Source organism: Pantoea sp. EKM10T (assembly GCF_011800685.1).
In the GTDB taxonomy this organism is placed as follows: Bacteria; Pseudomonadota; Gammaproteobacteria; order Enterobacterales; family Enterobacteriaceae; genus Pantoea; species Pantoea agglomerans.
The window spans coordinates 1-57,507 of sequence record NZ_JAALEU010000008.1 but is presented as its reverse complement, the minus strand read 5'-3'; the positions used below and the strand labels follow the sequence as shown (position 1 = coordinate 57,507).

The window sequence follows — 57,507 nt, the reverse complement described above, 5'->3', positions numbered from 1 at the left end:
CGACCTGCATCACTATCAGCAGCGCCATCGGCGCGTACCCGGTTCACTGCTCTATTTTCCCACCAGAATGCCCGCCGCAGCCGTTGAATCTGTCCCGTCGGAGCCTTTTACGCTGTTGCTGGGCAACTCGGGCGATCCGAGTAACCGACACATCGAAGGCTTAAAAGCGATTCACGCGCAGTTTGGCGAGCAGGTGCGTATCGAGGTCCCTTTGGGCTATCCGCCAGGTAATGAGGCTTATATCAGCCAGATTAAGGCCGCTGCCGATGCGCTGTTCCCGAACGGGCAGGTGAATCTGATGCGTGAAAACCTGGCGTTTGATGATTACTTAGCCCTGCTGGCGCGCTGCCATGTCGGCTATTTTATGTTTGAACGTCAGCAAGGGGTGGGAACACTCTGCCTGCTGATTCAGGCCAACGTGCCGTTTGTCCTGACCCGCAAAAATCCATTCTGGCGTGATGTGGCAGAGCAGCAGCTTCCGGTATTGTTCAGCGAAGATACGCTGTCGCCTGCGGTGATCGCCGAGGCACGTCGTCAGCTGATAAGCTGTGATAAACAGGCTATCGCCTTTTTTGCGCCGGGTTATCTGGCGGGCTGGCGAGCCGCGTTACAGCTCAGCGAAGGGGAGTTGTCATGAGTCTTATGCAGTTTGGCGGCCTGCTGGTGGTCTATCTGCTGTCGCTGGTTTTTATTCTGACCCTGACCTGGCGGGAGTTTAAGCGCGTCCGTTTTAACTTTCATCTGTTCTTCACGCTGCTGTTCTTACTGACCTTTTACTTCGGCTTCCCGCTGACCTCCGTGCTGGTGTTTCGCTTTAATGTTGAAGTGGTGCCGGTTGAGAACCTGCTGGAGGCGCTGCTGTCGGCCACGGCGTTTTACGCCATTTATTACGTCAGCTATAAAGTGCGGCTGAAACCCGCCAGCGCGTCTCCGGCGAAGCCCTGGCTGCAGATGAATCGCGTCGAAACCCATCTGACCTGCGTGATCCTGGCGCTGGTGGCGCTGGGTACCGTGACGGTGTTCTTCATTCATAACGGTTTTCTGCTGTTCCGCCTGACCGCCTATAACCAGATTTTCTCCAGTGAAGTGTCGGGTGTAGCGCTTAAGCGCTTCTTCTATTTCTTTATTCCGGCGATGCTGATCCCCTACTTTTTGAGCCCGACGCGCCGCAACTGGCTGCTGTTCCTGGTGGTGACCGTTGCCTTTGGTTTACTGACCTACGCGCTGGTGGGTGGTACCCGCGCCAATATCATTATTGCGTTTGCCCTGTTCCTGTTTATCGGGATTACCCGTGGCTGGATCACTTTGTGGATGCTGGCAACGGCGGGCGTGCTGGCGATTGCAGGAATGTTCTGGCTGGCACTGCGCCGCTATAACCTCGACGTTATGGGCGATGAAGCGTTTTATACTTTCCTCTATCTGACGCGTGATACCTTCTCGCCGTGGGAGAATCTCGCCTTGCTGCTGGATAACTACGCCAGAATTGAGTTTCAGGGGCTGGCACCGCTGTGGCGTGATTTCTACGTTTTCATTCCGACCTGGCTCTGGCCGGATCGGCCGCTGGCAGTGTTAAACAGTGCTAACTACTTTACCTGGGAAGTGCTGAACAACCATTCTGGTCTGGCGATTTCACCCACGCTGATAGGGTCGCTGGTGGTGATGGGCGGCGTCTGGGCGATTCCGATCGGTGCGGTCGCGGTAGGGATGATTATAAAAGCCTTTGATGCAATCTATCAGCGTGGCTGTCTTGAGACCAACCGTTACACCGGCGCCATCCTGCAAAGCTTCTGTTTTGGCGCGGTCTTTAACATGATCGTGCTGGCACGCGAAGGCCTTGATGCGTTCGGTTCACGCGTGGTGTTTTTCTGCATCATTTTTGCTGCCTGTCTGGGCATGGCTAAATTACTTTTCTGGTTACTGGATCGCGCAGGTTTGATTCGCGACCGCAGCAGGCGGGTGTTGCACAGCCTGCTCTGAGTAGCCTCTGGGATTGACGGAAGATATGACAAAGTTAACTGAGACGCCGCAGTACCGGATTCGCGGCGTTGAGTTGTATGGCTTCGAAAACATGCCGTCGGCGGTGAATTTTCTGATGCCGCCGCACAGCGTACGCAGCGGTATTTTAGTGGCGATTAATGCGGAGAAGATCCTGACCGCTGAGCGGGATGAGGGATTACGTACGCTGTTAGCGCAGGCGGAATATGCATACGCCGATGGCATCAGCATTGTGCGCTCGATTCGTAAAAAGTATCCACACGCGTCGGTGCAGCGCATTGCGGGTGCTGATTTATGGGAAGCGCTGATGGAACGCGCCGGGCGGGAAGGGACGCCTGTATTTCTTATCGGTGGTCGTCAGCAGGTGCTGGATGAAACCTGCGATAAGCTACGTCGTCAGTGGAATGTGAATATTGTCGGGGCGCAGGACGGCTATTTTGCGCCAGCCGATCAGGATGCGCTGTTTGCCCGGATTGCGGCCAGCGGCGCGAAGCTGGTGACTGTAGCGCTGGGGTCGCCCCGTCAGGAGCTATTGATGCTGGCGTGCCGTGCGCACTGGCCTGATGCGCTCTATATGGGCGTGGGTGGAACGTACGATGTTTTCACCGGCCATGTGAAGCGAGCGCCTGAGATCTGGCAGCGGCTGGGTCTGGAGTGGCTCTATCGTCTGATTCGGCAGCCTGGCCGCCTGCGCCGGCAATTAAAACTGCTTAAATATTTGCGCTATCACTGGCGTGGCGATCTCTGATATTGCTGATAAATGCCGCATTTTTACGCGTTGTGAGAGTGGAAATGCACTATTTGTCGACAAAATGCACAAAGCGTAATCAAACGCGTCTTTTTATTTAAAAAGCACTAGACACGATGGGCGCTTATCTCTAGTATGCACATCCGCAACGGCGCTACGCGCCCGTAGCTCAGCTGGATAGAGCGCTGCCCTCCGGAGGCAGAGGTCTCAGGTTCGAATCCTGTCGGGCGCGCCATATCGTTTGTGCGCATGAGCTTCGGTGGTTGATTTACCGCGGTTGGCAGTAGAGATTTAAATGCTGCAGGTTTTTAACTTGTGACATTAAGTATTGTGGTGGCTATAGCTCAGTTGGTAGAGCCCTGGATTGTGATTCCAGTTGTCGTGGGTTCGAGTCCCATTAGCCACCCCAGATTTTGCTGGGAAACGCGAAGGTGGCGGAATTGGTAGACGCGCTAGCTTCAGGTGTTAGTGTCTTAACGGACGTGAGGGTTCAAGTCCCTCTCTTCGCACCAGGCAAAACAGTTAAAAAAATCGGCGAGTAGCGCAGCTTGGTAGCGCAACTGGTTTGGGACCAGTGGGTCGGAGGTTCGAATCCTCTCTCGCCGACCATTTTAGAAACCTGTCTGAAAAGACAGGTTTTTTTTCGTCTGCAGAAAAGAGGATGAGGACCTCCGAAGGAGGTTTGAGCCGAGCGTAGCGAGACAACGTTGCTTCAGCAACGGCCCGAAGGGCGCTGCTCGCAGAGCAGAGTAATCCTCTCTCGCCGACCATTTTAGAAACCTGTCTTAAAAGACAGGTTTTTTTTCGTCTGTAGAAAGAGGATGAGGACCTCCGAAGGAGGTTTAGGTGGGTACAGCTAAATAAGTTTGCTGTAAATCCGAGCCTGCGAAGGGAACATGGTCAGATCGGAAAGTCGCTTAAGCCATCCATGGCCGCTCGGCCCACACGATTACGCACCTCATCCCTGAGGTGCGCCCGTAAACGGGCCAACGCTTTGCGTTGTTCAAAAACGCTCCCGGCGTTTTTGTCCCTGGCGTGGGACGCTTTCCTCCTCTGACCGCATTCCCTGCGCATTGAGCATCTTCATTGCTGTAAACCCTAGCCCGCACAGCGGTGAGAGCGGCCAGCGTGTGCGCTTATCCGTTGCAACCAGAGTTACTATGCTTTGATTCCGCTCGCAATATAAGCAGTAGCAACAGCGTCGTGAATTGCCGACAAATAAGTCATTGTTATTGTTGATTTCACAGAGAGATTTGCCTTGCTGTCTCCATTCAGAGACAGAGAAAATGCCAGCTGTCGCTGGATACCGACATTTCCCGACAGGCCTGTTGAATGAAGCTTTGAGCTAATTCTTTAACATGCTGATTTATTGTGATTTTAAAAATAATCATAAACCTGGCATGGCTTGTGCAATACTTCTGCTGTAGATGCTCATTCCACCTCTTATGTCTGCTGATGCTACATAAACCTGGGAATGATGCAGAGCCAATTTTAGGTACCTGTTGTCTGCCTGCCTGTATCGCGAAAGCCTTACAGGGTTAACAGACACCACGTTGAGTCAGGTACCTCCCGGTTGTCTTACCGACCTGATCTTACACCTGCCACTGGCAGGTGTTTTTTTTTGCCTGCGAAAGCGTGCTGGCAGATTGCGGGCACAAAAAAGCCGGGCAAGCCCGGCTTTATCAGGTATGAAAAGAGGATCAGGCGTTGGGATTGTTCTTCAAGGTGAGCAACAACCCTTCACGACGCATCTTCGCCGCTTCTTCCGGGCGACGCAGACGATCATAAACATCCGCCAGCCATGCATAATCAAATGCGTCAGGACGCTGTGCCAGCGCCTGCTGCAGTGCCTCAGCAGCCTGCTGCCATTCACCATGACGCATCAGCAACTGCCCCAGCGTACTGTGCAGCAGCGGTGTTGCGCCGTGTTGTTTGATTTGCTGGCGCAATACTTTCTCCAGCGCTTCCGGATTACCGCTTTTGATGCGAGGCATCAACAGTACCAGACGATCGTCATAATGACGCTTGAGGCCCTCCAGCACGATCGATTGCGCGGTGTCGTGATCGTTGCATTCAATCAAATGATCCGCCATGGCCACCTGCAGCGTCGTTTCCTGACGGGTTTTGCGGCTCAGATCGTTCCACCAGCGCTTCAGCCCATCGCTGCCCTGGTCGGCCATCGCCTGATTCATCAGACCCAGCCAGGCCTGCTGCTGTAATGCATCACGATGCAGCTCATCGCCGACCTGCGCCTTCTGCATGGCGGGCAGAATATCCAGCAATGCACTCCAGGCACCAGTACGGCCATACGCCTGTTCGGCCAGGCGCAGCACTTCAGGATGACGCGGTGCCACTTCCAGCAGACGGTCAATGCTATGACGCGCAGCATGATCTTCGTTACGTGCCAGCTGAATACGTGCGCGGGCAATTTCTACCGGAATGGTGTTGCTCTCCGACAGCTCTGCAGCACGTTCAAGATGCTGATTGGCACGGATTTCATCACCACGCTGTTGCGCAGCTTCTGCTGCCAGCAGGTAGTTCGCCACTGGCACATCAGCGTGATCGGCATCTTTAGAAAGCAGTTTTTCCACCTGACGGTGATCGCCTTCTGCCAGCTTCATCAGTGCCGACTGAGTATGACGCTGGGCGCGACGGCGTTTACGTCCGGTAAACCAGCCACGGGTACGCGCGCCGGTGTGCAGCACGCGGCGCAGCAGCCATTCCACGGCCAGAATCACCAGCAGGCTGAGGATGAGGATAATGACCAGGCCGGTGACGCTGGTTTCGATGTTCCAGTTATCGGTCTGAATCAGCACATAACCCTGATGACCGGCAATCATCGGCCCCAGCACCACGCCAGCAATCAGAAGGATAAAGAGGATAAATACCTTAAGCATGCTTAGCCTCCCTGCTGATTAGCAGCGGCAGAAGGTTGCGCTAACAGGTTCCGGACGCGGGTCTGCATCAGCTGTTCCAGCAACGGCTGACTTTCCAGGTTATCCGGCAGGTCCATATTGATGTTCTGCTGGCTCAGCTCATCCAGCTGGGCAAGGAAGGCTTTGGTAGCGGCATCATTGGTGTCGTACCAGGCGCGAACCCATGCGGACACGGTGTCGATAGATTGTTTATAAATCTCATCCTGATGACGCGGTACCGCCTGAGCAGCAATCAGCAGACGCGAGCGGATATTCTCACGCAGGTAAACATCCTGATTAGGTGCCAGCAGCGGCTGGGCGGTGTTATCGCGGCGGCGGATGGTAATAAAATCATCCATAAAGTTATGCCAGCTTTTCACCAGATTCTGACGCCATTCGCGCACGGAACCTGACAGTTCACCGCCATCGCTGTCCATCGGCGCATCATCGCTGTCATTATCGGCCAGACGCAGATTATCAACGTTGTTCGACAGCTGGTTCAGTTTGAGGATCACGCCGTCATAATCGACCTGCGTAACCGAAGAGAGGTTACTGATATCCTGGGTCAGCGCACGACGCACATTCATGACGCTGGGATCATTCATGTCGGCCAGGCTGGCATCGGCGCTTTTCAGCAGTGCAGCGGCGGTGGTGACATCCTGGTCGCTCCAGAGTTTGCGGCCAGCCAGTTTCACCAGATAGTCCGCCTGTGCCAGCAACCAGCTGCGCACGTCGTTGCCAGAAATCACGGCCACTTTTTCACGCAGGGTTTCCAGCTCTTTTGCTGACGCGTTTTGCTGTGTCTGGGCTGTCTGCAACGCGGTTTCGGCGCCGCTCAGTTGCTGAGTCAGCTGCTGTTTGTCGCTGCTGGCCTGCTGTTGCAACGCGCTTAATTGTTCGCTCAGCTTCTGATTGGTTTGTGCCTGTAAATCAGCCTGATGTTTCCCGTTAAGGTATAAACCCGCACCAATCGCCAGCGCAATGACAATCGCAACTGCACCCAGCACCATGCCACCATTTTTCGCATTACGCGGTGGTGTGCTGTTGCTGGAAGGAGAGCGGTCGACCGCTGGGGTGGTTTCTTCAACCATGGCGGAGGAGTCTTTTTGTTCCGTCATATGTGGCACATCCCATTGTTAAAGTTCAGCGTAACGCGCGCAGCAGCGCATCGTTATCGGCACCATCGGCTACCTGAATATCCTGCCAACCCAATCCTGCGGCCAGGGTAGCCAAACGTTCACTGACGACAACCAGTCGGCAGTTGAGCAGCCATTCCTCGCGATCAACTGCGGGGAACAGCGAAAAAAGCTGTTGTAACATTTCACCGCTGGTCACCACCAGCACGGAGACACCGCGATCGCGCCAGCGGCGTCCTTCAACGGGTCCATCATAATACTTCTGGCAGCGCTGATAACAGGCTGCAAACGACACCTCAGCACCTCGCCGGGTTAACGTCTGAGCCAGCAACTCGCGTCCGGGATCGCCACGCAGGATCAGCGCACGTTTACCCGCAACCTGCTGAAGGGTATTCAGCCGGATCAATTCTTCACTGGTTTCATGTGCATGAGGCCAGGTTACCTGCTGTCCGCTGGCGGTATGAAACGCCAGGGCGGTGCTGCGACCAATTGCATAATAGTCCAGCTCAGCGGGCCATGCTGTGACGGTGTGTTGTGCGTAATGTATAACCTGCTGAGAAAGGATAAAAACCAGGTCGCCAGGGCGAAGTGCGGCGAGCTTTTGTGGCAGAGAGGTGAGATCAGCGCCCGGCGCAAATTCGATCAGCGGCAGGCTCCACGCCTGTTTGCCAAGGGCATGCAGGCGTGACACCAGCTCTGCCGCTGCGGGTTCCGGGCGCGTCACCAGAATGGTCATGCCGGCGGCTGCCCCTGGTAAACTTCTTTCAGGATTTCACGCGCGCCGCCATTGAGCAGTTCATCGGCCAGTGAAATGCCCATCTGTTCAGCCTGAGCGCGGGGACCCCGGCGTTCGCCGCTGACCATGACCCGGCCATCCGGTGCGCCGACCATGCCGCGCAGCCAGAGGTCATCGCCTTCCAGCACCGCGAAACTGCCGATTGGCACCTGGCAGCCACCCTCTAAACGGGTATTCATGGCGCGCTCCGCTCGGACACAGACTTCGGTGTCATCGTGATTCAGCGCCTGCAACAGGCCAATTAAGGTGGTGTCGTCCAGACGGCATTCAATGCCGACCGCACCCTGACCCACGGCGGGCAGGGAAACTTCGGCAGGCATCGCCTGACGAATGCGATCTTCCAGTCCCAGGCGTTTCAGCCCGGCGACAGCAAGAATAATCGCGTCATACTCTCCGGCATCAAGCTTGCCGAGGCGGGTGCCGACATTGCCCCGCAGCGAGCGGATAACCAGGTCCGGACGGCGCGCACTAATCTGGCACTGACGGCGCAGGCTGGACGTGCCGACAATGGCACCCTGTGGCAGCGCGTCGATGGAGTCATAATGATGAGAAACGAACGCATCGCGCGGATCGTCGCGCTCGCAGATGGTTACCAGGCCCAGACCTTCCGGGAAATTGACCGGCACATCCTTCATCGAGTGCACCGCCATATCGGCACGGCCATCCTGCATCGCCAGCTCAAGCTCTTTGACAAACAGCCCTTTGCCACCCACTTTTGCCAGCGGCGTATCAAGGATGATGTCACCTTTCGTGACCATAGGCACCAGCTCAACGCGCAGTCCCGGATGGGCACTCATGAGTCGTTGCTGTACATAATGTGCCTGCCATAATGCGAGCGGGCTTTGTCTTGTAGCAATTCTGAAAATTTTGTCTAACATGCTGTTAACCATTTTTATCGTTCACTGAATATCCTATCATCTCTGGGTGAAGACTGTCAGTTTCAACGGATTGAAAACGGCCTGCGTGCGGTTTCAGGCCGGTTTATTAAGCCATAACGTGGGAACCAGAGCTGAAAAGGCGGGAAGCTGGTAAGAACGTGCTAAACTGTCAGGTAGCGCAACTTTCTTTACGGTCAATCTGCAGGGTGTTAGATTGATCACGTTTCCAGCAATTATCTGCCCACTTTTTTACTTTATAAGCGGCAGAGTGTGGAAACAGGGTGCTTAAACACTGGGACAATCAGGCGAAACGTCTTGTACCTCTACATTGAGACACTGAAACAGAGACTGGATGCAATCAACCAGCTGCGCGTTGATCGTGCGCTGGCTGCTATGGGACCCGCTTTTCAGCGCGTCTACAGTCTGCTGCCAACCTTATTACATTATCAACATCCGCAGATGCCGGGTTACCTTGAAGGTAGCGTTCCACATGGCATCAGCTTCTTCACGCCTGATGAAAATCAGCGTCAGCTGCTGGCCGATCTCACCGGCGACAGCGATCTGCGTCATGCCGATGCGCCGAAAGGCGAAATGCCGATCACGGCTATCTATTCTATGGGCAGCACCTCATCTGTCGGCCAGAACAGCGTCTCGGATCTCGATATCTGGGTCTGCCATCAATCCTGGCTTGATAATGAAGAGCGTCTGAATCTGCAGCGCAAATGTACGCTGCTGCAGAAGTGGTGCGTTTCAATGGGCGTAGAGGTGAGTTTCTTTCTGATTGATGAGAACCGCTTCCGCCACAACGAAAGCGGCAGTCTGGGCGGTGAAGATTGCGGTTCAACACAACACATTTTACTGCTGGATGAGTTTTACCGTACCGCGGTTCGTATGGCGGGTAAACGCATCCTGTGGAATATGGTGCCGGGCGAAGAAGAGCACAATTACGACGACTACGTAATGTCGCTCTACGCCAAAGGCGTGCTGACCCCTAATGAGTGGCTCGATCTTGGCGGCCTCGGCACGCTGTCGGCGGAAGAGTATTTCGGTGCCAGCCTGTGGCAGCTCTATAAAAGCATCGACTCCCCGTATAAAGCCGTACTGAAAACGCTGCTGCTGGAAGCGTACAGCTGGGAATACCCGAATACGCAACTGCTGGCGATGGATATTAAACAGCGCCTGCATGACGGTGAAATCATCTGCTTCGGGCTTGATCCTTACTGCATGATGCTGGAGCGCGTTACGCACTATCTGACCAGCGTTGACGATCAGCCGCGTCTTGACCTGGTGCGTCGCTGCTTCTACCTCAAAGTGTGTGAAAAGCTCAGCACCGAAGATCATCAGCATCGCACCGGCTGGCGTCGCGAAATTTTATCGCAGCTGGTCAAAGAGTGGGGCTGGAACGAAGAGAAGATTGCCATTCTGGATAACCGCGCTGAGTGGAAAATCGAGCGGGTGCGCGAAGCCCACAATGAATTGCTGGATGCGATGATGCAGAGTTATCGCAACCTGATCCGCTTTGCCCGTCGCAATAACTTAAGCGTCAGCGCCAGCCCGCAGGATATCGGTGTGTTGACCCGTAAACTGTATGCTGCGTTTGAAGCGCTGCCGGGCAAAGTGACGCTGGTGAATCCGCAGATTTCGCCCGATCTCTCCGAACCCAATCTGACCTTTATTCATGTGCCGCCTGGCCGTGCCAACCGTTCCGGCTGGTATCTCTATAACCAGGCGCCGGACATGGATTCGATTATCAGCCATCAGCCGCTGGAATATAACCGCTACCTGAACAAGCTGGTAGCGTGGGCGTGGTTCAATGGACTGCTGACCCGTAAAACCCGGCTGCATATTAAAGGCAATGAGGTTTGCGATCTGGCGCGTCTGCAGGAGCTGGTTAACGATGTTTCCAGCCACTTCCCGCTGCGTCTGCCTTCGCCGACGCCAAAAGCGCTCTACAGTCCATGTGAAATCCGGCACCTTGCGATTATTGTTAACCTTGAACACGATCCGACGGCGGCCTTCCGCAATCAGGTGGTGCACTTCGACTTCCGTAAGCTGGATGTCTTTAGTTTTGGTCAGCAGCAGCAGTGCCTGATTGGCAGCATCGATCTGCTCTATCGCAACTCCTGGAATGAGGTGCGTACGCTGCACTTCAGCGGCGAACAGGCGATGATCGAAGGGCTGAAAACCATTCTCGGCAAGATGCATCAGGATGCTGCACCGCCCGATACGGTGGAAGTGTTCTGCTACAGCCAGCATCTGCGCGGTCTGATTCGGACGCGGGTACAGCAACTGGTCTCAGAATGCATTGAGTTGCGCCTCTCCAGCACACGTCAGGAGCCGGGTCGCTTTAAAGCGCTGCGTATGGCGGGCGAGACCTGGGGCCTGTTCTTTGAACGCATGAGCGTTTCGGTGCAGAAGCTGGAAAACGCGGTTGAGTTTTATGGCGCGATCTCCAACAACAAGCTGCACGGACTGTCGATCAAAGTCGAAACGAATCAGACGCCGCTGCCACCCGTGGTCAACGGTTATGCCAGCGAAGGCATTATTCAGTTCTTCTTTGAAAACACCACCGATGAGCGCGGCTTCAATATCTACATCCTCGATGAGACCAATCGGGTTGAGGTTTATCATCACTGTGAAGGCAGTAAAGAGGAGCTGGTGCGCGATGTCAGCCGGTTCTACTCCTCATCGCACGATCGCTTTACCTATGGTTCAAGCTTTATCAACTTCAACCTGCCGCAGTTCTACCAGATTGTGAACACCGGTGAGCGATTCCAGGTGATTCCGTTCCGTAGCCAGACGCTGACGCAGCTGTGTACCTCGCAGCCTGACAACGACAACAGCGACTATCAGCCACGCTATCAGGTGCACTGATGCTGACGGGCTGCCTGCGCTCTGCAGGTGGCCGCTATCTTCCCGGCTTGTCACCCGCTTCACGCTATTTGCGGGCATTTCCTGTTGCTTTTCCACCTTCAACTGCGATGATAAGCATCCAGGTAAAGGACATGAAGAGCATAAAGAATGAAGAAAGTAATAAGCCTGTTGGCCATGACACTGGCAGTAATCAGCCTTGCAGGTTGTGGTCTGAAAGGACCGCTCTACTTCCCGCCGAAGGATCAGCCGAAGAAACAACAAGCCCCAACCGACCGCCAGAAAGCGGATGCCTCTAAAGCCGATGTCGGCGGGCTGGTTACCGGCAATTCAGGCGTAAAAGCGAACTAATCTGATGGCTTATCCGGCGGAGCAAAAAATGCAGTTCTCCAAAATGCACGGTCTCGGCAACGATTTTATGGTTGTGGATGCGGTGACACAAAACGTCTTCTTTTCGCCGGAATTGATCCGCCGGCTGGCCGATCGTCATCTGGGGATCGGTTTCGATCAACTGCTGATTGTTGAACCGCCTTACGATCCCGATCTCGATTTCCACTATCGCATTTTCAACGCTGACGGCAGTGAAGTCGCACAGTGCGGCAACGGTGCGCGCTGCTTTGCCCGCTTTGTTCAGCTGAAAGGGCTGACCAACAAAAGTGACATCCGGGTCAGTACGCAGAATGGCCGCATGGTGTTGACCGTCACGCCTGACGACCAGGTGCGCGTCAACATGGGCGAGCCAAACTTTGAGCCTCAGCAGGTGCCGTTCCGCGCCAACAAGGCCGAAAATCTCTATCTGCTGCGCGTGGCCGAACAGACGGTGATGCTGGGTGCGGTGTCGATGGGCAACCCGCACTGCGTTATCCAGGTCGAAAGTGTCAAAACCGCGCAGGTTGAACTGCTGGGTCCGATTCTGGAGAGTCATGAACGCTTCCCGGATCGCGTCAATGTCGGTTTTATGGAGATCATCAATCCCGAACATATCCGCCTGCGCGTCTACGAACGCGGTGCGGGTGAAACGCAGGCGTGCGGCAGCGGCGCCTGTGCTGCCGTTGCATGTGGCATTCAGCAGGGCATTCTGGCACCCAAAGTGCGTGTCGACCTGCCTGGCGGAACGCTGCACATCACCTGGAAAGGCGCCGGTCAGCCGCTCTATATGACCGGGCCTGCGACACACGTCTACGATGGGTTTATTCATCTATGAAAAATATCGAAGAGCAGGCTGACAGTTCGGTTCTGCTGGACGATCAGGCCGTCAGTGATTATCTGCGGCAGAATCCCGATTTCTTTATCCGCAATGCCCGTGCAGTTGAACAGATGGCCGTGCCGCATCCGGTGCGTGGCAGCGTCTCTCTGGTCGAATGGCATATGGCGCGGCAACGCAACCATATTCAGCGGCTGGAAGAAGAGATCACGCTGCTGATGGAGCAGGCCAGCGCTAACCACGAACTGTTTGACCGTCTGCTGTCGCTGGAGAGCCATCTGGCCGCGGCTGACTCGCTGCAGGATATGCTCAACCGTCTGCATCGCTGGGCGCGTGAGCTGGGCCTGGCGGGTGCCAATGTGCGGCTGTTCAGTGATAAATGGCTGCTGGGCGCGCCCTCCGATTTCTTTCAGCTGAGCCTCTCGCGTCAGGCGTTTGAACCGCTGCGTATTCAGCGCTTCGGTAACCAGCATCACTATCTTGGCAACATTAACGGGCCGGAACTGCTGCTGCTGTTGCCGCAGGCCAAAGCGATCGGGTCGGTTGCCATGTCGCTGATGGGTGAGGAGGGCGATCTCGGCGTGCTGGTGTTCAGCAGTCGTGACAGCCAGCACTATCAATCGGGCATGGGGACACTGCTGTTGCAGCATCTGTCGCAGATGATGCCTGATCTGCTCTCCCGCTGGGTTGAACGCGCATGAGTAGCGCGCTGCAGGAGGCCGTCGACGGATTTCTGCGCTACCTGAAAGTGGAGCGCCAGCTCAGTCCGTTAACCCAGAGCAGCTATGCGCGACAGCTTGCCGCGCTGGTGGCGATTGCTGATGAGATGAAGCTCAGCAGCTGGGCGCAGCTGGAACCGGCGCAGGTGCGCAGCATGGCGGCGCGTAGCCGTCGCGCCGGACTGGCCGCCAGCAGCCTCGCGTTGCGGCTCTCCGCCCTGCGCAGTTTTCTCGACTGGCAGGTGAGCCAGGGTTTGCTTTCTGCCAACCCGGCCAAAGGGGTGATGACGCCGCGTAAAGCGCGCCATCTGCCTAAAAACATTGATGTTGATGAAGTAAACCAGCTGCTGGAGATCGACCTTAGCGATCCGCTGGCGGTGCGCGACCGGTCGATGCTGGAAGTGATGTATGGCGGCGGTTTGCGTCTCTCTGAACTGGTGAATATGGATTGTCGCCACGTCGATCTCGATTCAGGCGAAGTGTGGGTAGTCGGTAAGGGCAGCAAAGAGCGCCGGATACCGATTGGTCGCACGGCGGTCGCCTGGATCCAGCACTGGCTGCCGCTGCGTGAAACCTTTGGCGGCCAGGATGATGCGCTGTTTCTTTCGACGCGCGGCAACCGCATCTCGCCACGCAACGTGCAGAAACGCTTTGCCGAATGGGGCATCAGACAGGGCGTGGCCAGCCATATCCATCCGCATAAGCTACGACACTCATTTGCCACGCATCTGCTGGAATCCAGCGGTGACCTGCGCGCCGTGCAGGAGTTGCTGGGTCACGCAAACCTGTCGACGACCCAGATCTATACCCATCTCGATTTCCAGCATCTGGCTTCGGTGTATGACGCTGCGCATCCCCGCGCCAAACGAGGAAAGAACGAATGAAGTTTTATCGTCCGCTGTCGGCCATAAAAGCCATGACCTTCGACCTTGATGACACTCTCTACGATAACTACCCGGTCATCCGTCGTACCACCCTGGAGTCCCATGCCGCGTTGCAGGCTTTTCATCCGGCGCTGCGTGACTTCACGCCGCAGGATTATCAGCAGTTGCGCGATGAGCTGCTGCAGCGCGAACCTGATATCTATCATGATGTTTCGGAGTGGCGACGCCGTTCGGTTGAGCTGGCGATGCTGAATATCGGCCTCTCTGCCGCTGAAGCCACTGCGGGTGCGGCAGAAGTGATGGCGGTCTTCCATCAGTGGCGGAGTCAGGTCGAGATGCCGGATGAGACGCACCAGACGCTGAAAACCCTGGCGGAGAAAATCCCGCTGGTGGCGGTCACCAACGGCAACGCCTGCCCGGAAAAAATGGGCATTGCCGAATACTTCCGCTTCACGCTGCGGGCCGGGCCAGACGGGCGCGCCAAGCCATGGCAGGATATGTATCAGCTTGCCGCGCAACGCCTTGATATCGCGCCACACCATATTCTGCACGTGGGTGATGACCTGACCACCGACGTGGCGGGCTCACTGCGCTGCGGGCTGCAGGCCTGCTGGATTAACCTGCGGCAGGGTAACCTGATGCATATCCCGGATGCGCGCCTGTTGCCACATGTCGAAATTTCGCGGTTGGCATCACTCACCTCACTGCTATAATGGCTGTAAATTTATCCAGTCGTCTCCACTTTTTGTTTTGCCGCCGTCCCTTATCCGGCACCTGTATCGCCGCCTGACTGGCAGCGATAATGCCTTGCGGCAGGCGGAATAATCAGTGTGACGACGGCGTTTTTTTCTTTGGTAATCGGTGCTTATGGACGTTTCTGAACTGCTCGATGGTTTGAATGACAATCAGCGCGCTGCCGTTGCGGCACCGCGCAGTAACCTGCTGGTGCTGGCAGGCGCGGGCAGTGGTAAAACGCGGGTGCTGGTGCATCGCATTGCCTGGCTGATGTCGGTGGAGAACTGCTCGCCCTATTCGATTATGGCGGTGACCTTTACCAACAAAGCGGCAGCGGAGATGCGTCACCGTATCGAGCATCTGATCGGCACCAGTCAGGGCGGGATGTGGATCGGAACCTTTCACGGTCTGGCGCACCGCTTACTGCGCGCCCACCATCTTGACGCCGGTCTGCCACAGGATTTTCAGATCCTCGACAGCGAAGATCAGCTACGTCTGCTCAAGCGCCTGATCAAATCAATGAACCTTGATGACAAACAGTGGCCTGCGCGTCAGGGCATGTGGTACATCAATGGCAAAAAAGATGAAGGCCTGCGACCAAAGCATATCGAAAGCTACGGCAATCCGATTGAGCAGACATGGCTGCGCATCTATCAGGCCTATCAGGAAGCCTGTGATCGCGCCGGTTTAGTCGACTTTGCCGAGCTGTTGCTGCGCGCCCATGAGTTATGGCTCAACAAGCCACACATTCTTAATCACTACCGCGAACGCTTTACCAACGTGCTGGTGGATGAGTTCCAGGATACCAACAACATTCAGTATGCCTGGATTCGGATGCTGGCGGGCGACAGTGGCCGGGTGATCATCGTGGGCGATGATGACCAGTCGATCTACGGCTGGCGCGGCGCACAGGTCGAGAATATTCAGCGCTTTCTGCAGGATTTCCCCGGCGCGGAAACGATCCGTCTGGAGCAGAACTACCGCTCAACCAATAACATCCTGAAAGCCGCCAACGCCCTGATCGCTAACAACAATGGTCGCCTGGGTAAAGAGCTGTGGACCGAAGGCAGCGATGGCGAACCGATCTCGATCTACTGCGCCTTTAATGAGCTGGATGAAGCACGCTTCGTGGTTAACCGCATCAAAGTCTGGATGGAGAACGGCGGCGCGCTTAACGACTGCGCCATTCTCTATCGCAGCAACGCCCAGTCGCGTGTGCTGGAAGAGGCATTGCTGCAGAGCAGCATGCCGTACCGTATTTATGGCGGCATGCGCTTCTTCGAACGTCAGGAGATCAAAGATGCGCTCTCCTATCTGCGTCTGATGGCGAACCGCAATGACGACGCGGCATTTGAACGCGTGGTGAATACCCCGACGCGCGGCGTGGGCGATCGCACGCTCGACGTGGTGCGTCAGACGGCCCGTGAACGTCAGATGACGCTGTGGCAGGCAACGCGTGAACTGCTGCAAAGCCGTGCGCTGGCTGGCCGGGCCGCGTCTGCGCTGCAACGCTTCTGTGAACTGGTTGATTCTCTGGCAACCGAAACCGCCGAGTTACCGCTGCATGTTCAGACTGACCGGGTCATCAAAGACTCTGGCCTGTGGCTGATGTATGAGCAGGAAAAAGGTGAGAAGGGTCAGGCGCGTATCGAAAACCTTGAGGAGCTGGTGACCGCTACGCGGCAGTTCAGCTATCAGGATGAAGATGAAGATCTGATGCCACTGCAGGCCTTTTTATCCCACGCCGCGCTGGAAGCGGGCGAAGGCCAGGCAGACAAATGGCAGGATGCGGTTCAGCTGATGACGCTCCACTCGGCAAAAGGGCTGGAGTTCAGCCAGGTGTTTATCGTCGGCATGGAAGAGGGCATGTTCCCGAGCCAGATGTCACTGGATGAAGGTGGCCGGCTGGAGGAGGAACGTCGTCTGGCTTATGTCGGCGTGACCCGTGCGATGCTCAAGCTGACGCTGACCTACGCCGAAACCCGCCGACTCTATGGTAAGGAAGTGTATCACCGGCCGTCCCGTTTTATCGGCGAACTGCCCGAAGCGTGCATAGAAGAAGTGCGTCTGCGCGCCAGCGTCAGCCGTCCGGTAAACCATCAGCGGATGGGTGCCCCGGTGACCAAAAATGACAGTGGATTCGCGCTGGGTCAGCGTGTTCATCACGCAAAATTTGGCGAAGGCACCATCATTAATCTGGAAGGCAGCGGCGAGCATAGCCGTCTTCAGGTGGCGTTTCAGGGGCAGGGAATCAAGTGGCTGGTGGCGGCTTACGCGAAGCTTGAAACGCTTTAGCGTGCGGTTGACGGCTTTTTCGTCTCAGCGTAACATGCGCCCACTATTATCATGAGAGGACAATGCCTTGGACACGCCCAGTCGATGCTGGCTCAATGACCTGGATTCCAGGAATAACATCTAAGGCTACCTCTTTACGCGGGTAGCCTTAGCGGTTATCAGCGACCTCCCTTTTTGATTCCGTCGCGAGTCAGCACTGATTTATCTCTGAAACTCTGTTTCCGTGTTCAGGCTGCCCGTTCCATGTTGAGGAACGGCGGACTGCCTTGTCCCATTTAGTCTGCAATGGGGAGTATTGCTATGCTGAGCGCATTTAAACTGGATCACAGCCGCCTGACGCGACTGGAGCTGGAAGACGAAAACGACAAACTGACGACCTCTGTCTGGGTCGATCTGATCGAGCCGGAAGAGGGCGAACGTGATCGCGTGCAATCTGAGCTAGGCCAGAGTCTGGCAACACGGCCTGAGCTGGAGGATATCGAGGCCTCGGCACGCTTCTTCGAAGATGAAGATGGTCTGCATATCCACTCCTTCTTCTTCTATGAAGATGCTGACGATCACGCCGGTAACTCCACCGTGGCGTTCACCATCCGTGAAGGCCGTCTCTACACGCTGCGCGAACGTGAGCTGCCTGCGTTCCGTCTCTATCGCATGCGCGCCCGTAATCAGACCCTGATCGACGGCAATGCCTTTGAGCTGCTGCTCGACCTGTTTGAAACCAAAATCGAGCAGCTGGCGGACGAAATCGAGAACATCTACAGCGCACTGGAGAAACTCAGCCGGGTGATCATGGAAGGTCAGCAGGGCGAAGAGTACGATCAGGCGCTGTCGCGACTAGCGGAACTGGAAGATATCGGCTGGAAGGTGCGTCTCTGTCTGATGGATACCCAGCGCGCCCTGAACTTCCTGGTACGCAAAGCACGTTTGCCGGGCAATCAGCTGGAGCAGGCGCGTGAAATTCTGCGCGATATCGAATCGCTGCTGCCGCATAACGAATCACTGTTTCAGAAGGTCAACTTCCTGATGCAGGCGGCGATGGGTTTCATCAACATCGAGCAGAACCGCATCATCAAGATCTTCTCGGTGGTCTCCGTGGTGTTTCTGCCGCCGACGCTGGTGGCCTCCAGTTACGGGATGAACTTTGAGTTTATGCCGGAACTGAAGTGGAGCTTCGGTTATCCGGCGGCGATCGGCCTGATGATTCTGGCCGGACTGGCGCCTTATCTCTATTTCAAACGTAAAAACTGGCTTTAAAATAAGAACGGGCCATCTGAGATGGCCCGTTCTGCTGGCTCCTGTCCCCATTTCTGCGTAATCTTACCCTCCTGTTTTTACAAATTATTAACTTCTTATGGACGCTTTTTCGTTGCGCGCGCAGTGGACGCTGCTGCTGCTGATCTCAGTATTGCTGGGCGCGGTGCTGCACTATTTTCATGTGCCCGCTGCGCTGTTACTGGGACCGATGATTGTGGGTGTAGTGATGGGGCTGTCGGGTGCCACGCTGCGAATTGATAAACGGCTGTTCCTGCTCGCTCAGGCCGTACTGGGCTGCATGATTGCGCAGAGTCTGTCGCCTTCGATTCTGGCCCCGCTGATTCAGGACTGGCCGATCGTGCTGGCGGTGCTGCTGCTGACGCTGGCGGCCAGCGGCCTGTCAGGTTTTCTGCTGGTGCGCTTCAGTCATCTGCCTGGCCCGACCGGCGCATGGGGATCGTCGCCGGGCGGTGCAACGGCCATGGTGGCGATGGCGGGTGACTTTGGCGCTGACGTGCGGCTGGTCGCATTCATGCAGTATCTGCGGGTGCTGTTTGTCGCCTCGGCGGCCGCGCTGGTGGCGCGCATCGGACTGGGCGATGAGGCGCACAGCGTCTCGCTGCTCTGGTTTCCACCGCTGAATCATGGCTTTGTTATCACCCTGGTGGTGATGCTGACGGGCGCGTGGCTGGGCACCCGACTGCGCATTCCTTCTGGCGCGCTGCTGCTGCCTGCGCTGGCGGGCGCAGCACTGCACAGTAGCGACATCGCGGTGTTACAGGTGCCGGAATGGCTGCTGGCCGTGGCCTATGCACTGATTGGCTGGAGCGTGGGATTACGTTTCACCCGCCCGATTTTTCTGCTGGCACTGCGCACGCTGCCGCAGATGCTGGCCTCGATCTTCGGGCTGATGCTGTTGTGTGGCGGGCTGGCGTGGATGCTGACGCGAATGCTGGATATCGATCTGATGACGGCCTATCTCGCCACCAGTCCAGGCGGGCTGGACACGGTGGCGATCATTGCGGCAGGAACCCAGGTCAACATGGCGTTTGTGATGGCGTTGCAGACGTTGCGTCTGTTTACCATCCTGCTGACCGGCCCGGCTTTAGCGCGCTTTATTTCACGCTATGCGCGAACGGGAACGGAATGAAAACGCCACCGCATCGCAGACAAATACCAGCAGCGCCAGCCAGATGAAGCCAAAGGTCACCATCTTGTCTGGCGTGATGGTCTCACCGTAAAACGCGACCGCCAGCACAAACATCAGCGTCGGGCCGAGATACTGAAAGAAGCCTACGGTGGAAAGTCGCAGACGACTGCAGGCTGCCGCAAACAGCATCAGCGGAATGGTGGTCACAATGCCCGCCGCTATCAGCTTCAGGTTGAGACTCAGTGGGTTGGCGGATAAGTGGCTGGTGGCGCTGTCGGCAAAGCCAAACAGGTAAATCGCCGCCAGCGGAAACAGCCACAGAGTTTCAATCAGCATGCCGCTCTGCGCATCGACCTGAATCTTTTTGCGCACCAGGCCATACAGGGCGAAGCTCAGCGCCAGGCCCAGCGCGATAATCGGTAACGACCCAAACTGCCACAGCTGCACCAGCACACCGACGGTGGCCAGCAGCACGGCGAGCCACTGCAAGCGGCGAAACCGTTCGCGCAAAAACAGCATGCCGAACACCACGTTGATCAGCGGGTTAATAAAGTAGCCCAGGCTGGCTTCCAGCATATGCTGATTGTTGACTGCCCAGATAAACAGCAGCCAGTTGCCGCCGATAGTCACGGCCGTCAGCGCCAGCAGCAGCACTTTTTTAGGCTGGCGCAACACGCTGCGAACGCCGGGCCAGCTGCGGCTCAGGGTAATCAGTAACAGCATAAACAGTGCAGACCAGATCACCCGGTGCGTCATGATTTCCGTGGCGGGAACCTGCTTTACCAGTTTGAAATAAGCGGGCGCAATGCCCCAGATAAAGTAAGCGCCCAGTGCAAAGCCAACGCCCTGGCGGGTTTGTTGCGTATCCATATGCGTTCCATTCAATGGCGTGGTTAGCCGATAAGATAGGTGGCGGTAGCCGTGGCGATATAATCGCCCTGTTGATTGTGCAGTTCCACGCGCGCCACGGCGACTTTGTTACCGGCGCGCAGCAGGCTGCTGGTGGCGGTGAAGCGTTCGCCGCGTCCGGGACGCAGATAGTCGACGCGCATATCAATGGTACCCATGCGTGACAGACGCTGGCGCAGATCCGCTTCGCTGATGCTTTCCTGACGGGTTAACGCATTACTGACGCAGACCATGCCCGCCGCCACATCCAGTACCGACGCGATAACGCCGCCGTGCAGAATCTGCTGCGCCTGGTTGCCCACCAGCATGGTTTTGTTATTGAAGCTGATCTCTGCGTAGTCTGCGTCAAGGCGCATCAGTTCCAGGCCCAGCGCCTGATTAAACGGCATGTGATAAACGAAAATTTCGCCGACCAGCTGGCGAGCGTCCTGCTGTGTCAGCACGGGTGATGACATGATGATGTGTCCTGAAAAAATCGGGCCAGAGGGGCGCGGAATATGAATGAGTTGTGTATTCTATGCCGCCTGCGAGGGTGTTTCCAGTTTAAGAAATCAGCACTCATGCTCACTGCCATTTGCGTGTAGAATGGCCTGCTTTTTACGACACCCTTTCAGTTACTTTGATACGCAGCTGCTCACCGGAGAATTTTATGCGTAAGCATCGCGCCTTGCTGGCGGCAATGTTGATATTTCCTGCGCTGGCGCAGGCGGATGAAGCCCATATTAAAGAGGTTCATGACGCGCCACAGGTTCAGGGCAGCATTATTGCTAACCTGCTGGAGAAGCATGATAACCCGTTTGTTCTCTATCCTTACGAGAACAACTATCTGCTTTATACCTATACCAGCGACCTCAATAAAGAGGCGATCTCCTCCTATAACTGGGGAGAGAATGCCCGCAAAGATGAAGTGAAATTCCAGCTCAGCCTGGCGTTTCCGCTGTGGCGCGGTATTCTGGGCGACAACTCGGTGCTGGCAGCCTCTTACACCCAGCGTTCCTGGTGGCAGCTGTCGAATAGCGCTGAGTCATCGCCATTCCGTGAGACCAACTATGAGCCGCAGATTTTCCTGGGCTGGGCGACCGACTATTCGCTGGCGGGCTGGACACTGCGTGATGTCGAAGTGGGTCTGAATCACCAATCCAATGGACGAAGCGATCCCACCTCGCGCAGCTGGAACCGCGTCTATGCGCGTCTGATGGCAGAGAATGGTAACTTCCTGGCGGAAATCAAACCCTGGTATCGCATCCCTGAAGGGGCGAACAGCGATGATAATCCTGATATCACCAAATATATGGGTTACTACCGCACCCGTCTGGGCTATAAGCTCGGCGACAATATCTTCAGCGTAGAGGGCAACTATAACTGGAACAGCGGTTATGGCGGCGCGACCCTGGGCTGGAGCTACCCTATCACTGAGCACGTTCGCTTCTATACTCAGGTGTTTAGCGGTTACGGTGAATCACTGATCGATTACAACCATCGCCAGACGCGTCTGGGTGTGGGTGTAACACTTAACGACTTGTTCTAATCCATAACGAAAGACAGGAATCGCGTGGCAACCTCGGCAGTTCTTAATCAGGAAGCGCTGGCGCAGCAGGTATTGCAGGATACCTTCGGCTACCAGCATTTTCGTCCCGGTCAGCAGACGATCATCAATGAGGCGCTGAGCGGGCGCGATTGTCTGGTGGTGATGCCCACCGGCGGTGGTAAATCGCTCTGTTATCAGATCCCTGCGCTGGTGCGCGAGGGGCTGACGCTGGTGGTGTCGCCGCTGATCTCGCTGATGAAAGATCAGGTCGATCAGCTGCTGGCGAACGGCGTGGCGGCGGCGTATCTCAACTCCACCATGACGCGCGATCAGCAGCAGACGGTGATGGCCGACTGCCGAACCGGTCGGGTTAAGCTGCTCTACATCGCCCCGGAACGCCTGATGATGGATAACTTCCTGGACAGTCTGGCGCACTGGCAACCGGCGATGCTGGCGGTGGATGAAGCGCACTGTATTTCCCAGTGGGGCCACGATTTCCGTCCGGAATATGGCGCACTCGGCAAGATGCGTCAGCGCTTCCCGGAATTACCGGTAATGGCGCTGACCGCGACCGCGGATGAAACCACCCGCAACGACATCGTTAACCTGCTGCATATGCAGGATCCGCTGATCCAGATCAGCAGCTTTGACCGCCCCAATATTCGCTACACGCTGGTGGAGAAATTTAAACCCACCGATCAGCTGCTGCGTTACGTTCAGGATCAGCGCGGCAAGTGCGGCATTATCTACTGCAACAGCCGGGCGAAGGTGGAAGACACCGCCGCGCGACTGCAAAGCCGGGGCTTCAGCGTCGGGGCATACCACGCCGGTATCGACAGCGAGCAGCGTGGCCGGGTGCAGGAAGCGTTTCAGCGTGACGATCTGCAAATCGTGGTGGCGACGGTGGCCTTTGGCATGGGCATCAACAAGCCCAACGTCCGTTTTGTGGTCCACTTCGATATTCCGCGCAACATCGAGTCCTATTATCAGGAAACCGGGCGAGCCGGACGTGATGGTCTGCCTGCCGAAGCGATGATGCTTTACGACCCGGCCGATATGGCCTGGCTGCGTAAATGTCTGGAAGAGAAAGTGCCCGGGCCGCTGCAGGATATTGAGCGTCACAAACTCAACGCCATGGGCGCGTTTGCTGAAGCGCAGACCTGCCGCCGTCTGGTGCTGCTGAACTATTTTGGCGAGGGCCGCCAGCAGCCGTGCGATAACTGCGATATCTGTCTCGACCCACCCAAACGTTATGACGGCCTGGTTGAAGCGCAAAAAGCGCTCTCCGGTATCTACCGCGTGGGTCAGCGTTTTGGTATGGGCTATATCGTTGAGGTGCTGCGCGGGTCCAACAATCAGCGTATCCGTGAGCAGGGTCATGACAAGCTGCCGGTCTATGGACTGGGCAAAGATCAGAGCCACGAACATTGGGTGAGCGTGTTACGTCAGCTAATCCATCTGGGGCTGGTGACGCAGAACATCGCTATGCATTCGGCTCTGCAGCTCACCGAAGCGGCGCGCCCGGTGCTGCGCGGTGAAGTGCCACTGATGCTGGCGGTGCCGCGTTTGATCACCGCAAAAACAAAAAGCAGCAGTCCGGCGAAGTTTCACGGTGGCAACTACGATCGCAAACTGTTCGCCAAGCTGCGTAAGCTGCGAAAAGCGATCGCCGATGAAGAGAATATTCCGCCTTACGTGGTGTTCAATGACGCCACACTGATAGAGATGGCAGAACAGATGCCGGTCAGCGCGTCCGAGATGCTCAGCGTCAACGGCGTGGGTCACCGCAAACTGGAGCGCTTTGGCAAACCTTTCCTGGTGATGATCAAAGAGCATCTTGATGATGAAGAGTAAAGGACACTGATTATGCTGATGTTATTCGCCACTGTGGCGCTGGTGCATCTGGTGGCGCTGATGAGCCCCGGCCCCGATTTCTTTTTCGTGTCACAGACTGCCGCCAGCCGCTCGCGCAAAGAGGCGATGATGGGTGTACTGGGCATTACGCTGGGCATTGTGGTCTGGGCGGGTGTGGCGCTGATGGGGCTGCATCTGATTCTGGAAAAAATGGCCTGGCTGCATCAGATCATCATGGTCGGCGGTGGACTTTATCTGTTGTGGATGGGCTGGCAGCTGATGTGCTCGGCACGTCAGCGTCACAAACAGCCGCAGCAGGATGAGCCGGTGGTTGCGTTGCCGAAACGCGGCATGAGCTTTCTCAAAGGCCTGCTGACGAATCTGTCGAATCCTAAAGCCATTATCTACTTCGGCAGCGTCTTCTCGCTATTTGTTGGCGACGATGTCGGTTCGGCGGAGCGCTGGGGTCTGTTCCTGCTGATTGTCGGTGAAACTTTTGCCTGGTTTACCCTGGTGGCGGCGATTTTTGCGCTGCCGTGGATCCGCGCTAAGTATCAGCGACTGGCGAAATGGGTCGATGGCATGGCCGGCGTACTGTTTGCCGGTTTTGGTATCCACCTGATTCTTTCGCGTTAAACTCTGTTTCAGCCCTTATGCCGGCGTGCGCGTTGCGCCTCCGGCAGAAACCTCCCTTGCTGTCGCTTCCTCCAGAGAGTTCGCTTGTGTGACGGATGTCACATCCCAGGGCTCAGGGAGTTTTGCTGTTGCAACCGCAGATAAATCGTCACTCTTTATTAATCATTCATATCCATATCTCCATTAAAGTCGGGAAGCAGGCGCAACGTTTATGGAGAGGATGATGAGAGTGAAGTTCATATTACTGGTGTTGATGACGGCCTGTATCAGCGCCTGCGCCTCGCCTGATGCCGCCCGCAACCCTTTGCCAGCGCCGGGCCAGACCGATGAGGTCACCTCGATCCTGATGCAGACGCTGTCCGATGTCGATCAGACGCAGGGCGAAAGGATTAGCCGGATCTCTGCGACGTTTCTCGGGACACCCTATGAAGCGGATACGCTGATCGGTTCTCCCACGCGTCCGGAAGCGCTGGTGATCAATTTCAACGGTGTGGATTGTTACACGCTGCTTGATTACGTGCAGGCGCTGAGCCGCAGCCACGATCGTGCCAGCTTTGAGGCTAACCTGATTCGGACCCGCTACGCTGGCGGTGAGGTAAGCTACCGGAATCGTCGCCACTTTTTCTCCGACTGGTTTGCCGATAGCCCGCGCAATGCCGATGACGTGACCCGCACTCTTAGCCCGGATACGGTGACGGTGGTGAAGCACCTGAATCGTCAGGCCAGCGGAGCAGAACAGGTGCCCGGTCTGGGTGTGATTGCACGTCCTGTCACTTACATTCCGGCCCGGGCGATCACACCGCAGGTGCTGAAGCAAATTCAGACCGGCGATTACGTGGGGGTTTACGCCACCAGTCAGAGCCTGGATGTTACGCATGTGGGGATTGCTGTCCGGCATGATGGCCGCTTGTGGTTCAGGAACGCCTCTTCGCTGGCCGTTAATCGAAAAGTTGTCGATGCGCCGTTCAGGGAATATATGCGTTCGAAGCCGGGCATCATTGTGTTGCGTGCGGTTCCACTGGCAGCGCCGTAGCGGGGCCAGGGAATAAGGGATAATCTTCCGCGCCGAATTCGGCGCGAAAGACGTTAAGCGATTTTTCTGGCGCTGGCCAGCAGTGCGCCTACCGCCATAAACAGCCCGCCAAAAATGCGGTTCATTAACTTCATCTGTTTTGGTCCCTTAATCCAGCCCGCAATCCGCGTTGCCAGCGTGGCGTAGCCAATCATCACGATGATATCGACCACAACGGTGGTGACGCCGAGCACCAGATACTGCATAAATAGCGGCTGATGCGGCTGAATAAATTGCGGGAACAGGGCGGCGAGAAAGACGATACTTTTCGGGTTGGTCAGGTTAACCAGCACGGCGCGTTTGAACAGGCGACGACGCGGCATCGCTCTGGCGACTGCATCCAGATCAATGCCACCCGCTGAGCGCCACTGCTGAATACCCAGCCAGACCAGATAGGCCGCACCGGCCCATTTCAGAATCTCAAACGCCAGCAGCGACTGAGAAAACAGCGCGCCCAGACCGATGCCGACCAGCACGATATGCAGCGCCAGGCCGACCTGCAAACCGGAGATAGAGGCCACCGTGCCGCGATAGCCGTGGCTGATACCGGTACTCATGGTGTTGATTGCGCCGGAACCGGGCGACAGGCTGAGAATTGTAGTGGTAAGCAGATAGGTCAGCCACCATTCGATGGTCATGGGTCAGGCTCTCTTTAGTAGCGGAATTGTGACACAATACGCCAGAAATAAGCGCGGCGCTACGGCCTGCGCATGGCATTCAGGACTCTGTATCCGGTCATCAGGAGGGCGAATGAATCAACACAAAGCCAGCTGGCTGCGACGAGAAAAAGCCTTTGCTGCCTTCGCTACCGGGCCACTGCTCGATTTCTGGCACAGCCGCGAAGAGCTTGAGTTTACCGGCGTGGGTAATCTGACGCTGCGCTACGTCCGCTTCACATCACCGCAACACAAGCGTGTGATCCTGATTGTGCCGGGACGCATCGAGAGTTACATAAAATATCCTGAGCTGGCGTACGATCTGTTTCACTGCGGATTTGATGTGGTGATCCTTGACCATCGCGGCCAGGGGCGTTCCGATCGCCTGCTGGAAGATTCACACCGCGGTCACGTGGCGGAATTTACCCATTATGTCGACGACCTTGAAACGCTCTATCTGAAAGAGATTATCAGCGGTCACTACCAGCAGCGCTATGCGCTGGCTCACTCCATGGGCGGCGCAATCTTAACGCTGTTTCTGGCGCGTCAGCCGCAGGCGTTTCATGCGGTCGCGCTGGTGGCGCCGATGTTTGGCATTGCTTTACCGTTGCCCTCTTTTCTGGCCCATCGGATCCTGGACTGGGCGGAGAAGCGTCCGGCCATGCGCGATGGCTATGCGCTCGGCACCGGCCGCTGGCGTGCGCATCCGTTTGGCATTAACCGGCTGACGCACAGCACCGAGCGTTACCGGCGAAATCTGCGCTTTTATGCGGACGATCCGGCGATTCGCGTTGGCGGGCCAACCTACCATTGGGTACGTGAAGGCATCCATGCAGGTCGCAACATCATCAGTCAGGTCGATAAAATCACCACGCCACTGTTACTGTTACAGGCCAGCGATGATCGGGTGGTCGACAATCGTTCGCAGGACCTTTTTTGTGCCGCGATGGCGGCGGCGGGTCATCCGTGTGAGGGCAATAAGCCACGGGTGATCGACGGTGCGCGTCATGAGATCCTGTTTGAAAAGGATGAGATGCGCGCCGAAGCACTCAATGCAGTGGTCGACTTCTTTTCCTCGCACCACTGACGTTATTTATCCGACCGGTTAAGGCCGGCAGAACCAGATACCCGAGGTTTTCATGTATCACATCGTTGCATCCGATCTGGATGGCACGCTGCTTTCTCCCGAACATCGTCTGACCCCTTTTGCGCGTGAAACGCTGCAGCAGCTGGTCGCGAAAGATATTCACTTTATATTCGCCACCGGCCGTCATCATATCGATGTCGGACAGATGCGCGACAGCCTGGCGATTCCGGCCTATATGATCACCTCAAACGGCGCGCGCGTGCACAACGCAGAGGGCGAACTGGTGTTCAGTCATAATCTGGATGAGGATATCGCCAGCGATCTGTTTGGCCTGCAATATCATCACAGCGATATCCTGACCCACGTTTACCGCGACGATGAGTGGTTTGTCAGCCGCTCAAGCCCGGCTGAGCAGGACTATTTCCGCGAGTCGGTGTTCAACTATCAGGTCTATGAGCCGGGTCTGCTGCCAACCGATAATATCAGCAAGGTCTTTTTCACCTGCGAAAATCCCGAGCATCTGATCCCGATGGAACAGGCGATTGAAGCGCGCTGGGGCGATCGGGTTAACGTCAGTTTCTCACTGCCTACCTGTCTGGAAGTGATGGCGGGCGGCGTGTCGAAAGGGCATGCGCTGGAAGCGGTCGCGAAAACGCTGGGCCATTCACTGGAAAGCTGTATCGCCTTTGGCGACGGCATGAACGATGTGGAGATGCTGAGCATGGCGGGTAAGGGCTTTATCATGCAGAACGCCCATCAGCGGTTGAAAGATACGCTGCCGGAGCTGGATGTGATCGGTTCAAATGCCGATGATGCCGTGCCGCAGACGCTGCGCACGCTCTATCTTGCTTAAGCCGTCAGCGCAAAAAAAGGGCCGGATATCCGGCCCTTTTTTATTGCCGTCAGGCAGGGGTCTTTTTGTGTTTGTGTTCGCTGACCATGGTCAGTAACAGCAGGATAACCGCCAGCACACAGCCAGCAATCATCACCATGAAGCCGCCGTCCCAGCCGAAGTAATCGACGGTGTAACCGACAATGGCGCTGGCCGCCACCGATCCACCCAGATAGCCGAACAGGCCGGTGAAGCCCGCCGCTGTCCCCGCCGCTTTTTTCGGGGCCAGCTCCAGCGCGTGCAGACCAATCAGCATCACCGGACCGTAGATCAGGAAGCCAATCACAATCATACAGGCCATATCGACGCCAGGATTGCCCGCCGGGTTAAGCCAGTAGATCACGGTCGCGATGGTTACCAGCGTCATAAAGAACACCCCGGTCGCACCGCGATTACCGCGGAACACTTTGTCCGACATCCAGCCGCACAGCAGCGTTCCGGGGATCCCCGCATACTCATACAGGAAGTAAGCCCACGACGATTTATCCAGCGTGAAGTGTTTTACTTCTCTGAGATAGGTCGGCGACCAGTCGAGAATGCCGTAGCGCAGCAGATAAACAAACACGTTGGCCAGCGCGATGTACCACAGCAGCTTGTTCGGCAGCACATATTTCATGAAGATCTGTTTAGCCGTCAGCTCCTCTTCGTGGCTGGCATCATAGTCGGGCGGATAGTCGTTTTTGTACTCTTCAATCGGTGGCAGACCACAGGATTGCGGCGTATCACGCATCAGCGCAAAGGCCAGAATCGCAATGGCGATGGCGCCAAACGCCGGCATATAGAGTGCCGCTTTCCAGTCGTTGAACCACGCCATACCGAGCAGGAACAGCAGAGGCGGAATACCGCCGCCGACATTATGGGCGCAGTTCCAGACCGAAACGATCCTGCCGCGCTCTTTCTGCGACCACCAGTGAACCATGGTACGTCCACAAGGTGGCCAGCCCATGCCCTGGAACCAGCCGCAGATAAACAGCAGCACGAACATCACCATAATGCTGGAGGTGGCCCAGGGAACGAATCCCATGATCAGCATCACTGTCGCAGCCAGAATCAGGCCTGCCGGTAAGAAGACGCGCGGGTTTGAGCGGTCAGAGACCGATCCCATGATGAATTTTGAAAAGCCGTAGGCGATGGATATGCCGGATAAGGCAAAACCGAGATCGCCACGTGAAAAACCCTGCTCTACCAGGTAGGGCATGGCGAGTGCGAAGTTTTTTCTGACCAGATAGTAGGCGGCGTAACCAAAGAAGATCCCGATGAAAATTTGCCAGCGCAGACGACGGTAGAGCGGATCAACGTGATCCTCCGCCACCTGCGGCTGACGTGGTGCAGGTTTAAAAATGCTCAGCATCAGTGAGGCCCTCCAGGGCACATTATGGTTTTTAATTCCCAGCAGGTTGGGGCAGGAAAAGAGCAGAAGAAAATGGACGCAGAATGTTCCATTTCGCGCAAAGAATAGTGTTAGTTGCGCAACGTTACTGTGATGAATGACACATTTGTTACACTTTTATTACATTCTGGAGCGGAAGTGATCATGCGATGGATCATTTCGCGCATTTTATCTGGCTGAAAGATCTTTATGCAGACAGTTATGTCAGGAAGCGAAAGCCCTTTCCGATGGCTATTCTGATCGCCTGGTTTGTAATCAGATGTCAACCAGATTTCACAGCCTGATGGCAGCACATTGTTTACACTGACGGCCTGTTAATTTCGGGGTCGTCACCGTGTTTTTATTGATTATTACCACCATTCTGTGGGCCTTTTCGTTCAGTCTGATTGGCGAATACCTTGCCGGGCAGGTGGACAGCTGGTTCTCTGTACTGATGCGACTGGCGCTGGCTGCGCTGGTATTTTTACCTTTCCTGCGCTGGCGTGGTCATCGCCCTTCAACGCTGTTGCTTTACATGCTGGTCGGGATGCTGCAGCTGGGCGTGATGTATCTGCTGAGTTTCGAAGCCTATCTCTATCTTAGCGTGTCGGAATTCCTGCTGTTTACGGTGATGACGCCGCTTTATGTGACGCTGATTTACGATCTGATCAGCCGTCGTCCACTGCGCATGGGTTATATCTTCAGTGCACTGCTGGCTGTGGCAGGTGCGGCCATTATTCGCTATGACAAAGTCAGCGATCATTTCTGGTTTGGTCTGCTGTTAGTGCAACTGGCAAATATCTGCTTTGCGGCGGGAATGGTGGGCTATAAGCGTCTGCAGGAGACCCGCCCGATGCCGCAGCACACCGCCTTCTCCTGGTTCTATCTGGGTGCGGTGTTGATTGCGGTGATCGCCTGGTGTGCCTGGGGCAATCCACAGAAGTTGCCGACCACCTCATTGCAGTGGGGCATTCTGGTCTGGCTGGGCATTGCGGCTTCCGGTCTCGGCTATTTTATGTGGAATTATGGTGCGACCCAGGTCGATGCCGGCACGCTGGGCATTATGAATAACATGCACGTTCCTGCCGGGCTGCTGGTGAATCTGGCTATCTGGCAGGAGAAACCGCACTGGCCAAGCTTTATTGCGGGCGCAATGGTGATCCTCGCCTCGCTGTGGGTGCATAAGCGCTGGGTGGTGGGGCGCGGTGACCGATCATAAACAGGGCTGCAACAGGGGTGCGGCCTCCCGGGCTGGCGCGTCCGATCGCGAAGGAATCTCACATCCCTGTGGATCGGCCGGGCCATCCCTGGCCCGGACGCTTCGCTCTTCAGACGCGCCAGCCCTGGAGACTTAACAGCATCATCGCAGTAGAACCAGGGGCTCAGAGCGAATATGAAGGAGGGGATGGCGCGCTGAAACGTAGAGCATTCGCAATGGAGTTGGCGTGTGCGATCGTGAAGGAATCTTACAGGATGGTTCAGAAACGCGCCCGGCGCTTTTTCCCCCTGCGACGAACGCTCCACCGATGACCCGCTTTCACTCCCCAGGGCTGGCCTGGTGTTGCTAATTAAAAAGCCATGAAGAAGCTTAAGGGAAGAGGTGGCGCAACTGAGGAGCAAAGCGTCCGAGCCAGGGATGGCGAGGCCGTGCTGCATGGATGCAGGCTTTCTTTGCGATCAGATGCGCCACTTCTGACCACGCAGGTACCCGAAGCGATCAGCCACAGACGTTAAGCAGGCTTTTCACTCTTAGGACGCTGAATCATCGCCAGCCCTTTCAAGAAGTTACGCAGAATCTGATCGCCGCATTCGCGATAGTTCTTATGATCAGGTTTGCGGAAAATCGCACCAATCTCAGCCTGTGAAACGGTAAAATTCACGCGTTTCAGTACATCAGGAATGTCGGTGGTTTTCAGATCAAAAGCGATACGCAGCTTTCTCATGAAGATGTTATTGGTCATCTTGCGCTCAATCGACGGCGCGGGCGCATCTTCACTTTTGCCGCGACGGTAGAAGATCAGGCCATTCAGGAAATAACCCATCAGCACATCGGGGCAGGGACGGAACGCAGCATCGTCATCTTTTTTCAGCCACGCCTGAATATCCGCCAGCGGCACGTCACATTGCGCCAGCGCAAAAATCTCCACCATTTTGGCATCGCTCAGGTTGAGCATATAGCGCACGCTGCGCAGAATATCATTGTTAGTCATGGTGAAATCTTCTCGTGGTCAGTCGACAGGCTGCGCATTATAGGGGATTTTGCCCGCCTTCGCGCAGGTTTGTGCCCGCCAGATTATCGCTGCAACACCGCACCGGGCAGCGCGGCGTCGCGCACAAAAGGCAGATGCTCACAGGCGTGCTGACGGGCAAAGCGGATAAACGCTTCCAGCACCGGCTGACGTTGCTCCCCTTCGCGCACGGCCGCATAAAGACGGCTCCACAGGCCATCGCCCAGCGTGCGGGTGACCACCAGACCCTGCTTCTCAAAACTCTCCACCACCCAGTGCGGCAGCGCGGCAATCCCCATACGTGCCGAGACCATCTGAATCATCAGCAGGGTATTATCCACACTTTTCAGTGCCGGACTGACGCCTGCGGGCTGCAGGAAGTGACGCCAGATATCCAGACGCTGACGCTGCACCGGATAGATCATCAACACCTCATCGGCTAGATCTTCCGGCGAAATCTGCTCAACCTGCGCCAGCGGGTGATCCGTTGCCAGCACCAGCCGCACTTCATAATCAAACATCGGGGAGTAGAACAGACCCGAGCGCGCCAGGATATCGGAGGTCAGCACCACATCCAGCTCACCCTGTTGCAGGGCGGGTTGAGGATCAAAGGTCACGCCCGATTTGAAATCCATCACCACCTGCGGCCAGCTCTGACGGAATTTATCCAGCGCGGGGGTCAGCCACTGAATGCAGCTATGGCACTCTATTGCCACCCGCAGCGTGGTCTGATGTGGCTCATGGCAGGCCTGCAATGCCTGCTGAATCTGCGGCAGCACCTGCTCTGCCAGCTGCAGCAGAATATCGCCCTGCGGCGTAAAGCGCAGCGGCTGACTTTTACGCACGAACAGGCGGAATCCCAGCCGCTGCTCCAGATCGCTGAACTGATGAGACAACGCCGATTGCGTCTGATGAAGCTGGGCCGCCGCCGCCGCCAGCGAGCCCGTATTGCGCAGAGCCTGAAGCGTCCGCAGGTGCTTGAGTTCGATCATGAGAGTCCTTCACATCGAAAATGAACATATTGCGCTTGAGCAATATACAGTACCCGCAGAGTATAGCAGTGTAAACATCTGGACGGCTAAACATCTTTGGCTGCCCATTTCAGCCAAAGTGAAAGATTATCTGGAGAACAGCACATGACTATCCTGAACCATACCCTGGGCTTTCCCCGTATTGGCCTGCGCCGTGAACTGAAAAAAGCGCTGGAGAGTTACTGGGCTGGCGACAGCACGCAGCAGGCGTTACTGGCGACGGGCCGTGAGCTGCGTGCGCGACACTGGCAACAACAGAAAGAGGCGGGTGTCGATCTGCTGCCGGTCGGCGATTTCGCCTGGTATGACCATGTGCTGACCACCAGCCTGATGCTGGGCAACGTGCCCGCGCGTCATCAGAACAAAGCCGGCACCGTAGACCTCGACACCCTGTTCCGCCTGGGACGCGGTCGTGCGCCGACCGGCGAGCCTGCGGCGGCGGCAGAAATGACCAAATGGTTTAACACCAACTATCACTACATGGTGCCAGAATTTACCCAGGGTCAGACGTTTAAACTGACCTGGACCCAACTGCTGGATGAGGTGGATGAGGCACTGGCGCAGGGACACAACATCAAGCCAGTGCTGCTGGGGCCGGTGACGTATCTGTGGCTGGGTAAAGTGAAGGGTGAGCCGTTTGAACGTCTGTCGCTGCTGGAGGGAATTCTGCCGGTCTATCAGCAGGTGCTGGCGGAACTGGCTAAGCGCGGCATCGAATGGGTACAGATTGATGAACCTGCTCTGGCACTGGAGCTGCCGCAGACGTGGCGCGAAGCCTTCCAGCCGGCGTATGACGCACTGCAGGGTCACAGCAAACTGCTGCTGACCACCTATTTTGACAGCATCGGCCAGAACATTGATGTGATTCGTTCGCTGCCGGTGCAGGGGCTGCATGTCGATCTGGTCCATGGCAGTGATGATATTCAACAACTGAATCAGCAACTGCCCGCCAGCTGGCTGCTGTCGCTCGGCGTGATCAACGGACGCAACGTCTGGCGCGCCGATCTGAGCCGCTGGTTCAGCCGCTTGCAACCGCTGACAAGAGCGCGTGAACAGGTGTGGATCGGCTCCTCCTGCTCGCTGCTGCATAGCCCTATCGACCTGAGCGTCGAGACCCGTGTGGATGATGAAGTCAAAAGCTGGTTCGCCTTTGCGCTGCAGAAATGTGCCGAGCTCTCGCTGCTGAGTCAGGCACTCAACAACAACGATGCGACGGCGCTGGAAGCCTGGAGCGCACCGGTACACGCCCGCGCTCACTCCCGCCGCGTGCATAATGCGGCGGTGGGCCAGCGTCTGCAGGCCATTACCTCACAGCACAGTGAACGCCAGAGCGCTTATCCGGTGCGGGCTGTCCTGCAGCGTCAGCGTTTTAATCTGCCAGCCTGGCCTACCACCACCATCGGCTCTTTTCCGCAGACCACTGAAATTCGCGGCCTGCGCCTCGACTTTAAACAGGGCCGGCTCGACAGCAACCATTACCGCACCGGCATCGCGGAGCACATTAAGCAGGCGATTCTCGAACAGGAGCGGCTGGGGCTGGATGTGCTGGTTCACGGTGAAGCGGAACGTAACGACATGGTTGAGTACTTCGGCGAACATCTGGAGGGGTTTGTCTTCACACAGAATGGCTGGGTTCAGAGCTACGGTTCACGCTGTGTGAAACCGCCTGTCATTATTGGCGATGTCAGTCGTCCGGAGGCGATCACCGTTGAGTGGGCCAGATATGCCCAGTCGCTGACCAACAAGCCGGTAAAAGGGATGCTGACCGGTCCGGTAACCATCCTCTGCTGGTCATTCCCGCGTGAAGATGTGTCACGCGAAACCATCGCGAAACAGATCGCGCTGGCGCTGCGTGATGAAGTCGAAGACCTGGAGAAGGCGGGCATCGGGATTATCCAGATTGATGAGCCTGCGCTGCGTGAAGGTCTGCCACTGCACCAGTCTGAATGGGCCGCCTACCTGAACTGGGCGGTGGAGGCCTTCCGACTGAATGCGGCGATGGCGCGGGATGAAACCCAGATTCACACCCATATGTGTTACTGCGAATTTAACGACATTATGGACGCTATCGCGGCGCTGGATGCCGATGTGATCACCATCGAAACCTCGCGATCTGACATGGACCTGCTGGAGGCGTTTGAAAACTTCGACTACCCGAATGAAATCGGCCCCGGCGTCTACGACATCCATTCGCCTAACGTCCCCAGCGTGGAGTGGATAGAAGCACTGTTGCTTAAGGCGGCGAAACGTATTCCGGAAGCGCGTCTGTGGGTGAACCCGGACTGCGGTTTGAAAACACGTGGCTGGACGGAAACGCGTCAGGCGCTGGCGAATATGGTGACGGCAGCGAAGAAATTGCGTGGAGAAACGGCGTAGGGAATCGGGTCTGGTGGGGCGAAAAAACCAAGGGCGCATAAGCGCCCCTTTTTCATTTACTGCGATGCAACACCATACTGCCTGAACCAGGCCAGCATCCGCTGCCAGCCATCATTGGCAGATTCAGCATGGTAGCTTGCACGATAGTCAGCATTAAAGGCATGACCCGCTTCGGGATAGACGATGATCTCTGCGGTCGCATTGGCGGCATGCAGTGCCTGACGCATCTGCTCGACGCTCTCCAGCGGGATACCCTCATCCTGGCCGCCATACAAACCTAATACTGGCGCATTCAGATCGACCGCAATATCAATAGGATGCTTCTGCTGCTTCAGCGTGCGCTCACCGGTCAGTCGTCCATACCACGCCACGGCGGCGCGCAGTTGCGGGTTATGCGCGGCATAGAGCCAGCTGATTCGGCCACCCCAGCAAAAACCGGTGATGCCCATGCGACGAATATCGCCGCCGTTGCGTGCGGCCCAGTTGGCGGCATGATCGAGATCGGCCAGCACCTGGCTGTCAGGCACTTTGCTGACCAGCTCGCTGAACAGCGTCGGGATATCATTATACTCAGCGGGATCGCCCTCGCGGAAATAGAGCTCAGGCGCAATCGCCAGATAGCCTTCCAGCGCCAGGCGGCGGCAGATATCCCGGATGTGTTCATGCACACCAAAGATCTCCTGCACGACCAGTACGACTGGCCACGGGCCTTCCGCTGACTGGGGTTTTGCAAAGAATGCCGGCATATTTTCGCCCTGGCTGGGCACTGAGGTTTCACCCGCGTGAATCGCCGGGCTGTCGGTAATGATGGTGGTGGAGGCGGTGGGCTGCACGGCAGGGGCAAAGCCGCCCGTCGCCGGTTTTTGTGCCATATTATCACTGGGTTTCATTATTCTCTCCGTGCAAGCATTTGCGCAATCACGTAACTATAGCCTGGCCGGAAAGCGTATGCGCCAGGTGTCGGGTCACAGAATCAGCAGCGAATAAAATCATCCTCCTCTTTAACATTGCGCTGACCCTGACACAGCCCCACTGAGAGCTATCCGCACCCGGAAGATGCTATTGTGTGATTGCTGTCACAATTTATCTTTCGGGAAATGTAACTTTCATTTTCTTAAGTGAATGTTGTCACATATTTATTGGGCGTGCTGGCGTAGAGTGGCGCGCTACCTTCCCTTAACAGGAGTCTGAAAATGACACAGTCTGACGTTTTCCATCTTGGCCTGACCAAAGCCGATCTGCAGGGCGCCACCCTGGCGATTGTGCCGGGCGATCCGGAGCGCGTGAAGAAAATTGCCGGACTGATGGAAGATGCCACGCATCTCGCCTCACACCGTGAATTTACCTCCTGGCTGGCAAAAATTGATGGTAAGCCGGTCGTGGTCTGCTCAACCGGCATTGGCGGTCCGTCGACCTCGATTGCGGTCGAAGAGCTGGCACAGCTTGGCGTACGTACCTTCCTGCGTGTCGGTACCACGGGCGCTATCCAGCCGCATATCAATGTCGGCGATGTGCTGGTGACCACCGCATCCGTTCGCCTGGACGGGGCCAGCCTGCATTTTGCGCCGATGGAGTTTCCGGCAGTGGCTGATTTCGCCTGCACCACCGCGCTGGTTGCCGCCGCAGAAGCCTGTGGCGCGAAAACGCATATCGGCATCACCGCCTCTTCTGACACCTTCTATCCGGGTCAGGAGCGCTACGACACCGTCTCGGGCCGCGTAGTCAGTCGCTTCAGGGGATCGATGAAAGAGTGGCAGGAGATGGGCGTTCTCAACTATGAGATGGAATCCGCTACACTGTTAACCATGTGCGCCAGCCAGGGTCTGCGAGCCGGCATGGTGGCGGGCGTGATTGTGAACCGCACTCAGAAAGAGATCCCGGATGCGGTCACCATGAAACAGACAGAAAGTGACGCAGTGAAGATTGTGGTCGAAGCGGCGCGTCGCTTACTATAACGACCGCGTCTGGCAGCAGGTTTTTTGTCCAGACTCAAAACCTGCTGCCGGTAGTTAACGGCGCGTAATATCAGTGAAACCTGAGAGTTTTTATGCGCAATACTATTCCCGTCCGACGTCCTGCCCCTGGTGCTAATCCGGCCGCACTCAAAGCCATGCTGGAACGCAGTGCCGAACGTTTCCGTGCCGCCATGCAACAGGGCGACTATGCGCTGGCCGCTCAATGCTGTGAAGAGGTATTGCGCACGATGCCCAATCAGATGCAGGTGCTGAGCGACTACGCGCTCTGCCTGCTGCGTCTGGGTCAGTACAATAAATCGTACAAAATCTACCAGAAGATTTATCAGTCACCGCCCGCTGTACAGGCTACCGCCTCTGAAACCTGGCTGGATGGCCTGACCGAAGTGTGTGGCTGGCTGGATAAAAAGGACGAGGTGGCGCGTCATGGGCTGGCCTCGCTGATGCGCTCTGATGCGCGTTTCAGTCAGGGGCAGCGCGCCGCGTTTCCCGCTCCGCAACCGGAGCCTGTCGATCTCACTCATCCGCACCAGAATGTCATCGCTTTCTGCCTCTATGGCGATCAGCCGCGCTACTGTGAAACCTTAATCAAAAACGTTGAAGTGGCGCCTGAACTCTATCCCGGCTGGGTTTGCCGCATCTATCTCGATGACAGCGTGCCGCAGCATGTCTGGCAGCGCCTTGACCAGCCGCACGTCCAGCTGATCGATATGTCCCACGAGAAAACGCTGTTTCCGACCCTGTGGCGTTTCCTGGTAATGGACGATCCGGGCGTGAAGCGTTTTATCGTGCGTGATGCCGACTCGCTGCTCTCGGAGCGCGAAGCGGCAGCGGTAAACGCCTGGCTGGCGTCGCCTTACTGGTTCCACCATATGCGTGACTACTTCTCCCATACTGAGCTGCTGCTGGCAGGGATGTGGGGCGGCTGTCACGGCGTCTTCCGGGATGTGGAACAGGCGATGCGCGATTTCATTGCGCAGTATCAGGGCAGCCAGCGCTTCACCGATCAATATTTCCTCAAGGTGGCGTTGTGGCCGACGGTGCGTGAAAGCCTCCTGAGCCACGATGAGTTGTTTCATTTTCATCAGGCCCAGCCGTGGCCTGACCATGCCCCCGTGCGCTGGCAGACGCCGCATTTCCATGTGGGCAGCAATGCCGGTTTTGCCAGTATGACCGGCAAATCCAGCGCCGCTGAGGGAAGCAGACAGCGCGTCGCGATTACCTCGGGCGGGACAACCTGGCACTATCTGGCGCAGGTTAAAAAGGGTGAATGGCTATTGCCCATGCCGTTTTTCCTGATTGATGAGTGGCAGGCTGGCAAGCTCACGGTGGCGGCGCTGTAAGGCGCTGAATCCTGCTAAAATTATCTGGACATTCATACAGTGCGACTCTACCTTTCCCTCAGCAGCCTGAGTCGCGGGGGAAATCATGGATCAGCACATCATTATCAGCGCCTGTCTGGCGCTTGCCGGGTTAGGGATTGGCTGGATGCTGGCACAGTTACGTGCCGGCCATCAGGTCGCCAGTTTCCAGACCGAGCGCCGTCTGCAGGAAGAGGCGCAACAGCGTCAGCAGCAGCAGATCGAACAGCTTCAGCAGCAGACGCAGCAGCGTGAGCAGGAGCTTCGTCAGCTGCACGGCGCGCTGAGCGGCGCCAATGAGCGGCTGCAACAGCTTGATTACTGGCGTAATGAAAGTGAGCAGCTTAATCGTGAACTGCGCAATCAGCTGGAGGTCAACAGCGCACAGGAAGCGGAGCTGCGCGAGGTGACCATTCGCCTTGAAGAGACCCGTTTCGCCGCAGAAGAGAAACAGCGCCTGCTGACCAACAGCGAACAACGCCTTAGCGCCCAGTTTGAAAACCTCGCCAACCGTATTTTCGAAAACAGCGGCCGTCGCGTCGATGAACAGAACCGGCAAAGTCTGGACGGGCTGATTGGTCCGTTGCGTGAACAGCTTGATGGCTTCCGTCGTCAGGTTCATGAAAGCTTTGGCGCAGAAGCGCGTGAGCGACATACCCTGACCCATGAAATCCGGCAGTTACAGCAGCTGAATGCGCAGATGGCGCAGGAGGCGCTTAACCTGACCAAAGCGCTGAAGGGCGATAATAAAATCCAGGGTAACTGGGGTGAAGTGGTGCTGAGCCGGGTACTGGAAGCTTCCGGACTGCGTGAAGGCTACGAATATGAAACCCAGGTGAGCATTCAGTCAGAACAGCAGGGCAGGATGCAGCCGGATGTGATTGTGCGCCTGCCGCAGGGCAAAGATGTGGTAGTGGACGCCAAAATGACGCTGGTGGCCTATGAGCGCTACTTCAATGCGGATGATGAGATCGAACGAGAGCAGGCTATTCAGGAACATGTCGCTGCCATGCGGGCGCACATCCGCCTGCTGGGACGAAAAGATTATCAACAATTGCCCGGGTTACGATCGCTGGATTATGTGCTGATGTTTATCCCGGTGGAGCCCGCCTTTTTGCTGGCCATTGACCGCCAGCCTGAGCTGATTGGTGAGGCGCTGCAGCAGAACATCATGCTGGTCAGCCCTACCACGCTGCTGGTGGCGTTGCGTACCATTAATAATCTGTGGCGCTATGAGCATCAGAGTCGCAATGCGCAGAGTATTGCCGATCGGGCAACGCGGCTCTATGACAAGATGCGGCTGTTTGTCGATGACATGAGCGGCATTGGTCACAGCCTGGATAAAGCACAGAACAGCTATCGCGAGGCGATGAAAAAGCTGTCAGAAGGGCGCGGCAACCTGATTGCGCAGACTGAAGGATTTCGTGCGCTTGGCGTGGAGATCAAACGGCCAATTAATCCTCAGCTGGCCGAACGAGCCATGCCGGAAAATCGGGCGGCTGATGACGCAGATGATGACAGTGATGCGGATGAGAGTGAGATGCATGTGAGGCGCCTCCACGAATAGTATGGGCGCAGCGTGCCTGACTTCCGTGACTCTGATACACTTCGGGAAGTATTGTTTGTGGAGCAGGTAAAACCGATGGCAGATGAATCACAGCAGGAAACTACCCATTTTGGCTTTCAGACGGTCGCCAAAAGCGAAAAAGCTGACAAAGTCGCGGACGTGTTTCACTCCGTAGCGGCAAAATATGACCTGATGAACGATTTGATGTCTTTTGGCGTCCATCGTATCTGGAAGCGTTTTACCATTGACAGCAGCGGCGTACGTCGCGGTCAGCGCGTGTTGGATCTGGCGGGTGGTACCGGCGATCTGACGGCTAAATTTTCTCGCCTGGTGGGCGAAACGGGTCAGGTTGTACTGGCCGATATCAACAGTTCCATGCTGAAGATGGGCCGCGAAAAGCTGCGCAATCAGGGCGTGGTCGGCAACGTGAGTTACGTACAGGCCAACGCCGAAGCCCTGCCTTTCCCCGATAACTATTTCGACTGCATTACCATCTCTTTTGGCCTGCGTAACGTTACGGAAAAAGAGAAGGCGCTGGCCTCTATGTTCCGGGTACTCAAGCCGGGCGGACGCCTGCTGGTGCTGGAGTTCTCTAAACCCGTTCTGGATCCGCTGAGCAAAGCGTATGACGCCTACTCGTTCCATATTCTGCCGCGTATCGGACAGCTGGTGGCGCAGGATGCAGAGAGCTATCGCTATCTGGCCGAATCGATCCGCATGCATCCCGATCAGGAGACCCTGAAAGCGATGATGAACGATGTTGGTTTTGAAAATACCACTTACTCCAATATGACCGGCGGCATTGTGGCGCTGCATCGTGGATTTAAGTTCTGAGTGAGATGGTAATGAACCTGACGCCCTTGATTACCGCGGGCCTGGAAACGGCGCTGAACCGTATTCTCTATCGCGATCGTGGCCTGAAACCGGCGCGGCAACGCCTGAATGGCAAAGTGTTGACGCTGCGCCTGAATGAGTTCTCTCATCCGCTGGTGCTGGTCTTCAGTGAACAGCAGGTCGATGTGTTAGCTGACTGGCAGGATCGCAGTGACTGCACGGTGATCACCTCGCTGAAAACCCTGCCGAAGCTGCGCGATCGCCAGCAGCTGACGCCGCTGATCCGTAGCGGTGAACTGCAGGTTGAAGGTGATCTGCAGGTGGTGCAGCAGTTCTCTGCGCTGATGGATCTGGCTGAGCTGGATCCGGCAGAATATCTGGCTCCCTGGGTCGGCGATATCGCCGCACAGGGGATCAGCCAGCGCTCACAACAGGCATTACGCTTTTTCAAAGGTGAAGTGCAGCGTCGCCAGGATTATCTCGGACAGGCCATAACCGAAGAGTGGCGTGTTGCGCCTGGCTCGCTGGAATTAGCCTGGTTTTCTGAGGAGGTCGACGCGATGGAACGTTCGCTTGAGGCGCTTGATGCGCGTCTGGCGCAGCTGGAGGCAAAATGAGTTTTGGAGAGATCCGCCGCTTATATCTGATCATGAAGGTGTTTCTGACCTATGGCCTTGATGAACTGATTCCTCAGACACGCCTCACTTTCCTGTTTCGCCTGTGGCGTCGCTCTGTTTTCTGGATCCCTAATCTGCATCAGCATGAACCGATCGGCGCACGTATGCGCATGGCGATGGAGCAGCTGGGTCCGGTCTGGATCAAGTTTGGCCAGATGCTGTCGACCCGTCGTGATCTCTTCCCGCCGCTGATTGCCGATCAACTGGCGATCCTGCAGGACCGTGTTGCGCCGTTCGATGGCGTCAAAGCCAAAGCGCAGATTGAAGCTTCAATGGGCGCGCCGATTGAAACCTGGTTTGATGATTTTGATATCAAGCCACTGGCTTCGGCATCCATTGCGCAGGTGCACACCGCCACGCTGAAATCAACTGGCAAGAAAGTGGTGATCAAAGTGATTCGCCCCGATATTTTGCCGGTGATTCGGGCGGACATGAAACTGATCTATCGCCTGGCCCGCTGGGTCCCGCGCCTGTTGCCGGATGGCCGTCGTCTGCGTCCGGTTGAAGTGGTGCGCGATTATGAGAAAACCCTGCTTGATGAGCTGAATCTGTTACGTGAAGCGGCCAACGCCATTCAGCTGCGCCGGAATTTTGAAGATAGCCGCATGCTCTATGTGCCGGAAGTCTATTCCGACTACTGCAGCGAAACCATGATGGTGATGGAGCGCATCTACGGCATTCCGATTTCAGATGTTGCCACGCTGGAGCGTCATGGCGTTAATATGAAGCTGCTGGCAGAACGTGGCGTGCAGGTCTTCTTCACCCAGGTCTTCCGCGACAGCTTCTTCCATGCGGATATGCATCCTGGCAATATTTTTGTCAGCTATGAACATCCGGAAGATCCACAATATATCGGCATCGATTGCGGTATCGTGGGTTCACTGAACAAAGAAGATAAGCGCTATCTGGCTGAAAACTTTATCGCCTTCTTCAACCGTGACTACCGTAAGGTCGCGGAGTTGCACGTTGACTCAGGCTGGGTGCCGCCCGATACCAACGTAGAAGATTTCGAGTTTGCGATTCGTACGGTCTGCGAGCCGATTTTTGAAAAACCGCTGGCTGAAATCTCCTTCGGGCATGTGCTGCTGAACCTGTTCAACACCGCACGCCGCTTTAATATGGAAGTGCAGCCGCAGCTGGTCCTGCTGCAAAAAACGCTGCTCTATGTTGAAGGCATCGGCCGTCAGCTCTATCCGCAGCTCGACCTGTGGAAGACAGCCAAGCCCTTCCTGGAAGAGTGGATCAAAGATCAGGTGGGATTACCGGCTATTATCCGTGCGGTAAAAGAGAAAGCGCCATTCTGGGCTGAGAAGCTCCCTGAGCTGCCGGAGCTGTTTTACGACAGCATGCGCCAGCACAAACTTTTGCGGCACAGCGTCGATAAATTAGTGGGCGATATGAATGCGCAACGCGTCCGGCACCATCAGGCGCGTTACCTGTTCGGCGTCGGTGCAACGTTGCTGTTAAGCGGAACGGCTGTGCTGCTCACCCGACCGGATTGGGACTTTTTCCCGGCGGTGTTGATGGCAGCAGGAATTGTCTCCTGGTTAATCGGCTGGCGTAAGACAAACTGATTGTCACGTCCGTCTAAAAAAAGGTAATGTCGCTGGCTCAGGCCCGGTTGAAAAGGGCACTCTGTGGTGCATTACCTCATCGTTTTCACAGAATATTAGAGGCTATCTCATGGGCGGTATCAGTATCTGGCAATTGTTAATCATTGCCGTGATTGTTGTACTTCTGTTCGGTACCAACAAATTACGTAATCTGGGTTCAGATTTGGGTTCTTCGATTCGTGGCTTCAAAAAAGCCATGGGTGACGAGGACGACAAAAAGGATCAACCGAAAGAGCAGGACGCTGACTTCGCTGCCAAAACGCTGGCGGACAAACAGCAAACTTCGGCTAACAAAGAAGAAGCCAAGAACGACAAGCAGGTGTAAACCGTGTTTGATATTGGTTTTAGTGAACTGGTATTGGTGTTCGTGATCGGGCTGATTGTACTCGGCCCGCAACGTTTACCGGTTGCGGTGAAAACCGTGGTCGGCTGGATCAGGGCGATTCGTTCGCTGGCAGCCAATGTACAACATGAACTGGCGCAGGAGCTCAAGCTGCAGGAGTTGCAGGAGAGCCTGAAAAAGGTGGAAGAAGCGGGCCGTGGCACGCTCTCACCCGAGCTGAAAGAGTCGATGGAAGAGCTGCGTAAAACTGCGGATTCAATGAAACGCTCGGTCAGTCAGAGCATCGACATTGAAAAAGAGGAAGACGAGGCAAACACCATCCATTCGGCTCAGCACAGGCCCGCGCCTGCTCCGGCTGAGCCTTCGGCGACACCGGCTACAGCAGAACATCAGGCCAGTGCCCCGGCACAGACACCGTCTGCGGTTTCAGAATCAGGCCCGGCGGTGCAGCCCTCTGCCGCACCTTCTGCCGTCGCCAATGCTCCTGCACCGGCTTCTTCAGCGGTTTCATCAGGTCCGGCGGTGCAGTCCTCTGCCGCACCAACCGCTGTGGCCAGCGCACCGGCACAGGCGCCCGCTGGCGACGTTGCCAGGCCGGCAGATCCTGCGCGTCATTCCGCTACCCCCTCTTCTGCAAGTGATGAACGATAATGGCCGTTGAAGATACCCAACCGCTCATCAGTCATCTGATTGAGCTGCGTAAGCGACTACTGAACTGCATCGTCGCCGTATTAGCGATTTTCCTGGTGCTGGTTTATTTCGCCAACGACATCTACCAGCTGGTCGCGGCACCGCTAATCAGCCAGATGCCGGTGGGCTCCAGCATGATCGCGACCGATGTGGCCTCACCGTTTTTCACCCCGATTAAGCTGACCATTATAGTGTCGGTGTTTCTTGCGGTGCCGGTGATCCTCTATCAGATCTGGGCATTTGTCGCCCCGGCGCTTTACCGTCATGAGCGCAGGCTGGTTATGCCGCTGCTGTTTTCCAGCACCTTCCTGTTCTACTTCGGCGTGGCCTTTGCCTATTTCGTGGTCTTCCCGCTGGCATTTGGTTTTTTCACCAAGACAGCGCCGATCGGCGTGACTGTAGCAACGGATATCTCCAAATACCTCGATTTTGTCATGACGCTGTTTATGGCATTTGGCGTGGCGTTTGAAGTGCCGGTGGCGATTGTGTTGCTGTGCTGGACCGGTATCACCAGCCCGGAAGAGTTGAAGAAGAAACGTCCCTATATTCTGGTGGGCGCCTTCGTGGTCGGGATGTTGCTCACACCGCCGGATGTTTTTTCCCAAACTTTGCTCGCTATTCCGATGTACTGCCTGTTTGAAGTCGGCGTATTCTTTTCCCGTTACTATGTGGGTAAAGGCCGCCGGTTACAGGATGAAGAAGAGAATACCGACTCCTGATGCGGACAGTTTTACCCGCACTGGCGGGAAGCGATCACTCCAAACCGCCCTGATGGGCGGTTTTTGTTTATAAACTGTGGGAAAAATTATGTTTGATATCGGTGTAAACCTGACCAGCACGCAATTCGCCTCCGACCGGCAAAAGGTGGTTAAACGCGCGCGTGATGCGGGCGTCACCGGCATGCTTATTACCGGCACTAACGCGCTGGAGAGCCAGCAGGCTCAGCGACTGGCTGAAGATCAAGCGGGCTTCTGTTGGTCTACCGCGGGCGTTCATCCTCATCATGCCAGCGAATGGTCAACGGAAATTGCCAGCACCCTGCGTCGCCTGGCTGAAAAACCGGAAGTGGTTGCCATCGGTGAATGCGGACTCGATTTCAATCGCAATCTGTCGGCTCATGAGCAGCAGGAGTATGCGTTTGATGCGCAGCTGGCTCTGGCGGCAGAACTCAATATGCCGGTCTTTCTGCACTGCCGCGAAGCCCATGCGCGTTTCGCTGCAGTGCTGGCGCCCTGGCTGCCAAAACTGCCTGGCGCGGTAATCCACTGCTTTACCGGCACGCGTGACGAACTGGAAGCCTGTCTGGGCATGGGATTATCGGTAGGGATTACGGGCTGGGTATGCGATGAGCGCCGTGGTCTGGAGTTGCGCGAGCTGCTGCCACTGATTCCGGCCGATCGCCTGCTGCTGGAAACGGATGCCCCATATCTGCTGCCGCGCGACATGCGTCCACGCCCGACTTCGCGCCGTAATGAACCCTGCTTTTTACCGCATATTGTGCACCAGGTGGCGACATGGCGTGGTGAGAGTGCTGAGGAACTGGCGACCCGCATCGACCATAATGCGCGGACGTTATTCAGACTGGCTTAAATCTTGCGGAACTGCTTGTTGTCGACGCTGCGCATTACCTGCTTGTTCAGCAAATTAAGCAACAGAATTGAGCGCGTTTCACCATCCGGCTCGGCAAAGATAGCGCGCAGCCCTTCAAACGTCCCGTCGGTGATGACCACTTCATCACCGCTTTGCGGCGTTTCAGGGTCAAGCAGGATTTGCGGGACGTCTGTTTCCAGCGCTTCAATCACGGCTGAAGGCACTGTCGCGGGCGTCGTGCCAAAGCGCACGAAGTGGCTGACGCCACGGGTGCTGCTGATCGTCGTGGTGTGAATGGCTTCCGGATCAAACTCGATAAACAGATAATTCGGGAACAGTGGCTCACTCACGGTGGTGCGTTTACCGCGCACGATCTTTTCCAGAGCGATCATCGGGCTGAGGCAATGCACTTCCTGCCGCTCCAGATGCTCCTTCGCGCGCAGTAGCTGTCCACGTTTGCAATAGAGTAAGTACCAGGATTCCATAACTGCTCCCATTGAATGGACGCTAAGAATAGCAAACCTGCTGCCAGAGTTATAGCGCAGGGGCAGGGTAAAGCGTCCCGCAAAGAAAATAAACTGAGACTTTTCTTAAGATGCCCGATGGCAGCAGAAAAGGTGACTGAAAATTGACGTCTGCTATTGCTCTGTATCAGACTCAATGACCATCACATCTGCAAAAGGATCCTCTGATGGAACTCTTTCTGTTGAGCAACGGCAAGCTGGCGGATGATGCGCCGCTGCTGGGCTATGCGCAGCCGCAGCTGCACGCCATGACTGCCCGACGCGCTATCCGCTCGGCGGTACTGATCCCCTACGCGATTATTCGTGGCGATCAGCAGCAACGCGCCGCCGAACTCAGTGCCTCACTGGGCATTCAGGTTGAGCGGGTTCAGGCATTCGCCTCACCGGCTGAAGCGATTGCGCAGGCAGAGCTGATTTTAGTCAGCGGCGGCAACACCTGGTTCCTGAATCAGATGCTGCATGAGCAGGGTCTGATCGGGGCGATTCAGCGCGCGGTGCGGGAGCGGCAGGTACCTTATGTCGGCTGGAGCGCAGGCTGCAACGTGGCGACGCCCTCAATCCGTACCACGAACGATATGCCGGTGCGCAGCAGCGTGGTGCTGCCTGCGCTGGGACTCTTTCCGGTGCAGATTAATCCCCACTATCTGGATGCCAGCGTCAGCAGTCATATGGGCGAAACCCGTGACGAACGGCTGGCAGAGTTCTGTGCAGTTAATCCGACTGAGTCGGTGATTGCACTGCGTGAAGGCAGTTTTCTGCACGTTCACGACAATCAGCTGCGCTATCACAGCGTGCGAAACGAAGATTTTAAACTGTTTCGCCACGGCGAGCCGATTCAGGGGTATCACGATGCCCGCGCGTTACAACCGCTGGTTCCCTTTCAGTGCGTATGACGCTGCCATATAAACCTCAGCATAACCGCTTAATCAGACCTATAATGGCCGATTCACTCTGGCCGGAAAGCTAAAGCCGCATGAAATATCACGATTTAAGAGACTTTCTCGCGCTGCTCGAACAGCGCGGTGAGCTAAAGCGCATTACCCAGTCGATCGATCCTGAACTGGAAATGACCGAAATCGCCGACCGCACTCTGCGTGCCGGTGGCCCGGCTCTGCTGTTTGAAAACCCGAAAGGGTACGACATGCCGGTGCTGTGCAATCTGTTCGGCACACCAAAGCGTGTGGCAATGGGCATGGGCCAGGAAGAGGTCAGCGCACTGCGTGAAGTGGGTAAACTGCTGGCCTTCCTGAAAGAGCCGGAGCCGCCAAAAGGCTTCCGCGATCTGTTCGATAAGATGCCGCAGTTTAAGCAGGTCCTGAACATGCCGACCAAACGCCTGCGCAATGCACCCTGTCAGGAAGAGGTGTTCAGCGGCGATGAAGTCGATCTGACGCGGATTCCGGTGATGAAGTGCTGGCCGGGCGATGCGGCACCGCTGATTACCTGGGGGCTGACCGTGACGCGCGGCCCGCACAAAGAGCGGCAGAATCTTGGGATCTACCGGCAGCAGGTGATCGGCAAAAATCGGCTGATCATGCGCTGGCTGTCGCACCGTGGCGGCGCGCTCGACTATCTGGAGTGGACGAAAGCGCATCCGGGTGAGCGTTTTCCGGTCTCGGTGGCGCTGGGTGCCGATCCTGCCACTATCCTTGGGGCCGTAACGCCGGTGCCTGATACGCTGTCAGAATATGCGTTCGCCGGTTTACTGCGCGGCAATAAAACCGAAGTAGTGAAATGCCTCTCGAACGATCTCGAAGTTCCTGCCAGCGCGGAAATCGTGCTGGAAGGGTATATCGAAGCGGGCGATATGGCGCCGGAAGGACCTTACGGCGACCACACCGGCTACTACAATGAAGTAGATAGCTTCCCGGTGTTTACCGTTACGCATATTACGCAGCGCCATAAGCCTATCTATCACTCCACCTATACCGGCCGTCCGCCAGATGAACCTGCGGTGCTGGGTGTGGCGCTGAATGAAGTGCTGGTGCCGATTCTGGTGAAGCAGTTCCCGGAGATCGTGGACTTCTATCTGCCGCCAGAAGGATGTTCATACCGGCTGGCGGTCGTGACGATTAAAAAGCAGTACGCGGGGCATGCCAAACGTGTCATGTTTGGCGTCTGGTCGTTTCTGCGGCAGTTCATGTACACCAAATTTGTTATTGTGTGTGACGATGACGTTAATGCGCGTGACTGGAACGACGTGATCTGGGCGATCACCACGCGTATGGATCCGGCCCGCGATACGGTATTAGTGGAAAATACCCCAATCGATTATCTCGATTTCGCTTCGCCCGTTTCCGGGCTGGGATCGAAGATGGGGATGGATGCGACCAATAAGTGGCCAGGTGAAACGCAGCGCGAATGGGGTACACCTATCGTCAAAGATCCTGCGGTCACCGCGCGCATTGATGCTATCTGGGATGAGCTAGGTATTTTTGATCAGCCGCCACAGCGTTGATGGCGAGCACAACCATAAAGACGACCCGACAGAGGGAACGCATGACAACGTTAAGCTGTAAAGTAACTTCGGTTGAGGCGATTACCGACACGGTCTATCGCGTTCGCCTGATCCCTGAAGCGGAATTCAGTTTTCGCGCGGGACAGTATCTGATGGTGGTGATGGACGAGCGTGACAAGCGTCCGTTCTCACTGGCCTCAACGCCGATGGAAAAAGATATCATTGAGCTGCATATCGGCGCGTCCGATCTGAACCTCTATGCCATGGCCGTCATGGATCGCATCCGTAACGATCGCCAGATTACGGTTGATATGCCGCACGGCGATGCCTGGCTGCGTGAAGAGAGCAGCAAGCCGCTGATTCTGATTGCAGGCGGCACCGGTTTCTCCTATGCCCGTTCGATTCTGCTCACTGCACTGGCGGAACAGCCAGAGCGCGATATCGCCATTTACTGGGGCGGACGTGAGCTCAAGCATCTGTACGATCTGGAAGAGCTGGATGCGCTGGCGGTGAAGCACCCGAATCTGAAGGTGATCCCGGTTGTCGAGCAACCTGAAGCGGGCTGGCAGGGCCGTTCAGGCACGGTACTGACGGCAGTAATGCAGGATTTCAGTACGCTGAGCGAGCATGAGATCTACATCGCCGGACGTTTTGAGATGGCGAAGATTGCCCGCGATCGTTTCTGTGCCGAGCGTGGCGCGGTGGAGTCACAGATGTACGGCGATGCGTTTGCCTTTATCTGATTCCCTGTAGCAGCCTGTAGCAGACAGAAAAAACCCGCCGGTTTACGGCGGGTAAATCTGACAAAGTAAGACTCAACGTATTACAGACGCTCGAATACGGTCGCAATGCCCTGACCCAGTCCGATGCACATGGTGGCGAGGCCAAAACGGGCATCGCGTCGCTCCATAATATTCAGCAATGTCGTGCTGATGCGTGCGCCGGAGCAGCCCAGCGGATGGCCTAACGCAATCGCGCCGCCATTCAGATTGACCTTATCATCCATCCGTTCCAGCAAACCTAAGTCCTTGATGCAGGGCAGCGTCTGCGCGGCAAAGGCTTCATTCAGCTCAAACACATCGATATCACTGACGCTCAGTCCCGCCCGTTTTAATGCCAGTTTGCTGGCCGGTACCGGTCCATAGCCCATAATCGAAGGATCACAGCCCACCACCGCCATGCTGCGGATGCGCGCGCGCGGTGTCAGCCCCAGTTCACGGGCGCGTGATTCACTCATGACCAGCATGGCGGCCGCGCCATCTGACAACGCCGACGACGTACCCGCCGTGACGGTGCCGTTAACCGGATCGAAGGCGGGTTTGAGTGCCGCCAGTCCTTCGGCGCTGGTCTCCTCGCGAATCACCTCATCGAAGTCATAGCGTTTAAGAATGCCGTCGCTGTCGTGACCATAGGTGGCGACAATCTCTGTTGCAAAGTCCCCACGCTGGGTGGCCTGCCAGGCCCGCTGGTGTGAACGCAGGGCAAATGCATCCTGCTGCTCACGGCTGATATGATGCATTCGCGCCAGCATTTCAGCCGTTAAGCCCATCATGCCTGCTGCTTTTGCCACGGTTCGGCCCAGACCGGGATGAAAGTCGACGCCGTGATTCATCGGCACATGTCCCATATGCTCCACGCCACCGATCAGACAGCATTGCGCATCACCGACCATAATGGCGCGGGCCGCATCATGCAGCGCCTGCATTGAAGAGCCACACAGTCGGTTGACGGTGGTGGCCGGCACTGAATGCGGGATTTCGGCCAGCAGCGCGGCGTTACGCGCGATATTAAATCCCTGTTCCAGCGTCTGCTGTACGCAGCCCCAGACGATATCGTCCAGTGATGTCGGGTTCACCGCCGGGTTGCGGCTCAGGAGTTCGCGCATCAGGTGCGCAGAGAGATCTTCAGCGCGCACGTGACGAAAGGCGCCGCCTTTTGAACGTCCCATTGGCGTGCGCACCGCATCAATAATCACCACATTTTCCATCTTTTTGCCCTCAGGCGCTTTTCAGCGCGGCTTCATCAATCGGTTTGGCGGCGGGATACCAGCTTTCATGCTGATGGGCTTTCTGCACCAGCAGCGCAGGCAGGGCATATAAGCCACCGAGCGCGCTATAACGCCGGGCCTGATCCACCACATTGCTGTTGCCCAGGGTATCGAGATAGCGGAAAGCGCCGCCACGGAAAGGCGGGAAGCCGAGACCATAGACCAGCGCCATATCCGCTTCCGCTGGCGAGGCGATAATCTTCTCTTCCAGGCAGCGCACTACTTCATTCAGCATTGGCAGCATCATGCGATTCAGGATCTCTTCGTCGCTGAAGACACGCTTAGGCTGGCAGACCTGCTCCAGCAGCGTATCCACTTCGGTATCAGCCACTTTTGTCAGCTTGCCCTTTTTATCTTCTTCCCAGCGCCAGAAGCCTTTGCCATTTTTCTGGCCAAAACGACCGGCATCAAACAGCAGATCGATCGCATCACGATAGTCATGCTTCATACGATCCGGGAAACCGTCAGCCATGACGCTTTGCGCGTGGTGCGCGGTATCGATGCCGACCACATCCAGCAGCCATGAGGGGCCCATCGGCCAGCCAAACTGTTTTTCCATCACTTTATCAATCTGACGGAAATCGGCGCCGTCGCGCAGCAGCAGGCTGAAAGCGGCGAAGTAAGGGAACAGCACCCGGTTAACAAAGAAGCCCGGACAGTCATTCACTACGATCGGGGTTTTGCCCATTTTGCTGGCCCAGGCCACCACTTTGCTCAGGGTCGCTTCACTGGTTTTCTCGCCACGAACCACCTCTACCAGCGGCATACGCGGTACCGGATTGAAGAAGTGCATGCCGCAGAAGTTTTCCGGACGCTGAAGCGCCTGCGCCAGCTGGCTGATGGGAATGGTCGAGGTATTGGAGGCCAGAATCGCATCCTCACGCAGATGCTGTTCGGTTTCCGCCAGCACTTTTGCCTTGATCAGCGGGTTCTCTACCACCGCTTCAACCACCACATCAGCCTGTTCAAAACCGGCGTAATCCAGCGTGGGCTGGATAGTGGCGATCACACTGGCGAGTTTGTTGCCGTCGATTTTGCCGCGTTCCAGCAGCTTATTGAGCAGCTTGCTGGCTTCGTTCATCCCCAGCGTTAACGCCTGTGGATTAATATCTTTCATTCTGACCGGCACGCCTTTCCACGCAGACTGGTAGCTGATGCCGCCACCCATGATGCCTGCGCCCAGTACCGCTGCCTGAGCGGGTGCGCCGCTTTCGCTGCCGCGCTTTTTCGCCAGACCTTTCACGTACTGGTCGTTGAGGAAGATGCCGACCAGCGCGCGTGCTTCATCAGACTGGGCCAGCGGCACAAACGCTGCGGTTTCAAGCTTCAGCGCGTCATCGCGGCCAAGGCTGGCTGCAGCTTCAATGGTTTTTACCGCCATCAGCGGAGCGGGATAATGCTTGCCTGCGGTTTGCAGCACCATGGCTTTCGCGATAGTGAAGCTCATGGCCGCTTCAATCGGGCTGAGTTTCAGCGGAGCCAGCTTAGGGGCCCGGCGGGCGCGCCAGCTGCCATCAGTGGCAGCGGCCTTAAGCATGGTGATTCCCGCCTCACGCAGTTTCTCGCGAGACACCACGGCATCGACCAGACCGAGTTTAAGAGCGGCATTGCCATCGACATCTTTTCCCGCCGCAATAATTTCCAGCGCACTGTCGGCGCCCAGCAGGCGCGGCAATCGCACGCTGCCGCCAAATCCCGGCATGATGCCGAGTTTGGTTTCCGGCAGGCCAATACGGGCGTCCGCAGTAGCGATACGCAGATCGGTTGCCAGTACGCATTCACATCCGCCGCCCAGTGCATAGCCGTCAATGGCGGCCAGAGTCGGTACCGGCAAATCTTCCAGACGATTGAAGATGCTGTTGGCGTAACTCAGCCACTGGCTCAGTTTTTCGGTGGGTGCATCAAACAGTGAAAGGAACTCGGTGATATCTGCCCCTACAATAAAGGCAGGTTTAGCGGAGCTCAGCAGCAGGCCGCGCAGTTCTGGCTGCTGCTCCAGCACAGCTATTGCCTCGCCCAGGCTGGCGACAGTTTGCGTATCGAGCTTGTTGACCGAGCCCGTAGCGTCAAAAACCAGCTCGGCGATGCCATCGTCCAGCCAGTGAAGAGTAAGGTTAGCGCCTTGGTAGAGCATGTGCGTCTCCTGAAACCGCGAAAGGTGATCTGGTCATACCAGATGATCGTGAGTGTGGGAGCGATGTTAATTTTTTGCAAACTGGTCTTTGCTTATTTGCTAACAAGATCACAGCTGCGCCGACTTCGGCATCTGCGCAAGGGGTATGCTAAACTGCGGCCATTTCGCGACACTGGAGAGACGTCAATGGATTCACTGAAGACCTTGTATCACGCGCACATCGCCACGTTGCAACAACGGGCGCAGCAGGTGCTGGCACGCAATAAACTGGATGCGATGTTGATCCATTCCGGTGAGTTGTTGACGGTGTTTCTGGATGATCACACTTATCCGTTTAAGGTGAATCCGCAGTTCAAGGCCTGGGTGCCGGTGACGCAGGTGCCCAACTGCTGGCTCTGGATTGATGGGGTGAACAAACCGAAACTGTGGTTCTACTCTCCGGTGGATTACTGGCATAACGTTGAACCGTTGCCGGATAGCTTCTGGACCGGGGATGTCGACGTTATCGGCCTGAAAAATGCGGATGAGATAGCGCAGTTGCTGCCTGCACAGCGTGATAACGTCGCCTATATCGGCCCGGTTAACGCGCGTGCATCTCAGCTCGGCATCGCCTCTGGCAATATTAATCCCAAAGCGGTAATCGACTTCCTGCACTTCCATCGCAGCATCAAAACTGATTATGAACTCGCCTGTCTGCGCCAGGCGCAGAAGCTGGCGGTTGCCGGTCATCGCGCGGCTAAAGAGGCGTTCTCGGCGGGCTTAAGCGAGTTCGATATCAATCAGGCGTATCTGACCGCTACCGGTCATCGCGACACCGATGTACCTTACGGCAATATCATTGCGCTGAATGAGCACGCTGCGGTGCTGCACTACACCCGGCTGGATCATCAGCCACCGGCGAAACGCCATAGCTTTTTGATTGATGCGGGTGCCGAGTATCTTGGCTATGCCGCTGATTTGACCCGCAGCTATGCGGCGCAGAGCAGTTCGCTCTATGCCAGAATGGTTGAGGCGATGAACACTGAAGAGCTGGCCCTGATAGCCACGCTGAAACCGGGCGTACGCTACACCGATTACCACCTTCAGATGCATCAGCGTATTGCGAAGATGTTGCTGAAGTTTGAGCTGGTTCAGGGAATCAGCGAAGAAGCGCTGGTGGCTGAAGATCTGACCGGTCCGTTTATGCCACATGGCCTGGGGCATCCGCTGGGTCTGCAGGTCCATGACGTTGCCGGTTTTATGCAGGATGAGCAGGGCACCCATCTCGCCGCGCCAGCGCAATATCCTTATCTTCGCTGCACCCGCGTGCTGCAACCGGGCATGGTATTAACCATTGAGCCGGGCTTCTATATTATTGATTCGTTACTCAAGCCGCTGCGTGAAGGCCGTTTCAGTCAGCACTTTAACTGGCAGGCCATTGATGCGCTTCGGCCTTATGGCGGGATTCGTATCGAGGATAACGTGGTGATCCATGCGCATCGCGTTGAGAACATGACCCGCGATCTGCATCTGGCCTGATGGAGGCCTTTGATATTCCCGCTGTGCCAGTAAGCAGCAGTGAGGAGACAATCAAAAAGAGTCGCTTCATTACGCTACTGGCGCACACCGAGGGTGCAGAGGCGGCGCGCGCGTTTGTCCAGCAGGTTAAAAGCGAGCATCCCACTGCCCGGCATCACTGCTGGGCCTGGGTAGCGGGCGCGCCGAATGATTCTCAGCAACTCGGTTTCTCTGATGATGGTGAACCTTCGGGTACGGCAGGGAAACCGATGCTGGCGCAACTGATGGGCGCGGATATTGGCGAGATTACCGCTGTGGTGGTGCGTTATTACGGTGGCATCATGCTGGGAACCGGCGGCTTAGTGAAAGCGTATGGTGGTGGCGTCCAGCAGGGGCTTAAGCAGTTGCCAAGGCAGCGCAAAGTGCCGATGAAGCTGTTCACTTTGCAATGTGACTATGCGCAGCTCAGTGATATTGAACGGCTGGTACAGCGTTTTGAAGGTAAGGTGACCGACAGCCAGTTTCAGGATCGTATTGCGTTGACGCTGGCTGTACCTTACGGACAGATCGACGGGTTCAAAAAAAATCTGTCAGACTTTAGTCGGGGCGCGTTATCGCTGATCCCGCTCACACCATGATGTTCATCTCTTTTATTTAAAGGAACGGCTGAATGCACTTTCGCGCCATTACCCGCATAGTCGGTCTGCTGGTGATCCTCTTTTCAGTGACGATGATTTTGCCCGGCCTGGTCGCCTTAATTTATCGCGATGGCGCAGGGCGGGCGTTTAGCCAGACCTTTATGATGGCGCTGGTGATCGGCTCGCTGCTGTGGTGGCCGAATCGCAAAAAGAAAACCGAACTCAAACCGCGGGAAGGGTTTCTGATTGTAGTCCTGTTCTGGACGGTGCTGGGCAGCGTAGGGGCGATGCCCTTTATCTTTGCCGAACAGCCGCATCTTTCGGTGACGGATGCGTTCTTTGAATCTTTCTCTGGCCTGACAACCACCGGTGCCACCACTCTGGTGGGGCTGGACTCGTTGCCTAAGGCGATTCTCTTCTATCGGCAGATGCTGCAGTGGCTGGGCGGTATGGGGATCATCGTATTAGCCGTGGCGATACTGCCAATTCTGGGCGTCGGGGGCATGCAGCTCTATCGCGCTGAAATGCCGGGGCCGCTGAAAGATAATAAAATGCGACCGCGTATCGCCGAGACGGCTAAAACACTCTGGCTGATCTACGTCCTGCTGACGATAGCCTGTGCGCTGGCATTGTGGCTGGCGGGAATGCCAGCGTTTGATGCTATTGGCCACAGTTTCTCGACTATCGCCATTGGCGGCTTCTCAACCCATGATGCCAGTATCGGCTATTTTAACAGTGGCACTATCAATACCATCGTGGCGGTGTTTCTGCTGATCTCCGGCTGCAACTACGGCCTGCACTTTGCCATGTTAAGCGGACGCAATCTGCGTGTGTACTGGCGCGACCCTGAGTTCCGCATGTTTATTGGCGTTCAACTGACGCTGGTGTTGATCTGTACCCTGGTGCTCTGGTTCCATAATGTCTATGAAAGTGGCTGGCAGACGCTGAACCAGGCCTTTTTCCAGGTGGTCTCCATGGCGACGACGGCGGGATTCACGACCGACAGCATCGCACGCTGGCCATTGTTCCTGCCGGTACTGCTGTTGTGCTCCGCCTTTATCGGCGGCTGTGCCGGTTCAACCGGCGGTGGTCTGAAGGTGATTCGCATACTGCTGTTATGCAAGCAGGGTAACCGTGAGCTTAAGCGTCTGGTTCACCCCAATGCGGTCTACACCATTAAGCTGGGCAACCGGGCGCTGCCGGAACGTATTCTTGAAGCCGTATGGGGATTCTTCTCGGCTTATGCGCTGGTGTTCCTGATCAGCATGCTGGCGATCATCGCTACCGGTGTTGATGACTTCTCGGCTTTTGCTGCCGTTGCCGCGACGCTCAATAACCTCGGCCCTGGCTTAGGGGTCGTAGCTGATAACTTCACTTCAATGAATGACGTGGCGAAATGGATTCTTATTTCCACCATGTTGTTCGGGCGTCTCGAGGTATTCACCTTGCTGGTGCTGTTCACGCCTACTTTCTGGCGTGAATAATTAATAAGGATGCTGACATGAAAGCGCTAATTCTCTATTCCACTCGCGACGGACAAACCAAGAAGATTGCCTCTTCTATTGCTGATGTGATCCGTCAGCAGCAGCAGTGTGATGTACTGAACATTCAGGATGCCACTCTGCCTGACTGGGCACAGTATGATCGCGTGTTAATTGGCGCATCTATCCGCTATGGCCATTTTCAGCCGGTCGTCGATAAGTTCGTTAAAAAACACCTTCATGAGTTGCAGCAGCGTACCAGCGGTTTCTTTTCGGTGAACCTGACGGCGCGCAAACCTGAGAAGCGCTCTCCTGAAACCAATGCCTATACGCAGAAGTTCCTGGCACACTCGCCGTGGCAGCCTGATTGCTGTGCCGTGTTCGCAGGCGCGCTCTATTATCCGCGCTATCGCTGGTTCGATCGCGTCATGATCCAGTTGATTATGCGCATGACCGGTGGTGAGACAGATTCGACGAAAGAAGTGGAGTACACGGACTGGCAGCAGGTAAGCACTTTTGCCAATGATTTTGCACAGTTACCAGGCAAATCGTAGCGAAATAGCGCGATTTGATGAAAATTACTGCGAACGATAATCTTTTCGTAATAAACACTTGTCAGCCCGCGCGAACTCCCTATAATGCGCCTCCATCGACACGGCACACCGGCAACGGAAAACGGGTTGAGAGGCACAGGAGACTGCGCCGCCGGAGAAAAACTTCTGAGAAAGAGGTTGACTCTGCAGGAGGAAAGCGTAATATACGCCACCTCGCGACAGGACGCTAACGCACTGTTCGCACTGCTCTTTAACAATTTATCAGACAATCTGTGTGGGCACTCGCAGGATTGATATCAGCGTCTCCG

At 56.2% G+C, this 57,507-nt stretch carries 52 protein-coding genes, 4 tRNA genes and 1 other RNA gene (1 of these 57 only partly in view); 43 read left to right on the top strand and 14 right to left on the bottom strand.

What is annotated here, in order from left to right; genetic code table 11:
- The 8 genes from HFD95_RS15950 to HFD95_RS15915 all read left to right on the top strand — a co-directional run.
- Positions 1–637, top strand: partial view of a TDP-N-acetylfucosamine:lipid II N-acetylfucosaminyltransferase gene (locus HFD95_RS15950; RefSeq protein WP_163640828.1) — the 3' portion only. 431 nt of this gene lie to the left of the window's left edge; the window shows 637 of its 1,068 coding nt (coding positions 432–1,068); its start codon lies beyond the left edge, outside the window; its stop codon occupies positions 635–637.
- A complete protein-coding gene (gene wzyE / locus HFD95_RS15945; protein WP_061703529.1) occupies positions 634–1,977 on the top strand; it encodes an ECA oligosaccharide polymerase in 1,344 nt (447 codons plus the stop codon). Before HFD95_RS15950 ends, wzyE begins: the two co-directional genes overlap by 4 nt.
- 25 nt (positions 1,978–2,002) lie before the next feature.
- A complete protein-coding gene (gene wecG / locus HFD95_RS15940; RefSeq protein WP_010671671.1) occupies positions 2,003–2,743 on the top strand; it encodes a lipopolysaccharide N-acetylmannosaminouronosyltransferase in 741 nt (246 codons plus the stop codon).
- 158 nt (positions 2,744–2,901) lie between these two features.
- Positions 2,902–2,978, top strand: a tRNA-Arg gene (locus tag HFD95_RS15935).
- A gap of 98 nt (positions 2,979–3,076) precedes the next feature.
- Positions 3,077–3,152: transfer RNA gene (locus tag HFD95_RS15930), tRNA-His, on the top strand.
- Positions 3,153–3,168: 16 nt separating this feature from the next.
- A tRNA-Leu gene (locus HFD95_RS15925) sits at positions 3,169–3,255 on the top strand.
- Between the two features lie 20 nt (positions 3,256–3,275).
- Positions 3,276–3,352: transfer RNA gene (locus HFD95_RS15920), tRNA-Pro, on the top strand.
- 31 nt (positions 3,353–3,383) lie between these two features.
- Positions 3,384–3,513, top strand: a non-coding RNA gene (locus HFD95_RS15915) — RtT sRNA.
- Positions 3,514–4,443: 930 nt separating this feature from the next.
- Here the strand turns inward: HFD95_RS15915 and hemY are convergent.
- The 4 genes from hemY to hemC are packed head-to-tail and all read right to left on the bottom strand — an operon-like array spanning position 4,444 to position 8,468.
- Positions 4,444–5,640 carry a protoheme IX biogenesis protein HemY gene (hemY, locus tag HFD95_RS15910; RefSeq protein ID WP_167430483.1) on the bottom strand — a complete coding sequence of 399 codons (1,197 nt, stop codon included), beginning with the start codon at positions 5,638–5,640 and terminating at the stop codon, positions 4,444–4,446.
- A gap of 2 nt (positions 5,641–5,642) precedes the next feature.
- A complete protein-coding gene (hemX, locus tag HFD95_RS15905) occupies positions 5,643–6,776 on the bottom strand; it encodes a uroporphyrinogen-III C-methyltransferase (protein ID WP_010257336.1) in 1,134 nt (377 codons plus the stop codon).
- Positions 6,777–6,801: 25 nt separating this feature from the next.
- A complete protein-coding gene (gene hemD, locus HFD95_RS15900) occupies positions 6,802–7,530 on the bottom strand; it encodes a uroporphyrinogen-III synthase (protein ID WP_033767572.1) in 729 nt (242 codons plus the stop codon).
- Positions 7,527–8,468, bottom strand: a complete 942-nt coding sequence (gene hemC / locus HFD95_RS15895; RefSeq protein ID WP_033780891.1) for a hydroxymethylbilane synthase — start codon at positions 8,466–8,468, stop codon at positions 7,527–7,529. Before hemC ends, hemD begins: the two co-directional genes overlap by 4 nt.
- 315 nt (positions 8,469–8,783) lie before the next feature.
- Here hemC and HFD95_RS15890 point away from each other — a divergent pair, with 315 nt between their 5' ends.
- The 10 genes from HFD95_RS15890 to HFD95_RS15850 all read left to right on the top strand — a co-directional run bounded on the left by HFD95_RS15890 (position 8,784) and on the right by HFD95_RS15850 (position 19,580).
- Entirely contained in the window at positions 8,784–11,342 is a 2,559-nt protein-coding gene (locus HFD95_RS15890) for a class I adenylate cyclase (RefSeq protein WP_010257330.1), read from the top strand.
- 147 nt (positions 11,343–11,489) lie between these two features.
- Positions 11,490–11,690: a lipoprotein gene (locus HFD95_RS15885; protein WP_010257328.1), complete on the top strand. Its 201-nt coding sequence runs from the start codon at positions 11,490–11,492 to the stop codon at positions 11,688–11,690.
- Positions 11,691–11,718: 28 nt separating this feature from the next.
- On the top strand, positions 11,719–12,543 hold the full coding sequence (gene dapF, locus HFD95_RS15880; RefSeq protein WP_010257326.1) for a diaminopimelate epimerase: 825 nt from the start codon (positions 11,719–11,721) through the stop codon (positions 12,541–12,543).
- Positions 12,540–13,244: a DUF484 domain-containing protein gene (locus HFD95_RS15875; protein WP_010257324.1), complete on the top strand. Its 705-nt coding sequence runs from the start codon at positions 12,540–12,542 to the stop codon at positions 13,242–13,244. Before dapF ends, HFD95_RS15875 begins: the two co-directional genes overlap by 4 nt.
- The gene (gene xerC / locus HFD95_RS15870; RefSeq protein ID WP_167430482.1) at positions 13,241–14,146 is read left to right on the top strand and encodes a tyrosine recombinase XerC; all 906 of its coding nucleotides are present in this window, start codon (positions 13,241–13,243) and stop codon (positions 14,144–14,146) included. Before HFD95_RS15875 ends, xerC begins: the two co-directional genes overlap by 4 nt.
- A complete protein-coding gene (gene yigB / locus HFD95_RS15865) occupies positions 14,143–14,859 on the top strand; it encodes a 5-amino-6-(5-phospho-D-ribitylamino)uracil phosphatase YigB (protein ID WP_010257318.1) in 717 nt (238 codons plus the stop codon). The genes xerC and yigB overlap by 4 nt, the downstream gene beginning before the upstream one ends.
- A gap of 154 nt (positions 14,860–15,013) precedes the next feature.
- On the top strand, positions 15,014–17,176 hold the full coding sequence (uvrD, locus tag HFD95_RS15860; protein ID WP_010257313.1) for a DNA helicase II: 2,163 nt from the start codon (positions 15,014–15,016) through the stop codon (positions 17,174–17,176).
- 67 nt (positions 17,177–17,243) lie between these two features.
- Positions 17,244–17,300: a YsgD/CorL family protein gene (gene ysgD, locus HFD95_RS22310; protein WP_353748370.1), complete on the top strand. Its 57-nt coding sequence runs from the start codon at positions 17,244–17,246 to the stop codon at positions 17,298–17,300.
- Positions 17,301–17,476: 176 nt separating this feature from the next.
- Positions 17,477–18,430 (top strand): magnesium/cobalt transporter CorA, encoded by a 954-nt coding sequence (gene corA, locus HFD95_RS15855; protein WP_003854370.1) that lies wholly within the window; start codon positions 17,477–17,479, stop codon positions 18,428–18,430.
- A 97-nt stretch (positions 18,431–18,527) separates the two neighbouring features.
- Positions 18,528–19,580 (top strand): AbrB family transcriptional regulator, encoded by a 1,053-nt coding sequence (locus HFD95_RS15850; protein ID WP_033767570.1) that lies wholly within the window; start codon positions 18,528–18,530, stop codon positions 19,578–19,580.
- On the opposite strand, the gene rarD is transcribed toward HFD95_RS15850, so the two are convergent.
- Together rarD and HFD95_RS15840 are read right to left on the bottom strand one after the other, a co-directional pair.
- The gene (rarD, locus tag HFD95_RS15845; protein ID WP_010257306.1) at positions 19,551–20,450 is read right to left on the bottom strand and encodes an EamA family transporter RarD; all 900 of its coding nucleotides are present in this window, start codon (positions 20,448–20,450) and stop codon (positions 19,551–19,553) included. The genes HFD95_RS15850 and rarD overlap by 30 nt on opposite strands.
- Positions 20,451–20,473: 23 nt before the next feature.
- Positions 20,474–20,944: a thioesterase family protein gene (locus HFD95_RS15840; protein ID WP_010257304.1), complete on the bottom strand. Its 471-nt coding sequence runs from the start codon at positions 20,942–20,944 to the stop codon at positions 20,474–20,476.
- A gap of 194 nt (positions 20,945–21,138) precedes the next feature.
- On the opposite strand from HFD95_RS15840, the gene pldA reads away from it, so the two are divergent.
- From pldA to HFD95_RS15820, 4 genes are all read left to right on the top strand, one after another.
- Positions 21,139–22,017 (top strand): phospholipase A, encoded by an 879-nt coding sequence (pldA, locus tag HFD95_RS15835; RefSeq protein WP_010257301.1) that lies wholly within the window; start codon positions 21,139–21,141, stop codon positions 22,015–22,017.
- A 24-nt stretch (positions 22,018–22,041) separates the two neighbouring features.
- Entirely contained in the window at positions 22,042–23,871 is a 1,830-nt protein-coding gene (gene recQ, locus HFD95_RS15830; RefSeq protein WP_010257299.1) for an ATP-dependent DNA helicase RecQ, read from the top strand.
- 12 nt (positions 23,872–23,883) lie between these two features.
- Complete coding sequence (gene rhtC, locus HFD95_RS15825; protein ID WP_010257296.1) at positions 23,884–24,507, top strand: threonine export protein RhtC; 624 nt, start codon at positions 23,884–23,886, stop codon at positions 24,505–24,507.
- 223 nt (positions 24,508–24,730) lie between these two features.
- On the top strand, positions 24,731–25,540 hold the full coding sequence (locus HFD95_RS15820; RefSeq protein ID WP_181955274.1) for a DUF1460 domain-containing protein: 810 nt from the start codon (positions 24,731–24,733) through the stop codon (positions 25,538–25,540).
- 53 nt (positions 25,541–25,593) lie between these two features.
- Here the strand turns inward: HFD95_RS15820 and rhtB are convergent, their stop codons facing one another.
- Positions 25,594–26,217 carry a homoserine/homoserine lactone efflux protein gene (gene rhtB / locus HFD95_RS15815; protein ID WP_010257290.1) on the bottom strand — a complete coding sequence of 208 codons (624 nt, stop codon included), beginning with the start codon at positions 26,215–26,217 and terminating at the stop codon, positions 25,594–25,596.
- Positions 26,218–26,329: 112 nt separating this feature from the next.
- Here rhtB and pldB point away from each other — a divergent pair, with 112 nt between their 5' ends.
- Both pldB and yigL read left to right on the top strand, forming a co-directional pair.
- A complete protein-coding gene (pldB, locus tag HFD95_RS15810) occupies positions 26,330–27,322 on the top strand; it encodes a lysophospholipase L2 (protein WP_010257288.1) in 993 nt (330 codons plus the stop codon).
- 52 nt (positions 27,323–27,374) lie between these two features.
- Entirely contained in the window at positions 27,375–28,175 is an 801-nt protein-coding gene (gene yigL, locus HFD95_RS15805; RefSeq protein WP_010257286.1) for a sugar/pyridoxal phosphate phosphatase YigL, read from the top strand.
- Between the two features lie 49 nt (positions 28,176–28,224).
- Here the strand turns inward: yigL and glpT are convergent, their stop codons facing one another.
- Positions 28,225–29,565: a glycerol-3-phosphate transporter gene (gene glpT / locus HFD95_RS15800; protein WP_010257284.1), complete on the bottom strand. Its 1,341-nt coding sequence runs from the start codon at positions 29,563–29,565 to the stop codon at positions 28,225–28,227.
- Positions 29,566–29,938: 373 nt separating this feature from the next.
- Between glpT and HFD95_RS15795 the strand changes: the two genes are divergently transcribed.
- Positions 29,939–30,802: a carboxylate/amino acid/amine transporter gene (locus HFD95_RS15795; RefSeq protein WP_033759474.1), complete on the top strand. Its 864-nt coding sequence runs from the start codon at positions 29,939–29,941 to the stop codon at positions 30,800–30,802.
- A 511-nt stretch (positions 30,803–31,313) separates the two neighbouring features.
- Here the strand turns inward: HFD95_RS15795 and HFD95_RS15790 are convergent.
- Positions 31,314–31,793: a DUF1456 family protein gene (locus HFD95_RS15790; RefSeq protein WP_010257278.1), complete on the bottom strand. Its 480-nt coding sequence runs from the start codon at positions 31,791–31,793 to the stop codon at positions 31,314–31,316.
- 83 nt (positions 31,794–31,876) lie between these two features.
- The gene (gene metR / locus HFD95_RS15785; RefSeq protein WP_003854400.1) at positions 31,877–32,803 is read right to left on the bottom strand and encodes an HTH-type transcriptional regulator MetR; all 927 of its coding nucleotides are present in this window, start codon (positions 32,801–32,803) and stop codon (positions 31,877–31,879) included.
- 144 nt (positions 32,804–32,947) lie between these two features.
- Between metR and metE the strand changes: the two genes are divergently transcribed.
- The gene (gene metE / locus HFD95_RS15780; RefSeq protein ID WP_167430480.1) at positions 32,948–35,218 is read left to right on the top strand and encodes a 5-methyltetrahydropteroyltriglutamate--homocysteine S-methyltransferase; all 2,271 of its coding nucleotides are present in this window, start codon (positions 32,948–32,950) and stop codon (positions 35,216–35,218) included.
- A gap of 56 nt (positions 35,219–35,274) precedes the next feature.
- On the opposite strand, the gene HFD95_RS15775 is transcribed toward metE, so the two are convergent.
- The gene (locus HFD95_RS15775) at positions 35,275–36,108 is read right to left on the bottom strand and encodes a dienelactone hydrolase family protein (protein ID WP_010671680.1); all 834 of its coding nucleotides are present in this window, start codon (positions 36,106–36,108) and stop codon (positions 35,275–35,277) included.
- Positions 36,109–36,411: 303 nt separating this feature from the next.
- Here HFD95_RS15775 and udp point away from each other — a divergent pair, with 303 nt between their 5' ends.
- The 10 genes from udp to tatD all read left to right on the top strand — a co-directional run bounded on the left by udp (position 36,412) and on the right by tatD (position 45,866).
- Positions 36,412–37,173: a uridine phosphorylase gene (gene udp, locus HFD95_RS15770; protein ID WP_010257266.1), complete on the top strand. Its 762-nt coding sequence runs from the start codon at positions 36,412–36,414 to the stop codon at positions 37,171–37,173.
- Positions 37,174–37,265: 92 nt separating this feature from the next.
- Positions 37,266–38,534: a tetratricopeptide repeat protein gene (locus tag HFD95_RS15765; protein ID WP_061901871.1), complete on the top strand. Its 1,269-nt coding sequence runs from the start codon at positions 37,266–37,268 to the stop codon at positions 38,532–38,534.
- A gap of 85 nt (positions 38,535–38,619) precedes the next feature.
- Complete coding sequence (gene rmuC, locus HFD95_RS15760) at positions 38,620–40,119, top strand: DNA recombination protein RmuC (protein WP_167430479.1); 1,500 nt, start codon at positions 38,620–38,622, stop codon at positions 40,117–40,119.
- A 75-nt stretch (positions 40,120–40,194) separates the two neighbouring features.
- Entirely contained in the window at positions 40,195–40,953 is a 759-nt protein-coding gene (ubiE, locus tag HFD95_RS15755; RefSeq protein ID WP_008926452.1) for a bifunctional demethylmenaquinone methyltransferase/2-methoxy-6-polyprenyl-1,4-benzoquinol methylase UbiE, read from the top strand.
- Between the two features lie 11 nt (positions 40,954–40,964).
- The gene (locus tag HFD95_RS15750; RefSeq protein ID WP_010257253.1) at positions 40,965–41,570 is read left to right on the top strand and encodes an SCP2 domain-containing protein; all 606 of its coding nucleotides are present in this window, start codon (positions 40,965–40,967) and stop codon (positions 41,568–41,570) included.
- Positions 41,567–43,204 carry a ubiquinone biosynthesis regulatory protein kinase UbiB gene (ubiB, locus tag HFD95_RS15745; RefSeq protein ID WP_010257248.1) on the top strand — a complete coding sequence of 546 codons (1,638 nt, stop codon included), beginning with the start codon at positions 41,567–41,569 and terminating at the stop codon, positions 43,202–43,204. Before HFD95_RS15750 ends, ubiB begins: the two co-directional genes overlap by 4 nt.
- A 109-nt stretch (positions 43,205–43,313) precedes the next feature.
- The gene (gene tatA, locus HFD95_RS15740; RefSeq protein ID WP_010257244.1) at positions 43,314–43,568 is read left to right on the top strand and encodes a Sec-independent protein translocase subunit TatA; all 255 of its coding nucleotides are present in this window, start codon (positions 43,314–43,316) and stop codon (positions 43,566–43,568) included.
- A 3-nt stretch (positions 43,569–43,571) separates the two neighbouring features.
- Entirely contained in the window at positions 43,572–44,237 is a 666-nt protein-coding gene (gene tatB, locus HFD95_RS15735; protein ID WP_167430478.1) for a Sec-independent protein translocase protein TatB, read from the top strand.
- On the top strand, positions 44,237–44,995 hold the full coding sequence (tatC, locus tag HFD95_RS15730; protein ID WP_167430477.1) for a Sec-independent protein translocase subunit TatC: 759 nt from the start codon (positions 44,237–44,239) through the stop codon (positions 44,993–44,995). Before tatB ends, tatC begins: the two co-directional genes overlap by 1 nt.
- A gap of 88 nt (positions 44,996–45,083) precedes the next feature.
- Entirely contained in the window at positions 45,084–45,866 is a 783-nt protein-coding gene (gene tatD, locus HFD95_RS15725) for a 3'-5' ssDNA/RNA exonuclease TatD (protein WP_010257234.1), read from the top strand.
- On the opposite strand, the gene rfaH is transcribed toward tatD, so the two are convergent.
- A complete protein-coding gene (gene rfaH, locus HFD95_RS15720; protein WP_010257230.1) occupies positions 45,863–46,351 on the bottom strand; it encodes a transcription/translation regulatory transformer protein RfaH in 489 nt (162 codons plus the stop codon). The genes tatD and rfaH overlap by 4 nt on opposite strands.
- A gap of 206 nt (positions 46,352–46,557) precedes the next feature.
- On the opposite strand from rfaH, the gene pepE reads away from it, so the two are divergent.
- The 3 genes from pepE (at position 46,558) to fre (ending at position 49,591) form a co-directional block, all read left to right on the top strand.
- Positions 46,558–47,283, top strand: a complete 726-nt coding sequence (gene pepE, locus HFD95_RS15715) for a dipeptidase PepE (protein ID WP_167430476.1) — start codon at positions 46,558–46,560, stop codon at positions 47,281–47,283.
- 80 nt (positions 47,284–47,363) lie between these two features.
- Positions 47,364–48,848 (top strand): 4-hydroxy-3-polyprenylbenzoate decarboxylase, encoded by a 1,485-nt coding sequence (ubiD, locus tag HFD95_RS15710; protein WP_010257222.1) that lies wholly within the window; start codon positions 47,364–47,366, stop codon positions 48,846–48,848.
- Between the two features lie 41 nt (positions 48,849–48,889).
- Positions 48,890–49,591 (top strand): NAD(P)H-flavin reductase, encoded by a 702-nt coding sequence (gene fre, locus HFD95_RS15705; protein ID WP_010257219.1) that lies wholly within the window; start codon positions 48,890–48,892, stop codon positions 49,589–49,591.
- A gap of 80 nt (positions 49,592–49,671) precedes the next feature.
- Here fre and fadA read toward each other — a convergent pair whose 3' ends face one another.
- Both fadA and fadB read right to left on the bottom strand, forming a co-directional pair.
- Positions 49,672–50,835, bottom strand: coding sequence for an acetyl-CoA C-acyltransferase FadA (fadA, locus tag HFD95_RS15700; protein WP_010257216.1), 1,164 nt, complete (start codon positions 50,833–50,835; stop codon positions 49,672–49,674).
- Positions 50,836–50,845: 10 nt separating this feature from the next.
- The gene (gene fadB / locus HFD95_RS15695; protein WP_033767553.1) at positions 50,846–53,029 is read right to left on the bottom strand and encodes a fatty acid oxidation complex subunit alpha FadB; all 2,184 of its coding nucleotides are present in this window, start codon (positions 53,027–53,029) and stop codon (positions 50,846–50,848) included.
- Positions 53,030–53,215: 186 nt separating this feature from the next.
- Between fadB and pepQ the strand changes: the two genes are divergently transcribed.
- Genes pepQ through hemG form a run of 4 tightly spaced genes read left to right on the top strand, consistent with a single transcriptional unit; the run spans position 53,216 to position 57,199 of the window.
- The gene (gene pepQ / locus HFD95_RS15690; protein WP_010671687.1) at positions 53,216–54,547 is read left to right on the top strand and encodes a Xaa-Pro dipeptidase; all 1,332 of its coding nucleotides are present in this window, start codon (positions 53,216–53,218) and stop codon (positions 54,545–54,547) included.
- The gene (locus HFD95_RS15685) at positions 54,547–55,164 is read left to right on the top strand and encodes an IMPACT family protein (RefSeq protein ID WP_010257205.1); all 618 of its coding nucleotides are present in this window, start codon (positions 54,547–54,549) and stop codon (positions 55,162–55,164) included. The genes pepQ and HFD95_RS15685 overlap by 1 nt, the downstream gene beginning before the upstream one ends.
- Before the next feature lie 32 nt (positions 55,165–55,196).
- A complete protein-coding gene (gene trkH, locus HFD95_RS15680; RefSeq protein WP_010257200.1) occupies positions 55,197–56,648 on the top strand; it encodes a Trk system potassium transporter TrkH in 1,452 nt (483 codons plus the stop codon).
- A 17-nt stretch (positions 56,649–56,665) separates the two neighbouring features.
- Entirely contained in the window at positions 56,666–57,199 is a 534-nt protein-coding gene (gene hemG / locus HFD95_RS15675) for a menaquinone-dependent protoporphyrinogen IX dehydrogenase (protein ID WP_167430475.1), read from the top strand.
- Positions 57,200–57,507: the final 308 nt, after the last annotated feature.

Bases quoted from the DNA above. Each gene is read 5' to 3' on its own strand.
- HFD95_RS15850 (WP_033767570.1), top strand. From the start codon at position 18,528: ATGGACGCTTTTTCGTTGCGCGCGCAGTGGACGCTGCTGCTGCTGATC.
- ubiB (WP_010257248.1), top strand. From the start codon at position 41,567: ATGAGTTTTGGAGAGATCCGCCGCTTATATCTGATCATGAAGGTGTTT.
- metR (WP_003854400.1), bottom strand. From the start codon at position 32,803: ATGATCGAACTCAAGCACCTGCGGACGCTTCAGGCTCTGCGCAATACG.
- yigB (WP_010257318.1), top strand. From the start codon at position 14,143: ATGAAGTTTTATCGTCCGCTGTCGGCCATAAAAGCCATGACCTTCGAC.
- ubiE (WP_008926452.1), top strand. From the start codon at position 40,195: ATGGCAGATGAATCACAGCAGGAAACTACCCATTTTGGCTTTCAGACG.
- fre (WP_010257219.1), top strand. From the start codon at position 48,890: ATGACAACGTTAAGCTGTAAAGTAACTTCGGTTGAGGCGATTACCGAC.
- pepE (WP_167430476.1), top strand. From the start codon at position 46,558: ATGGAACTCTTTCTGTTGAGCAACGGCAAGCTGGCGGATGATGCGCCG.
- hemX (WP_010257336.1), bottom strand. From the start codon at position 6,776: ATGACGGAACAAAAAGACTCCTCCGCCATGGTTGAAGAAACCACCCCA.
- wecG (WP_010671671.1), top strand. From the start codon at position 2,003: ATGACAAAGTTAACTGAGACGCCGCAGTACCGGATTCGCGGCGTTGAG.
- HFD95_RS15790 (WP_010257278.1), bottom strand. From the start codon at position 31,793: ATGACTAACAATGATATTCTGCGCAGCGTGCGCTATATGCTCAACCTG.
- HFD95_RS15685 (WP_010257205.1), top strand. From the start codon at position 54,547: ATGGAGGCCTTTGATATTCCCGCTGTGCCAGTAAGCAGCAGTGAGGAG.
- tatC (WP_167430477.1), top strand. From the start codon at position 44,237: ATGGCCGTTGAAGATACCCAACCGCTCATCAGTCATCTGATTGAGCTG.
- HFD95_RS15875 (WP_010257324.1), top strand. From the start codon at position 12,540: ATGAAAAATATCGAAGAGCAGGCTGACAGTTCGGTTCTGCTGGACGAT.
- hemG (WP_167430475.1), top strand. From the start codon at position 56,666: ATGAAAGCGCTAATTCTCTATTCCACTCGCGACGGACAAACCAAGAAG.
- HFD95_RS15775 (WP_010671680.1), bottom strand. From the start codon at position 36,108: ATGAAACCCAGTGATAATATGGCACAAAAACCGGCGACGGGCGGCTTT.
- hemC (WP_033780891.1), bottom strand. From the start codon at position 8,468: ATGTTAGACAAAATTTTCAGAATTGCTACAAGACAAAGCCCGCTCGCA.
- HFD95_RS15750 (WP_010257253.1), top strand. From the start codon at position 40,965: ATGAACCTGACGCCCTTGATTACCGCGGGCCTGGAAACGGCGCTGAAC.
- fadB (WP_033767553.1), bottom strand. From the start codon at position 53,029: ATGCTCTACCAAGGCGCTAACCTTACTCTTCACTGGCTGGACGATGGC.
- glpT (WP_010257284.1), bottom strand. From the start codon at position 29,565: ATGCTGAGCATTTTTAAACCTGCACCACGTCAGCCGCAGGTGGCGGAG.
- hemD (WP_033767572.1), bottom strand. From the start codon at position 7,530: ATGACCATTCTGGTGACGCGCCCGGAACCCGCAGCGGCAGAGCTGGTG.
- fadA (WP_010257216.1), bottom strand. From the start codon at position 50,835: ATGGAAAATGTGGTGATTATTGATGCGGTGCGCACGCCAATGGGACGT.
- HFD95_RS15765 (WP_061901871.1), top strand. From the start codon at position 37,266: ATGCGCAATACTATTCCCGTCCGACGTCCTGCCCCTGGTGCTAATCCG.
- rhtC (WP_010257296.1), top strand. From the start codon at position 23,884: ATGCTGATGTTATTCGCCACTGTGGCGCTGGTGCATCTGGTGGCGCTG.
- ubiD (WP_010257222.1), top strand. From the start codon at position 47,364: ATGAAATATCACGATTTAAGAGACTTTCTCGCGCTGCTCGAACAGCGC.
- yigL (WP_010257286.1), top strand. From the start codon at position 27,375: ATGTATCACATCGTTGCATCCGATCTGGATGGCACGCTGCTTTCTCCC.
- HFD95_RS15820 (WP_181955274.1), top strand. From the start codon at position 24,731: ATGAGAGTGAAGTTCATATTACTGGTGTTGATGACGGCCTGTATCAGC.
- xerC (WP_167430482.1), top strand. From the start codon at position 13,241: ATGAGTAGCGCGCTGCAGGAGGCCGTCGACGGATTTCTGCGCTACCTG.
- uvrD (WP_010257313.1), top strand. From the start codon at position 15,014: ATGGACGTTTCTGAACTGCTCGATGGTTTGAATGACAATCAGCGCGCT.
- tatD (WP_010257234.1), top strand. From the start codon at position 45,084: ATGTTTGATATCGGTGTAAACCTGACCAGCACGCAATTCGCCTCCGAC.
- rarD (WP_010257306.1), bottom strand. From the start codon at position 20,450: ATGGATACGCAACAAACCCGCCAGGGCGTTGGCTTTGCACTGGGCGCT.
- trkH (WP_010257200.1), top strand. From the start codon at position 55,197: ATGCACTTTCGCGCCATTACCCGCATAGTCGGTCTGCTGGTGATCCTC.
- pepQ (WP_010671687.1), top strand. From the start codon at position 53,216: ATGGATTCACTGAAGACCTTGTATCACGCGCACATCGCCACGTTGCAA.
- pldA (WP_010257301.1), top strand. From the start codon at position 21,139: ATGCGTAAGCATCGCGCCTTGCTGGCGGCAATGTTGATATTTCCTGCG.
- dapF (WP_010257326.1), top strand. From the start codon at position 11,719: ATGCAGTTCTCCAAAATGCACGGTCTCGGCAACGATTTTATGGTTGTG.
- metE (WP_167430480.1), top strand. From the start codon at position 32,948: ATGACTATCCTGAACCATACCCTGGGCTTTCCCCGTATTGGCCTGCGC.
- rmuC (WP_167430479.1), top strand. From the start codon at position 38,620: ATGGATCAGCACATCATTATCAGCGCCTGTCTGGCGCTTGCCGGGTTA.
- pldB (WP_010257288.1), top strand. From the start codon at position 26,330: ATGAATCAACACAAAGCCAGCTGGCTGCGACGAGAAAAAGCCTTTGCT.
- wzyE (WP_061703529.1), top strand. From the start codon at position 634: ATGAGTCTTATGCAGTTTGGCGGCCTGCTGGTGGTCTATCTGCTGTCG.
- HFD95_RS15885 (WP_010257328.1), top strand. From the start codon at position 11,490: ATGAAGAAAGTAATAAGCCTGTTGGCCATGACACTGGCAGTAATCAGC.
- rfaH (WP_010257230.1), bottom strand. From the start codon at position 46,351: ATGGAATCCTGGTACTTACTCTATTGCAAACGTGGACAGCTACTGCGC.
- HFD95_RS15840 (WP_010257304.1), bottom strand. From the start codon at position 20,944: ATGTCATCACCCGTGCTGACACAGCAGGACGCTCGCCAGCTGGTCGGC.
- udp (WP_010257266.1), top strand. From the start codon at position 36,412: ATGACACAGTCTGACGTTTTCCATCTTGGCCTGACCAAAGCCGATCTG.
- rhtB (WP_010257290.1), bottom strand. From the start codon at position 26,217: ATGACCATCGAATGGTGGCTGACCTATCTGCTTACCACTACAATTCTC.
- tatA (WP_010257244.1), top strand. From the start codon at position 43,314: ATGGGCGGTATCAGTATCTGGCAATTGTTAATCATTGCCGTGATTGTT.
- hemY (WP_167430483.1), bottom strand. From the start codon at position 5,640: ATGCTTAAGGTATTTATCCTCTTTATCCTTCTGATTGCTGGCGTGGTG.
- corA (WP_003854370.1), top strand. From the start codon at position 17,477: ATGCTGAGCGCATTTAAACTGGATCACAGCCGCCTGACGCGACTGGAG.